Here is a 55,967-nt window from a genome sequence, read left to right on the forward strand (position 1 = left end):
CCGGCGTCGCCTTCTCCGCCGCGAAAATCAGATCGCCCTCGTTCTCACGATCCTCATCATCGACCACCACCACCGCACGACCCGCCGCGATGTCCGCGACCGCCGCCTCGATGGCGTCCGCGTCGAACACCGTGCCGGCACCGCAGGGCGTCCAGCCCGTCCGCGGCTCGGCCGCCTTCGTCTCGCTCACGGCTGCTCCTTCGTACCGTCGGACCGAACGTCAGACATTGTGCGCGCTCGCGGCCAGATGTGGGATCGCGAGCTTCTCGACGTACTTCGCGACGACGTCCACTTCGAGGTTCACGAGGTCGCCCGCCTCGCGACGGCCCAGCGTCGTGGCCTCGAGCGTGGTGGGGATCAGCGCCACGGAGAACTGCTCGTCGGTGATCGAAGCCACAGTCAGCGACACACCGTCGACGGCGATCGAGCCCTTCTCGACGACGTACTTCGCCAGGCCCGTGGGCAGGGCGAACGTGGTCACGCCCGTGTCGTCGCGGGACAGGAAGACGCCCGTGCCGTCGACGTGGCCCTGCATGATGTGCCCGCCGAGCCGGCCGCCCGCGGGGGTGGCGCGCTCGAGGTTCACGGCGTCGCCCACGGCCACCTTGGCGAGGCTGGAGCGGGCGAGTGTCTCGTTCACCACATCGACGGTGAACCCACCCTCCGAGACGTCCACGACCGTCAGGCACACACCGCTGACGGCGATGGAGTCGCCGTGGTTCGCGTCGGACGTGACCAGGGGGCCACGCACCGTGAGCCGCGCCATGTTCGTGCCCTGCTCGACCGCGGTGACTTCGCCGATTTCCTCGACAATCCCGGTGAACACTGCTGCTGCCTCCTCGCCGCCGTCACCGTCCGAACCCGGTGATCCCTCCATCCAACACCCGCCCGCACCCCGAAGCTTCCCCGGGCGCGGGGTCAGTTCGCGCGGTGGCGCGCGGCCTGTTCACGCAGCGCCGCGACCGCCAGGCCCGGGTTGTCCGCTCCGTAGACAGCGGACCCGGCGACGAAGCAGTCGACGCCGGCTTCGGCGGCCTGCTCGATGGTCTCGGCGTTGATCCCGCCGTCGATCTCGACCACGAGCTTGAGGTGGCCGGTGTCGACGAGGCGGCGCGCGGTGCGCACCTTCTCCAGCACATCGGGGATGAACGACTGGCCGCCGAACCCGGGCTCGACGGACATCACGAGCAGCGTGTCGTAGTGCTTGAGGGTCTCGAGGTAGGGCTCGATCGGGGTGCCGGGCTTCACCGACAGGCCGGCCTTCGCCCCCGCCGCACGCAGGTCCTTCGCGAGCTTCACCGGGTCGTTCGCGGCTTCCACGTGGACCGTGACGTTGTAGGCGCCGGCCTCGGCGTAACCGATCGCCCAGCGATCCGGGTCGTCGATCATCAGGTGGCAGTCGATCGGCACGTCGGTGGACTTCAGCAGCGCCTCGACCACGGGCAGCCCGAGCGTCAGGTTGGGCACGAAGTGCGCGTCCATCACGTCCACATGGACCCAGTCGGCGCGGGTCTCCCCCGGGTGCGCGATCGCCGCGATCTCCTCGCCGAGCCGGGCGAAGTCCGCGGACAGGATGCTGGGTGCGATGAGGGGTCGATCGGCCACGCCCCGAGTCTAGGTCGGGCCTGTTAACCGTCGTGAACCGGCTGCGGCGGCCCGGTGTTCTCTTTTCGGACATCCATTGATCATCCGGATGATGCACGCGGAACACATGCACACGGACTAATAGCCCGTGCCGGAGTTTCCGGATTAATCACCATCCGAGGAGAAACTGCATGAGAACGCTCTTCGCCGGCCGCCGCAAGTGGCTGACCGCGGGCGCGCTCGGCGCCGCGCTGATCGCCGCGGCCCCGGTCGCCCTGGCGACTTCGGACACCGCGACGTCGCGCACGGCCTCCGCGGGTGACCGCACGCAAGACGTCCGCAACGCGATCCAGGGCGGCACCGCGCGCAACGTGATCCTGTTCATCGGCGACGGCATGGGCCAGTCGGAGATCACAGCGGCGCGCAACTACGAGCGCGGCGCGGCCGGGCGGCTCGCGATGGACGAGCTGCCGCTGACCGGCGACTACACCACGTACGCCGTGGAGCAGAACAACCCCGCCAAGCCGAACTACGTGACCGACTCGGCCGCGTCCGGCACCGGCTGGGCCACCGGCACCAAGACCTACAACGGCGCGATCTCGGTCGACGCGTACGGCAACCCCGTGCCGACGATTCTGGAGCTGGCCAAGCGCGGTGGCCTGCGCACCGGTGACGTCACCACCGCTGAGGTCCAGGACGCGACCCCGGCCGTGCTCGGCTCCCACGTGGTCAGCCGCGACTGCAAGGGCCCGGTCGAGACGACCGCCAAGTGCGCGCAGAACGCCAAGGAGAACGGTGGCGCCGGCTCGATCTCCGAGCAGCTGGTGCAGACCCGCCCCGACGTCCTGCTGGGTGGCGGCGCGGCCTTCTTCGACCAGAAGGTGACGGCCGGCAAGTTCAAGGGCAAGACCGTGCTGGACCAGGCGAAGGCGGCCGGCTACAACGTCGTCAACACCGCGGCTGATCTGGCGAAGGTGAAGAAGGGCAAGCCGGTTCTCGGCCTGTTCGCGCAGAACAACATGTCGGTGAACTGGACCGGCCCGGCCGCGGTCCACGGCGGCACGAAGCCGTCCCGTTGCACGCCGAACGCGGCGCTGCCGAAGACCCAGCCGAAGCTCGCCGACCAGACCCGCAAGGCGATCGAGTTGCTCGACGACCGCCACAGCGACAAGGGCTTCTTCCTGCAGGTCGAAGGCGCCAGCATCGACAAGCAGGACCACGCGGCCGACCCGTGTGGCCAGATCGGCGAGACGGTCGACTTCGACTCCGCGATCGCCGCGGGCCTGGCGTACGCCCGCAGCCACCGCGACACGCTCGTGCTCGTGACGGCCGACCACGGCCACAGCAGCCAGATCGTGGAGCCCACCGCCACCCCGGGCCTGACCGCGACGCTGGTCACCAACGAGGGCGCGAACATGACGATCGCCTACGGCACCGCCGAGACGGGCGGCTCGCAGTCGCACACCGGCACCCAGGTCCGCATCGCGGGCTACGGGCCGCAGGCCGCGAACATCGTCGGGCTCACCAACCAGACGGACGTGTTCTCGACGCTGAAGCGCGCGCTGCACCTGGGCTGACGTTCTGCTGACGGGTGTGTCCCCGGTTTCCGGGGGCACACCCGTTTCTCATGCGCCGGGCAGCAGGTCGAGGACTTCCGACCAGGGCCGCCGGGGGTCGAGGCGGTGGAGGCGGACACCCGCCGACTTCAGCGTGTCCAGGTGACGCTGCCAGGCCGGGTGGTGCACCCGCGTGTCCTGGATCTGGTACGCCACCACGATCGTGATCCCGGGCGCCCCGAGGACGTCGCCGAGCAGGGTCAGCGCCTGGTTGTCGGCGATACCCAGGGCGAGTTTGGCCAGGGAGTTGGCCGACGCGGGGGCGAAGAGGAACACCGACGGGTCCGGGTGGGGGCGCGGCTCGCCGGGCAGGCGCGAGACGCTGCGGACCGGCAGGTCGGTGGTGGCGGCCAGCTCGGTCAGCCCGCCCGTCGCCTCCAGCCAGCGGTGGGCGACGGGCGTCAGCGTGACCGCGAGCCGCCAGCCGCGCGTGGCGGCGGGGCGGGCCAGCTCGGCGGTGAACCGGGTGTCCAGCCCACCGCACGAGCTCGCGACCAGGCCGAGGTCTCTCACGGTTTGCGCAGGGTGGCGCAGAACATCGCGTCGGTGCCGTGGCGGTGGGGCCACAGCTGCACGTACGGGCCGTCGCCGAGCTGCGGCACGCCCGGGAAGAACTCGCGTGCGTCGAGGACTTCCGACTTGGTGCGGCGGGCGATCTCGCCGACGACGCCCTCGGTCTCGGCGAGGTGCGGCGAACACACGACGTAGGTGACCACACCGCCCGGCCGGACCAGGTCCAGCGCGGCCGTGAGCAGCTCGCCCTGCAGCTTGGTGAGGTCGGAGACGTCGCTGGGCTTGCGGCGCCAGCGGGCTTCCGGCCGCCGCCGCAGGGCGCCGAGGCCGCTGCACGGCGCGTCGACGAGCACGCGGTCGTAGCCCGGTTCGAGGCCGGACTCGCGGCCGTCGGCGACGTGCACCTTGACCGGCAGGCCGCGCGTCGCGTTCTCCACGAGCTTCGCGCGGTGCGGGGCCTTCTCGACGGCGTCCACGGTCGCGCCGGTGATCGCCGCGAGCGCGCTGAGCAGCGCGGCCTTGCCGCCGGGGCCGGCGCACAGGTCGAGCCAGCGTTCGTCGGAGCCTTCGAGCGGCACCTTCGTGGCGGCGATCGCGCACAGCTGGCTGCCCTCGTCCTGCACTGCGGCGAGGCGTTCGCGCACCGGCTCGACGTCGGCCGGGTCACCGGCGCCGGCGGGTAGGCGCACGCCGTAGGGCGAGTACGGGGCGACGTCGCCGCCCGTGATCGCGGCCAGCTCGTCGGCGCTGATCTCGCCGGGGCGCGCGACCAGGTGCACCTCGGGGCGGGCGTCGTCGGCTTCGAGCGCCGCCTTCAGCTCCGCGCCCTTGTCGCCCAGCGCTTCCGCGAACGAGCGCGCGACCCAGCGCGGGTGCGCCGTGCGCAGCGCGTACGAGCCGATCGGGTCGGCCGACTCGTCGGGCGCCAGCTCGTCGAGCCAGGCCTGTTCGTCCTTTGCGGACACCGAGCGCAGGATCGCGTTGGCGAAGCCAGTTGCCCACGAACCGGCTTCGGCGCGCACGAGGTCCACAGTGGACCCGACGGCCGCGTGCTCCGGGATGCGCGTGCGCAGCAGCTGGTAGACGCCGAGGCGCAGCGCGTCGAGCACCACCGGGTCCGTCTTCTCGATCGGCCGCTCGGCGCAGGCGCCGATCACGGCGTCGAGCAGGCCCTGGGCGCGCGAAGCGCCGTATGTGAGCTCCGTGGCCAGCGCCGCGTCGCGGCCGGAGATGCGACGTTCACGAAGCAGCTGCGGCAGCACGAGGTTCGCGTACGCGTCCTTCTCGCGCACCGCGCGCAGCACGTCGAACGCGACCTGGCGAGCCGGATCGACCTCCGGCGGACGGCGCGGTCCCTCTTTGCGCGGAGCCGGCCGGCCCCGCTGCGGCCTCGACGGCCGCCGTTCCCCACGCTCGTTCACCGCAGGCGCTCTCCCTCTTCGATCCGTGTACCGCGCGCCCAGTCGGTGGCCGCCATCCGTTTCTTGCCCGATGCCTGGACCTCGCCCAGCCGCACCGGTTTCGTCGCCGTGCCCACGAGCACGCGCTTGCGCTCGACCACGAGCTCGCCCGGCGGCGGGCCCGGTTCGTCGACCACCGTGACGGGCCCCAGCTTGAAGCGCTCGCCGCGGAACTCCGCCCACGCGCCCGGCTCCGGCGTCACCGCGCGGATCTGCCGGTCGACGGCCGCGGCCGGGTCCGCGAACGATACGCGAGCGTCTTCGACCGTCACCTTCGGCGCGTAGGTCATGGCGTCGGCGGACTGCTCGACGGCCCGCAGCGTGCCGTCCTCGATGCCGTCCATGGTGGACAGCAGCAGGTGCGCGCCCGACTCGGCGAGCCGGCCCAGCAGCGTGCCCGAGGTGTCCGCCGGGCCGATCTTCTCGGTGACGACGCCGAAGACGGGACCGGCGTCGAGCTCCTTGACGATGCGGAACGTGCTGGCGCCGGTGATCTCGTCACCCGCGCGGATCGCCGACTGCACCGGCGCGGCGCCGCGCCACGCGGGCAGCAGCGAGAAGTGCAGGTTCACCCAGCCGTGGACCGGGATGTCGAGCGCGGACTGCGGCAGCAGCGCCCCGTATGCGACGACGGGGCACGCGTCGGGCGCCAGCTCCGTGAGGCGCGCGAGGAACGCGGGGTCCCCGGCGCGCGCGGGCGTGAGCACCTCGATGCCGTGCTCGTCGGCGAGCGCCCCGACGGGCGAGCGCACGACGTGGCGGCCGCGCCCGGCCTGGGCGTCGGGGCGCGTCACCACCGCGACGACCTCGTGGCGGCCGGATTCGAGCAGAGCGCGCAGCGAGGGCACCGCGGGTTCGGGGGTACCGGCGAAAACGAGCCTCATCACCGCACCTCCGGAAGCGATTCGTACTGGTTGGACATCACGGTCGAGTCTAGAAGACCCGCGCGTCGCCGCGGCGGTGGTGCCAGGATCGGGGGATGACCACGCTCAAGCAGACCCTCCACGACGACCTCACCACCGCCATCAAGGCGCGCGACCAGCTCCGCTCCGCAACCCTGCGGCTCACTCTCTCGGCCATCGGCTACGAGGAAACCGCGGGCGACACCCACCGCGAGCTCTCCGACGACGAGGTGCAGAAGATCATCACCCGCGAGGTGAAAAAGCGCCGCGACGCCGCCGAGGCCTTCGCAGGCGCCGGCCGGGCCGAATCGGCCGACAAGGAGCGCGCCGAGGCGGAGATCCTCACGGGCTACCTGCCTGCGCAGCTGTCGGACGAGGAACTGACGGCACTGGTCACGGACGCGGTGGCGTCGACCGGCGCGTCCGGGATGGCGGGGATGGGCGCCGTGATGAAGGCCGTGCAGCCGAAGGTCGCGGGGCGCGCGGAGGGTGGCCGGGTGGCGGCGGAGGTGAAGAAGCAGCTGGCCGGTTGAGCGATTGTCACCGGCCAACGCATTGCGCGAAGGCGAGGTCGTCAGGTGGATTCCTTTGCCGAAAAGAGAAAACCCGGTCCCCGCCGTGTGCGGGACCGGGTTCCCGGCCGCCCGGGAATCGTGGTGTGGCAAGGGAACGAGGGCGGCCTACCGGAGGGCGATGACGGCCAGGGTCGTCAGTCCGCCGAGGCCGCCGACCGCCATGACGACGCCCGCGAGCGCGGCGGCCGCCGCGGCGGTCTTCACGACGAAGCCGACGATCCGCCGCACGATCCGCACCGCGACGACGAACAGCACGAGGGCGATCACCAGCACGACCGTCGACGTGTCGGGGCCGCTCTCGCCGGCGGCGGCCGCCAGCGCGCTCATCGACGGCCTCGCCCGGCGCCGATCCGTTCGGCCGGCGGGATTTCGTGCGCGGCATCACGCCAGGCCTCGAACTCGCGGCGGGTTTCGAGGGCGCGCCGGCGTTCGGAACCCAGGCGCCAGGCCCACCGCCAGCCGACGGCGAGCGAGACCGCCGAGCCGAGCACGAGCACCAGAACCGCTTGTACGACAAGGCCGCTGAAGTCGGCGAGACTCAGGAGCACCAGCAGCGCCCACAGCTGCATCACGGTGAACGGGATCACCAGCGCCGCCGCGTAGACCCCGCGGCGCCAGCGAATCGGTTGCGGGGCGGGAAGAAACGGGTCCATGGCTGCCTCCGTCGTGAGTGTGTGCTACCAGGATTCCCCTGTGGCGCAGGGAAATCTGTGTCTGCAGACACGTTCGGGCAAAGTTCAGCGAGCGAGCCGGCCCAGTTCCGCGAACCGGTGGATCACGACCTGCCCGCGCGCGGTGCTGAGCACGCCGAGCCGGCGCAGTTCCCGCGTCACCCGGGCCCACGATTCGCGCGAAACCGCCGCGGTGGTCGCGAGTTCGGCCTGGGTGCCGGGGATCGCGATGACGATGTCGTCGCCCCGGCGCACCCCGTGCTGCACGGCCAGCTGCATCAGCTGCGCCGCGACGCGCCGGGTGATCGTGCCGCCGCCGACATCGAGCCGCTGCCGGCCGATGTCGCGCATGCGGTCGGCCAGGACCAGCAGCAACGCCCAGGAGATCGCCGCTTCGCGCCGGCACAGCGCGGCGAAGCGGGCGGCGGGCAGGACGAGCGCGTCGAGGTCGTCCAGCGCCGCCACGGTCGCCGAGCGCGGGCCGCCGTCGATCGCGCCGAGCTCCCCGACCACGTCGCCCGCGCCGCGCACGGCGATCACGACCTCGCGGCCGTCGGAAGTCGCGTTGGTGATCCGGACATGGCCGGAGAGCAGGAGCACCACCACCGCGGCCCGGTCGCCTTCGCGGCACACCACGTCGCCCCGGCGGTAAGTGCGGCGGACCGCCAGCTCCGCCACCTTGCCGCGGTCAGCCTCGCCCAGCGCCGGCCAGAATCCGGTCGTCTCCACGGGGTCACCTCCCGGCTCGTCAGGCGGTGAGCCCCGTCCTGGGGCTGCCGGCCCCGGCCCAGTCGGCGGTGCGGAGCCAACCCCGCATCCGTCTGCCGCCCACCCGCACGTGGAACGCGTCGGTGAACGCGGTGCGGTCGATGCCGTCGTAGTCGTGGCGGACCACCGACCAGTGGATGGCCTCGGAGACGGCCAGCGCGAGCGGCCCGTCGGCAGTGCGCAGCCGGCGCCGCAGGTCGACGGCGTCGAGCAGCCGGCAGGCGAGGTCGACGTCCTCGCCGTAAGGGCCGTGGAGGTCGTAGTGCACCTCGCCGGCGTGGATCGCGACCCGGAGCCGGAAGGCCTCGTCGGGTCTGTCGTCGTTGTGCCGCGCGAGCAGCTCCGCCAGGGCGGGCACCACCTCGGCGAGCAGGACCGTCTTCGGCGCCTCGTCGACCGGCCGGACCAGGCACAACGCGCCATCGCCGCGGTCCACGAAGGGGTCCCGGAACCCCTCCGCGATCCCCCCGGCGCGGAACGCCTCGTCGAGCAGGTCGAACAGAATCGCGCGCAGCCGGGCCCGAGCGGGGTTGGTGCGGGTGGTCGACCCCTCGATGTCGACCACCACGATCGCTCGATGCAGTGGCACGTGCAAAACACTGGTGTCCATGGCCGACCCCCTGTTCAGGTGGTTCCTGAAATCCAGTAGACTTCCATAGATCGAACTATAGAGGCTGTGATTGAACCTGAACAGGGCCTTAGACTTAAGTTCTCCCTAAGAGTTCGCCGATCCGCGGACTGAACAACCCTTACTCACTCGCCGGAACCGTCCCGGCGAGCCCCTCAAGCCGAGTCAGTACTCTCCGTGTACAATCTCCGTCACTCGCATTCCAGTGGACTTCACTGAAAGGTCTGAAGTCGTGTCCCAGCCGAGCCCCGCCCTCGCCGGACGCCTCCGCGCGCTGCGGAAGGAGACCTGGTCCGGGGTGCAGATCACCCAACGCCAGCTCGCCGACGTGTTCGGGGTGAGCAACACGCTGCTCTCGTCATGGGAGAACACCAGCAACCCGGTGTCGCCGCCCATGCTCCGGCTCGACGCGTACGCCACGTTCTTCGCCACCCGCCGGTCGATCGAGGGGCAGTCGTTCCGCCTGCTGGCGGCCGAGCAGCTCACCGAGCAGGAGCAGCGCGGACGCGAGGACCTGCTCGCCGAGCTGACCGCGCTGCGCGGCGGCTCCCACGAGGCCACGGGCTCGGCCGATTTCGCGCCGGGCAACGTCTGGCGGTTCCCGCCGAACGAAGACGTCGTGATCGTCGACGCGCAGTTGCCCGAAGAAATGCGGATCGGCTACGCGGATCCTGCCAGTCCCGACTACTCCCGGCTCTTCAGCTACGCCGATCCGGACGCGCTGATCGAGCTGTACGGCCACATCCGGGCCTGCAATCCCACCAGCAACGTCTCCTTCCGCACCGCGAACCCCCGGGTCCCCCTGCGCCCTAAGGACTACACGGCGCACCTCGTGCTGCTCGGCGGCGTCGACTTCAACCCGCAGACCCGCGAGCTGCTCAACTTGATCGACGCGCCGGTGCGGCAGATCGGCCGGGGCGGCCCCGGCCAGGACGTGCCGGGCAGCTTCGAGGTGACCCGCACGGACGGCACGACCGAAACCTTCAAAGCCCAGACGTCAGACGACGACACCCTCGTCGCCGACGTCGCGCTCTTCTACCACGGAGTCAACCCGCTCAACCGCAAACGCACCGTCACCGTGTGCAACGGGATGTACGGCCGGGGAACCCTCGGAGCCGTGCGAGCGCTGACCGACCCGCGTTTCCGCGATCGCAACCAGGCCCACCTGGAAGCGCGATTCGCCCACGCGGACTCCTTCAGCATCATCAGCCGCGTGCCCATCTTCAACAACCAGGGGCTCACCCCCGACTGGACGCTGGCGGAGCACCGGCTGCACGAATGGCCAGAAACGAGCTGAGATGATCACTGCCGTCGGAGCGCCGGCGCAGCACTCCACCCACCGGCGCCTGCTGGCCGAGGTCTGTACCGGGAGGACTCCCCGGGCCGAGCTGGACGCGATCGTCGTGCCCAACGGCCGCGACGAGCACGCGCTGGATCACACCTGGACCATCGCCCGGGAGCTCGACGCGCCGGTGCTGCTGCTCTGCAGCCAGAAGGCGAGCGCCGACCGGGTCGTGCTGGCGGCGAAGCAAGCCAGGGTGCAGGCCTTCGCGATCGACACCGACGGGCTCCCCCCGGGTGTCCTGCCCGACTTCGCCGCGTCTCAGCTGTTGCGGGAGCACAGGCTGCTCCGCGGCGCCGACACCAGCCTCAAACGCAACCTGGGCCTGCTCGTCGCCGGCCTCGCAGGCTGGCAGCGCGTGCTGTTCCTCGACGACGACATCACACTGCCCCGGCCCGCCGACCTGCGCGAGGCCTCGGGTCTGCTGGGCGACCACGCGGCCGTCGGCCTGACGAACACCGGCATGCCGGACAACTCCGTGGTGTGCCACGCCTACCGCGAGTCGGGCGGGCGGCAGGACACGTTCGTCGGCGGCGGTGCGCTGGTCGTGGGCGAGCGGTGTTTCGACTCGTTCTTCCCGGACCTCTACAACGAGGACTGGTTCTTCCTGCTGGGCGACAGAAGGCTGCGGCCGACCGCGCTCACGGGGAGCGCGCACCAGGCGGAGTACGACCCGTACAACCAGGTCCGGGCCGAGTCCGAGGAACTGGGCGACACGCTCGCCGAGGGCGTCTACGGCCTACTCGACCAGGGTCTCGGCCTCGAAGCCGCGACGGAGGGCTACTGGAAGAGGTTCCTCGAGGTCCGCCGGAACTTCATCCGCACGGCGCTGCTCCAGGTTTCCGAAGCGGCCGGGCTGGATTTCGTCAGGCGCGACAACATGACCGAAGCGCTGCGCACCGCGTTGCGCCGCAACGAGGAAATGATCACGCCGGAGCTGTGCGCGGATTTCTTGCGAGCGTGGCAGGAAGACCGGGTGACGTGGTGCGCCCACGTGGCCGGCCTGCACGACCAGCACGTGACCGGCGACGTGGATGCCGCGTTCCAGACCCTCGGCATCGCCGACCTCGTGCTGCGGAGCTGACTCAGAGGGTCTTCACCAGCACGTGGCACAGCTCGGCTTCGGACACGGTGCGGCCGTCCGGGAGGAAGTGCTCGGCGTAGCAGACGACCGTGCCGTGCCCCCAGTCCTGGTAGTCCAGGCGGTCGTACAGCCGGGCCGCGTCCGCGTTGTCCGTGCGCACGGCCAACGCGGCGCGCCGGTGCCCGAGGCTCGCCAGCAGGCCCTCGGCCGCGCGGACCAGCGCCCGGCCGACGCCGCGGTTGCGCGCGGCCGGCAGAACTTCCACGTGCGTCAGCAGCGGGACGCCCGGCAGCCGGCTGCGGATAGGCGGCTCCTCGGCGTCCTCGAGCCACAGGTACAGGGCCCCGACCGGCCGATCCGCCCACCACGCGGTGAACAGGACGCCCAGCCCCTCGGCCTGCCGCCCGAGCCGGTCGGCGAAGTACTCTTCCGCGCCGAGCGCGACGCTCAGCGCCTTGACGTCGGTCGGTTCGGCGGCCCGGATCATCGCCTCGGCCGCGGGTTCCCCTTCGCCGGACGGGCAGCCGTCGGCGTCGCGCGGATCGGTCCTGAACATCGCGCCTCCAGCGTAGGGGGACCCGGCGAAAGCGCGCAGCCAGCGAAAGGAGCAGTCCCGGCGCGCCCACGGAGCAGCGCCGCGGGCGTGCTTCATCCCGCCGGGCCCTCCCCCGACCGCCTTCCACATGCCCGATCAAGGCCGAAACGAAACGGGCCGGCCGGGCAGTGGTCCGGACAACGTTCACGAACCCGACCTTTCGACCGTCGTCCGGTGCCCCTCGCCCGGGGGTGGGGTGTGGGAGAGGACTGCACCACCCAAGCCGGCCCGGACGGTGCCGGCGGATCCAGCCGAATCCGCGCCGGCTCAGCGCTCCTTCGAGCACTTCGCCGGGCCGCTGTTTCGTGGAGCAAGGCAGCCCGAGCTGCCTGGGGAAGCCACGCCCGCCAGACCGCGCAGGCCACAGAGCAAGGCAAGGCCGCCCGCCCAGCAACTCAAGCACAGCCGAATCCCCACCCGGCTCCGCTGCCTTGCGGGCACCCCGGCGCGCCGCCGTTTGACAGCACAACGCGGCCCGAGCTGCCCCTGGGGAAGCCACGCTCGCCGGACCGCGCAGCCACAGAGCGGGGCAAGTCCCCGCTCAAGCCGTCGGCTAGATCAGCTCCAGCGGATCCAGCTGAATCCGCACCGGCTCGGCCGCCTTGCGGGCGTCGCGGCGGGCCGCGGCGTCGTGGAGCAGAGCGGCCAGCGTTTTGCCCTCCGGCCGCGCCACACGGACCAGAGCGCGTTCGCGGGAGGCGTTGCCGTCGGCGTCGAAGTCGCCCAGGGGGACGGGGCCGAGGACTTCGCCGGTGTCGGGCAGGGGCAGGTCGTCGAGGACGGAGGCGACGGCGTCGGGCGTGCCTTCGACGCTGGCCATGCGCATGGCGGGCGGGAAGCCCAGTTCGCGGCGCTGGCCGAGCTCCAAGCCGGCGTGCCAGGCCGGGTCCCAGCGGACCAGGGCCTGGACCACGGACAGGCCGGCCTCGGCGCCCACCACGATCCGGCCACCCGAAGCGGCCGGGCGCACCAAGGCGCCCGCGGCCATCCAGCGACGCAAGGTTTCCTCGGCTGCGCGCAGGTCCTGGCGGCCGAGCAGGGCCCAGCCGTCGAGGAGCAGGGCGGCGCCGTAGCCGCCCTCGGCGACGGGTTCGGCGCCGGGGGTGCAGACCACCAGCGCAGGGCGTCCCGGCACCGTCGCCAGCACCTCGGCCGCGCCGGATGTACGCACAGGGACGCCCGGGAAGGCCCGGCCCAGTTCCTCCGCCGTGCGCTTCGCGCCCACGATCACCGCGCGCAGCCGCACGGAACCGCAAGCCTGGCAACGGAACGCGGTCTCCGGCACGCCGCACCAGCGGCACGCGGGCGGCTTCGGCGCGCCGTCCACCGAGCCGCCGGGCAGCGCCAGCGGACCGGCGCAACGGCGGCAGTGCGCGGGTGTGCGGCAGTTGCCACAGGCCAGGCCCGGGACGTAGCCGCGCCGGGGCACCTGGACCAGCGCCGGGAGCCCGGCTGCGAACGCCTGGCGCGCCGCCTCGAAGGCCACCGCGGGCAGGCGGGCAACGCGCGCGGCTTCGTCGCGGGCGACGTCGAAGTCTTCCCCCACCGGCGTCACACGCGGGGCGGCCGCGCGCAGGTCAGCGCGGTCGGCCAGCACGGCCTGCGCCCAGCCCGACTCCACGAGCAGCTGCGCCTCCGCCGTGCGCGCGAAACCGCCGACCAGCAGCGACGACTTCGTGGCGTGCGCGCGGTCCATGAGCACGTCGCGCACGTGCGGGTAAGGCGCGTGCGGGTCGAGGTGCAGGTCGTCGCCGTCGTCCCACACGACGAACAGGCCCGGGTCGGCCACCGGCGCGAACATCGCCGCGCGCGTGCCCACCACGACCCGGACACCGCCACGCAGCACGGCGAGCCAGCGCCGGTACCGCTCCGCGGGCCCGAGCCCGGCGATCAGCGCCACCACGGCGTCCTCGCCCATCAGCGCCGCGCACGCCTCGTGCACCCGCGTGAGGTCCCGGTGGTCCGGCACGACGAGCACCGCGCCCCGGCCGCACGACGCCGCCACCGCCGCGGCCTCCGCGAGCCGGCGCGGCCAGTCCTCGCCCGGCAGGGCCTGCCACACCGCGTTGGCCGGCTTGCCGTCGGCCACGGCGTCCAGGAACGCCGGACCCCACTGGTACCGCGACCACGCCGACACGTCCGGCACGTCCGGCGACGGCGCCGGTTCGGAAGCGGGCTCGGCCTCGGCTTTGGCGTGCCGCGGCGGCAAAGCCAGCCGCAGCACGTCGGACAGGGTGCCGCCGTAGCGGTCGGCCACCGACCGGCACACGGCGTGCAGCGAAGGCGGCAGCACCGGCTCACTCGACGTGACGCGCTCCAGGTACGCCAGCTTCCGCTCGTACTCCGTGGTGTCCGTGCGCTCCACGAGGTAGCCGTCGACGAGCTGTCCCGCGAACCGCACGCGCACGCGGCAACCCGGCACCGCGGCCTCGTGCAGCTTGTCGGGCACCTGGTAGTCGAACGTCCGGTCCAGGTGCGCCAGCGGGATGTCCACCACGATCTTGGCCACGGGCAGCTCGGGCGCCGGCTGCTGCGCCCCTTTGCGCGACGGAGCCTTCTTCGCGGCCGCCTTGCCTGCCTTCCTGGCCACGGCCGCCGGCTTTCCGGCGCGCGGTGAGGAGGCCTTCGGCTCCGAGGCGGAGCGCGAAGGCTCCGGGAGGTCCCACAGCGGGGCGGGTTCGGAGCTGCTCACCCCGAGATCTCTACCAGACCCCACCGACGGTCCCGCCGCCAGAACGCCCCAATGCCGCTTTCGGTGCGCCCACCGCACCCCATGCCGCGTCGGGGTGCGGTGGACAGGTGGTTCGAGCGTGCCGCCGTCGCAAAGCAGTGAAGGGCTCCTTGGGGGAATCCGATTCCCCCAGGAGCCCTTCGCCGGCAGCCAGAACTACCGGAAAACTCAGGCGCCCGCCAGCGAACGCAGCGCGTCGGCCCGCGCGGTGCTCTCCCACGGCAGGTCGAGATCCGTGCGGCCGAAGTGGCCGTACGCGGCGGTCGGCGCGTAGATCGGGCGCAGCAGGTCGAGGTCGCGGATGATCGCGGCCGGACGGAGGTCGAAGACCTCGCTGATCGCGTCCTGGATCTTCGTCGGGTCCACCGTCTCGGTGCCGAACGTCTCCACGAACAGGCCCACCGGCGCGGCCTTGCCGATCGCGTAGGCCACCTGCACCTCGACGCGCCCGGCCAGCCCGGCGGCGACCACGTTCTTCGCCACCCAGCGCATCGCGTACGCCGCGGAGCGGTCGACCTTGGACGGGTCCTTGCCCGAGAAGGCGCCACCGCCGTGGCGGGCCATGCCGCCGTAGGTGTCGACGATGATCTTGCGGCCGGTCAGGCCGGCGTCGCCCATCGGGCCGCCGATCACGAAGCGGCCGGTCGGGTTGACCAGCAGGCGGGTGCCGGCTGTGTCGAGACCCAGCTCGGCCAGCTCCGGCTCCACCACGTGCTGCTTCACGTCGACGCCCAGCATCTGCTCCAGGTCGATGCCGTCGGCGTGCTGCGTGGACACGACCACCGTGTCGAGACGCACGGGCTGCTCACCCGCGTACTCGATGGTGACCTGGGTCTTGCCGTCCGGGCGCAGGTACGGCAGCACGCCGTCCTTGCGGACCGCGGTCAGCCGGCGCGACAGTCGGTGGGCCAGCGCGATCGGCAGCGGCATCAGCTCGGGCGTGTCCGAGCACGCGTAACCGAACATCAGGCCCTGGTCGCCGGCGCCCTGGCGGTTGATCTCGTCCTCGTCGGACTCGACGCGCGACTCATACGCGGTGTCGACGCCCTGCGCGATGTCCGGCGACTGGGAGCCGATCGCCACGTTCACGCCGCACGAGTTGCCGTCGAAACCCTTGGCCGACGAGTCGTAGCCGATCCGCAGGATCACGTCCCGCACGATGGTCGGGATGTCGGCGTAGGCCTCGGTGGTCACCTCGCCGGCCACGTGCACCTGGCCCGTGGTGATCATGGTCTCGACGGCGACCCGGCTGCGCGGGTCCTTGGTGAGCAGGCCGTCGAGGATCGAGTCGCTGATGGCGTCACAGATCTTGTCGGGATGGCCCTCGGTCACCGATTCCGACGTGAACAGCCTTTTGGTGGACGCAGTCACGACCTCGTCACTTCCCTCGGTTTCGGCTCGGTACCCGCGAACTTAGGTACCCCTTACACGGCCCTACATTACCCAGAAGGCCTAGTGCTGGAGTCGACGTTCGCGCAAGCTTGTTACAGCGTCCCACACAGTGGCCGCGAGCCGCGCCTTCGCGCCGAGCGGGATCGCCTGCTCGGTGCCGTCCGCGGCCAGCAGCCAGCCGGAGTTGTCCTCCGTACCGAACGCCTTGCCGTCGCCCACCGCGTTGACCACCAGCAGGTCGGCGCCCTTGCGCCGCAGCTTCGTGCGCGCGTGGTCGAGCACGCTGCCGTGCTCGTCGCCCGTCTCGGCGGCGAACCCGACCACCGTCTGGCCCTCGCGACGGCCCTGGACCAGCTCGGCGAGGATGTCGGCATTGCGGTCGAGGGTGATCACGGGGTCGGGCGAGCCGTCGGACTTCTTGATCTTGTAGTCGGCCCGCGTGGCCGGCCGGAAGTCGGCGACGGCGGCGGCCATCACGACCACGTCGGCGTCCGCGGCGGCCGCGTGCACGGCCTTGCGCAGCTCCTCCGCGCTCGACACGCGCTCCACGCGCGCACCGGCGGGCTGGGGCAGCTCGACGGTGTGGGCGGCGATCAACGTCACGTCGGCACCACGCTGCGCGGCCACGCGCGCGAGTGCGAAACCCTGCTTGCCCGACGAACGGTTGCCCAGGTAGCGGACCGGGTCCAGCGGCTCGCGCGTGCCGCCCGCGGAGACGACCACGCGCAGGCCCTCGAGGTCGCGCGGCAACGCGCGGGGCTCGTCGAGCAACAGGCGGGCCAGGTCCACGATCTCGGCCGGGTCGGCCAGCCGGCCCTTGCCGGTGTCGACGCCCGTGAGGCGCCCGGCGGCGGGCTCGGTCACGACCATGCCGCGCGACCGCAGCAGCGCCACGTTGTCCTGCGTGGCCCGGTGCTCCCACATCTCCGTGTGCATCGCCGGGAAGAAGGCGACCGGGCACCGGGCGGTGAGCAGGGTCGTGGTGAGGAGGTCGTCGGCGATGCCGTGCGCGGCCTTGGCCAGCAGGTTGGCGGTCGCCGGGACGATCAGCACGAGGTCGGCTTCCTTGCCGACGCGAACGTGCTGCACCTCGGGCACCTCCGTGAACACCCCGGTGTGCACCGGGTGTCCCGAGAGGGCCTCGAAGGTGGCCGCGCCGATGAAGTTCAGCGCGGCCTCGGTGGGCACCACGCGAACGTCGTGCCCGGACTCGGTGAGGCCTCGCAGGACCTCACAGGCCTTGTAGGCGGCGATGCCGCCGCCCACGCCCAGGACGATCCTGGGCTTGGTGTCACTCACCCTCGGTGTGCTCGAGCAGGCCACCGTGGATCTCGCGCAGCGCGATCGACAGCGGCTTCTCGCGGGGGCCCGGCTCCACGAGGGGGCCGACGTACTCCAGCAGACCCTCGCCCAGCTGGGCGTAGTAGTCGTTGATCTGACGCGCGCGCTTGGCCGAGTAGATCACCAGCGCGTACTTCGAGGAGACCTTTTCGAGCAGGTCGTCGATCGGCGGGTTGGTGATGCCCTCGAGCTCTTCCAGCATCGCCTGTTGAACAGCCACTCGTGCTACTCCGTATCGTCCAGGATATCGGCGGCAGAGGAATCGCCACCGGTAATCAAGTCTAGCAACCGCGCCGCGGCGGCCCTTACGTCGGCGTTCACGAGCCGGACGTCGAACTCGCCCGCGGCCGCCAGTTCGCGTTCCGCCTCGGCGAGGCGGGCCTGCACCGCGGCCTCGGATTCCGTGCCACGCCCGGTGAGCCTGCCGACCAGCTCGTCCCACGACGGCGGCATCAGCATCACGAGCCGGGCCTCCGGCATGGCCGCCCGGACCTGCCGCGCGCCCTGCAATTCGATCTCCAGCACGGCGGGCCGGCCGGCCGCCAGTGCCCGCTCCACGGGCTCGCGCGGCGTGCCGTAGCAGTTGCCCGCGAACTCCGCCCACTCCAGCAGCAGCCCGTCGGCGACCATCCGGTCGAACTCGGCCCGCTCCACGAAGTGGTAGTGGCTCCCGTCGACCTCTCCGGGCCTCGGCTTCCGCGTCGTGACCGAGACGCTGAAGTAGATGTCCGGTTCGAGCCTGCGCAGCTCCCCCACCACGCTCGACTTCCCGACCCCGGAAGGCCCCGAGACGACGGTGAGCCGGTGCCGGGAGGTATCCCCCGCCACCGGCTCACCGTCGCGGTCGGTGCCCCGGATCACCGGGTAGTCCTGACCGACGCCGCTCACTCTCCGCTGAACTCGGCCAGCAGCGCCTTGCGCTGCCGGTCGCCGAGTCCGCGGAGCCTGCGGCTGGGCGCGATCTCCAGTCGTTCCATGGTCTGCTGGGCACGAACCTTGCCGACGCCGGGGAGAGCCTCGAGCAGGGCCGAAACCTTCATCTTGCCGAGGACTTCGTTCTCCTCGGCCTGCTTCAGCACGTCGACCAGAGTGGTACCGCCCCGCTTCAGCCGCTCCTTCAGCTCAGCACGGATGCGGCGGGCGGCGGCGGCCTTCTCCAGCGCCGCAGCACGCTGTTCCTCTGTCAGCTGGGGAAGTGCCACGTTTTCCTCCGGTAGTTCTCAAATCTGGGTGGGTGACGCGACGGTACCCACCCTTGAGCAGGCGCCACAATGCGGGGGTGGCTGGTGGAGGCCGATTCCGGGGCCTGCTATTGGTCTTTTTCGGCTGTGCGGCCCAGCAGCGCCGTGACCCGGACGACCTCGCGGCGCATGGCCTCGGGGTCCGGACCGTGGCGCAGCAGGTCGCGCGAAGACGCCGGCAGCACCCCCGGCAGATCGGGCCCGAAGACTGCCCTTAAGTCCGCCACAGTTGCCCCCTGGGCGCCGAACCCGGGCGCGAGCACGGGCCCGGCGAGCCGGGAAAGGTCCAGCTCACCGGGGCTGATCGTGGCTCCTACGACCACGCCGACGTCGCCGAGGGGCTCGGCACCGGCGTTGTGGTCCGCGGCCGCGTCGACGATGCTCTGGGCCACCGTGCGGCCGTCCGCCAGCCGCGCGCTCTGCAGCGCGTGGGCCTCCGGGTTCGACGTGCGCGCGAGCACGAACAGGCCGGTACCCGCCGCCGTGGCGGCCGCCACGGCGGGATCGAGCGCGCCGAACCCGAGATACGGCGAAACCGTGGCCGCGTCGGCCTTGAACGCTGCCCCCTCGGCCACGTAGGCGGCCGTGTAGGCCGCCATTGTGGAGCCGATGTCGCCGCGTTTGACGTCGAGCAGCACGAGCGCACCGGCGTCGTGGGCCGCGTCCACGACGCGTTCGAGCACCGCCACGCCGGGCGGGCCGAACGCCTCGAAAAACGCCGACTGCGGCTTCACGATCGCCGTCGCGGCCGCCAGGACCTCCGTGGCGCCCAGCGCGAACCGTTCCAGACCACTCACGTCCAGGGACAGGCCCCAGGACTCGATCAGGCCCGGATGCGGGTCGATGCCGGCGCACAGCGGCCCGCGTTCCGCGACCGCCTTCGCCAGCCGGGCCCCGAACCGCTGCCCGCTCACGTCGTGGCCTTCAGGGCCGCCTGGAGGCTCTGGAGGCTGCGCACCCCGATGTCACCCCGGATGAGCGCTTCGATGCCGTGCACGGCCGCCGCCGCGCCCTGCACGGTGGTGATGCACGGGATGTCGCGCGAAACCGCCGCGGTGCGGATCTCGTAGCCGTCGATGCGCGGGCCGCTGTTCCCGTACGGCGTGTTGATGACCATCTCGACGCCGCCGGCGAGGATCACGTCCACGATGTTGGGCTCGGCTTCGGTGCTGCCCTCGTAGTGCTTGCGCACCACCGTGCAGTCGACTCCGTTGCGCCGCAACACTTCGGCGGTGCCGGACGTCGCCAGGATCTCGAACCCGAGGTCCGCCAGCCGCTTCACCGGGAAGACCATCGAGCGCTTGTCGCGGTTGGCCACCGAGACGAACACGCGCCCGGACGTCGGCAGCGAGCCGTACGCCCCGCTCTGGGACTTCGCGAACGCCTTCCCGAAGGACACGTCCACACCCATCACCTCGCCCGTGGACTTCATCTCCGGGCCCAGCAAGGAATCCACGCCGTGGCCCTCCGGCGTGCGGAACCGGTGGAACGGCAGCACGGCCTCCTTGACCGCCACCGGCGAGTCGGCCGGCATCCGGCCGCCGTCGCCCTCCGCGGGCAGCACACCCGAGGCGCGCAGGTCCTTGATCGTCGAGCCGGTCATCACCAGCGCCGCCGCCTTCGCGAGCGGCACCGCGGTGGCCTTCGAGACGAACGGCACCGTGCGCGAGGCGCGCGGGTTCGCCTCCAGCACGTACAGCACATCGTCCTTGAGCGCGTACTGCACGTTCAGCAGGCCGCGCACACCCACGCCGCGGGCGATCGCCTCCGTGGAGCGGCGCACCTCTTCGAGGTCGGTGGCACCGAGCGTGATCGGCGGCAGCGCGCACGAGGAGTCACCGGAGTGGATGCCGGCCTCCTCGATGTGCTCCATCACGCCGCCGAGGTAGAGCTCCTCGCCGTCGAACAGGGCATCGACGTCGATCTCGATCGCGTCGTCGAGGAAGCGGTCCACGAGCACCGGGTGCTCGGGCGTGACCTCGGTGGCGCGGCGGATGTAGCCGGCGAGGGTCTCCTCGTCGTAGACGATCTCCATACCGCGCCCGCCGAGCACGTAGGACGGCCGCACGAGCACCGGGTAGCCGATCTCGTCGGCGATCCGCTTGGCGCCCTCGAACGAAGTCGCCGTGCCGTACTTCGGCGCCGGCAGCCCGGCGTCGCCGAGCACCTCGCCGAACGCGCCGCGGTCCTCGGCCAGGTTGATGGCCTCGGGCGGCGTGCCGACCACCGGCACGCCGGCGTCGGCCAGGCGCTTCGCGAGCCCCAGCGGGGTCTGGCCGCCGAGCTGCACGATCACGCCCGCGACGGTGCCCGACTGCTGCTCCGCGTGCACGACCTCGAGCACGTCCTCGAAGGACAGCGGCTCGAAGTACAGGCGGTCGGAGGTGTCGTAGTCGGTGGAGACGGTCTCGGGATTGCAGTTGACCATGACGGCCTCGAACCCGGCCTCGCGCAGCGCGATCGCGGCGTGCACGCAGGAGTAGTCGAACTCGATGCCCTGCCCGATCCGGTTCGGACCGGAGCCGAGGATGAGCACCTTCGGCTTGTCACCCTGCGCCACGACCTCCGACTGCGCCGCGGGGTCGGTCTCGTAGGCCGAGTAGTGGTACGGCGTGTCCGCCTTGAACTCGGCCGCGCACGTGTCCACGGTCTTGAACACCGGCCGCACGCCGAGGCGGTGGCGCAGCGAGCGCACGCCGTCCTCCCCCGCCAGTTCGGGGCGCAGCGCGGCGATCTGGCGGTCGGACAGGCCCGTGCGCTTGGCGCGGCGCAGCAGCTCGCCGTCGAGCACCGGCGCGTCGCGCACCTCGGACCCGACCTCGCCGATCAGCGCGATCTGGTCCACGAACCACGGGTCGATGCCGCTGGCCTCGTGCACCTGCTCGACGGTGGCGCCCAGGCGCAGCGCCCGCTCCACCTCGTACAGCCGGCCCTCGTGCGGCACGCGCAGCGAGTCCAAAGTGGACTCCATCGTCACGCCCTCGGGGTCCGGAAGCGTCCAGAAGCCGGTGGCCTTGGTCTCGATCGACCGCATGGCCTTGCCGAGCGCCTCGGGGAAGCTCCGGCCGAAGGACATCGCCTCGCCGACGCTCTTCATGGTGGTCGTGAGCGTCGGGTCCGCGCCGGGGAACTTCTCGAAGGCGAAGCGCGGGATCTTCACCACGACGTAGTCGAGCGTCGGCTCGAAGGCCGCCGGGGTCTCGCCGGTGATGTCGTTCTGAATCTCGTCGAGCGTGTAGCCGATGGCGAGCTTCGCGGCGATCTTGGCGATCGGGAAGCCGGTGGCCTTCGACGCGAGCGCCGACGAGCGGGACACCCGCGGGTTCATCTCGATCACGACCATGCGCCCGTCGTCCGGGTTGATCGCGAACTGGATGTTGCAGCCGCCGGTGTCCACGCCGACCTCGCGCAGCACGGCGATGCCGACGTCGCGCATCACCTGGTACTCGCGGTCGGTGAGCGTCATCGTGGGCGCGACGGTGACGGAGTCGCCCGTGTGGACGCCCATCGCGTCGACGTTCTCGATCGAGCAGACGACCACGACGTTGTCGCTCTTGTCGCGCATCAGTTCGAGCTCGTACTCCTTCCAGCCGAGCACGCTCTCCTCGATGAGCACCTCGGTGACCGGCGACTCGCTCAGGCCGGTGGACGCCAGGCGCTCCAGCTCCTCGGGCGTGTAGGCCAGGCCGGAACCGAGGCCGCCCATGGTGAACGACGGCCGGATCACGACCGGCAGGCCGAGCTCGGCGACGGTGGCGCGCACGTCCTCCATCGTGTTGCAGACGCGGCTGCGCGGGACCTCGGCGCCGATCGTGCGCACGATGTCCTTGAACTTCTGCCGGTCCTCACCGCGCTGGATGGCGTCGATGTCGGCGCCGATCAGCTCCACACCGTACTTCTCGAGCACGCCGCGCTCGTGCAGCGCGACCGCGCAGTTGAGCGCCGTCTGGCCGCCCAGCGTCGCGAGGATGGCGTCGGGCCGTTCCTGCGCGATGACCTTCTCCACGAAGTCCGGCGTGACCGGCTCGATGTAGGTGGCGTCGGCGAACTCGGGGTCGGTCATGATGGTGGCCGGGTTCGAGTTCACCAGGCTCACGCGCAGGCCCTCGGCCCGCAGCACCCGGCAGGCCTGCGTGCCCGAGTAGTCGAACTCGGCGGCCTGCCCGATCACGATCGGCCCGGAGCCGATCACCAGCACGTGCTGGATGTCCGTCCTCTTCGGCATCAGGCCTTCTTCTCCATCAACTCAACGAACTCGTCGAACAGGGGCGCCGCGTCGTGCGGTCCGGCCGCGGCTTCGGGGTGGTACTGCACCGAGAACGCCGGTACGTCGAAGGCGCGCACGCCCTCGACGGTGTCGTCGTTGGGGCAGTAGTGGCTGATCTGCGCGGCGCCGTAGGGCGACTCGAACCGCTGGCCGGGCTCGCCTTCGAGCGCGAAGCCGTGGTTCTGCGCCGTGATCGCGACACGGCCGGTGGCCACGTCGATCACCGGGATGTTGATGCCGCGGTGGCCGTAGCGCATCTTGTACGTGCCCAGCCCCAGCGCGCGGCCGAGAATCTGGTTGCCGAAGCAGATGCCGAACAGCGGGATCTCGTGCTCCAGCACGGCCTTCGTGAGCGCGGTGGCGTGCGTGGTGGTCGCGGGGTCGCCCGGGCCGTTGGAGAGGAAGACGCCGTCGGCCTCGACCGCGAGCAGCTCCTCGACCGTGGTCGCGGCGGGCAGCACGTGGACCTCGATGCCGCGCTGCGTCATCAGGCGCGGGGTGTTGGACTTGATGCCCAGGTCGAGCGCGGCGACGCGGAAGCGCCGTTCGCCTCGTGCCTCGACGACGTAGGGCTTGTCCGTGGAGACCTCGCCCGCGAGGTCGGCGCCCTTCATCTGCGGGCTCGCCAGGACCTCGGCCACCATCTGCTCGTCGCTGCCCAGCGCGTCGCCGGAGAACACGCCCGCGCGCATCGCGCCCTGCTCGCGCAGGTGGCGGGTGAGCGTGCGCGTGTCGACCTCGGAGATGCCGACGATGCCCTGGCGGGCCAGCTCCTCGTCGAGGCCGCGCTTGCTGCGCCAGTTGGACGGCGTGCGGGCCGGGTCGCGCACCACGTAGCCCGAGACCCAGATGCGGGCCGACTCGTCGTCCTCGTCGTTCCAGCCGGTGTTGCCGATCTGCGGCGCCGTCTGCACCACGATCTGCCGGTGGTAGGACGGGTCGGTCAGGGTCTCCTGGTAGCCGGTCATGCCGGTGCAGAACACCGCCTCGCCGAGCGTCCGCCCGCGCGCGCCGTAGGCCGCGCCGCGGAAGACCCGGCCGTCCTCCAGAACCAGGGCGGCGGGGACGCGAGTGCCGTTCGCGGTGCTCACTGGGCACCTCCCTTGATGTCGTGATCCGAGTTGTCGGGGGAAAGCTGTTCGATCCACTGTGGATAGTCGTCGAGGTCGTCGCCGCGGAAACCGGTGTCGAGATCGGCGTCTCCCAGGCGCCAGGTGATGACGAGCAGCGCGTCGGTGCCCATCACCTTCCCGGCGATCTTCGAGTCGCGGCGGATCCCGGTGACCGCCTCGCGCGGGATCCAGAAGTCAGGCGCGCCGCCGCGTTCCACCGCGATGCCGCCCGGGTGCAGGCGCCAGACCGCACCGGTGCGCAGTCCCGCGCCCCGCGTGACGACCCGGTCCTGCCAGTTGCCGGCGGTGGTGGTGCTGACGTAGAGCCCGGCCGACTCCAGCACGATCTCACCGGGATCCCCGGGAATTCCCGGGAACGGCGGCACCTGCGCGCTCTGCGAGCGCGACTTGCGCCGCCAGCCCACCCACATGCCCCACAGGCACAGGAGGAAGAAGACGACGATCCCCAGCACGAGGAGGAACCGTTCCATCAGCAGATCTTCCCTTCGCGCGCGGTGATCCGCCCGCGCAGCACGGTGGCCGTCACCACGGCGGGCAGCCGCATTCCCTCGTACGGGGTGTTCGCGGAGATGCTCGCGAGCTCAGCCCCGCGCACCGTCCACTCCGCACCGGGGTCGACGAGGGTCAGGTTCGCCGGCTCGCCGACCTCGAGCGGGCGGCCGTGGTCGGGCAGGTTGCCGATCGCGGCGGGCCGCTCGCTCATCACGCGGGCGACGCCGCGCCAGTCGAGCAGGCCCGGCTCCACCATCGCACGGACGACGACCGAGAGCGCGGTCTGCAGGCCCAGCATGCCCGGGCGCGCGGCGCTCCACTCGGTGTCCTTGTCCTGCACGGCGTGGGGCGCGTGGTCGGTGGCAACGCAGTCGATCACGCCCTCGGCCAGCGCGGCGCGCAGCTTCTCGACGTCGCCGCCGGTGCGCAGGGGCGGGTTCACCTTGTTCACCGGGTCGTAGGTGGCCAGGCGTTCGTCGGTGAGCAGCAGGTGGTGCGGCGTGACCTCGGCCGACACCTTGGTGCCCCGGTCCTTCGCCCAGCGCAGGACGTCGACCGTGCCCGAGGTGGACACGTGGCAGACGTGCAGGCGCGCTTTGGCGTGCAACGCGAGCAGGCAGTCGCGCGCGACGATCGACTCCTCGGCCGAAGCCGGCCAGCCCGGGTAACCCAGGCGGGCGGAGTTCTCGCCCTCGTTGGCCTGCGCGCCGACCGTGAGCCGCGGCTCCTCGGCGTGCTGCGCGATCACGGCGTCGAGCGCGGTCGAGTACTCCAGCGCGCGGCGCATCAGCAGCGGGTCGGCCACGCACACGCCGTCGTCGGAGAACACGCGCACGGCGGCGGTGCCCTTGGCCATCGTGCCGAGCTCGGCGAGCTTCTCGCCCTTGAGCCCCACCGTGACGGCGCCGACCGGGTGCACGTCGACCAGGCCGGCCTCCTGCCCGCGGCGCCACACGTGGTCGGTCACGAGCGCGTTGTCGGCCACCGGGTCGGTGTTGGCCATGGCGAACACGGCCGTGTAGCCGCCCAGCGCCGCCGCGGCCGAGCCGGTTTCGATGGTCTCGGTGTCCTCGCGACCGGGCTCGCGCAGGTGGGTGTGCAGGTCGACGAACCCGGGCAGCAGCACCTGGCCCCCGGCTTCGACCACCTCGGCGTCTTCGGGGACCTCGACGGCACCGATGGCCGTGATCACGCCGTCCTGGATCAGGACGTCGACCGGTTCGCCCTCCCCGTACGGGCGGGCGCCCTTGATCACCAAGCTCACGCTGCGGCTCCTGTGTCTTGCGGGACATCCGCACCCGGTCGGCAACCGCGACCGGTAAGGCATCGATTGTCAGTCACGGTTGCCTCCTTCACTGGCCAAGAGGTGGTAGAGGACCGCCATGCGCACGTGGACGCCGTTGCGGACCTGTTCGGTGATGGCCGAGGCCGGGGAGTCGGCGACCGCCGAGGCGATCTCCATCCCGCGCAGCATCGGGCCGGGGTGCAGCACCACGGCGTGGTCCGGCAGCAGCCGCTGGCGCCGCTCGGACAACCCGTAGGAGATCGAGTACTCGCGCGAACTCGGGAAGAACCCGCCGTGCATCCGTTCGGCTTGCACCCTCAGCATCATCACGGCGTCGACGGCCGGCAGCTCGGCGTCGAGGTCGTGCGAGACCGTGACCGGCAGCGTCTCGACCCCGACGGGCAGCAGCGTCGGCGGCGCGACGAGCACCACCTCCGCGCCGAGGGTGCTCAGCAGGTGGATGTTCGACCGGGCGACGCGGCTGTGCAGCACGTCGCCGACGATCGCCACCCGGCGGTCTTTCAGCGAGCCGAGCCGCTCGCGCAGGGTCGCGGCGTCGAGCAGCGCCTGCGTGGGGTGCTCGTGGGTGCCGTCGCCGGCGTTGACCACCGCGGTGCCGGCCGGGGCGAGCCAGCCCGACAGGCGGTGGGCCGCACCCGACGCGGGGTGGCGGATGATCACGCAGTCGGCGCCCGCGGCGGCGAGCGTGAGCGCAGTGTCCCGCAGCGACTCGCCCTTGTTCACCGAGGAGCTCGACGCCGAGACGTTGATCACGTCGGCGCTCATCCACTTCCCGGCGATCTCGAACGACACGCGCGTGCGGGTGGAGTTCTCGTAGAACAGGGTGATCACCGTGCGGCCGCGCAGGGTCGGCAGCTTGCGGACCTCCCGGCCGAGCAGCGTGTGCTTGAGCTCGTCGGCGGTGTCGAGGACGGCCGTGGCGGTGTCGGCGTCCAGACCGTCGGTGGCGAGCAGGTGCTTCACCGGGATTCTCCTTCCGGCGCGCGGAGCAGAACCGCGTCGCGCCCATCCGTTTCGGACAGCAGCACGGACACGCCCTCGGCCCGCGCGGTGGGCACGTTCTTGCCGACGTAGTCGGCGCGGATCGGCAGCTCGCGGTGGCCGCGGTCGACGAGCACGGCCAGCTGCACGGCGCGCGGGCGGCCGTGGTCGCGCAGGGCGTCGAGGGCGGCGCGGATGGTGCGGCCGGAGAACAGCACGTCGTCGACCAGGATCACCACCCGGTCGTCGATGCCGCCGGGCGGCAGCTGCGTCTGCTCGAGCGCGCGCGGCGGACGGCGGCGCAGGTCGTCGCGGTACAGGGTGACGTCGAGGGCCCCCGTCGGGGGAACGACCCCGGAGAACTCGCCGATCTTCCCGGCGAGCCGGTTGGCCAGCGGAGTACCGCGCGTGGGGATGCCCAGCAACACGGGTGGGGCGAGTGGTGCGGATGAGGCATCGCCCGAAGTACCCGCACCGAGTGCGGTCTTCTCGATGACCTGATGGGCCATCCGGGCGATGGTGCGCGCGACATCGCCGGCCGAAAGAAGCTCGCGCTCCCCGACCGGTTCCGCCGCGCCACGCGGACGTGACGACAAGGCGGACCTCCTTCCCCGCCTCTCTGGACGGGTCCTTAAAGGACGTCGACTCCCAGCTCGTGCCGGGAAATCGCACCGACAGTAGCAGGAGCGGTCAATCAGCCTTCCGGGTGGTGTGCCCACGGCCGCGACCAGGTACGGAGACCTTCTGCTTGACCTGGTGACAACTATGCGTAACCATTACTCTGAGTATTCGACTCGAGGAGTCCCCTGACCGGTCACCACGACCGGCGTGGGGGTGAGGAAACGGAGAACCACCAGATGGGCGATTACGCCAAGGCGCTCGGGGCCAAGCTCCGCGGGATCCGCCAGCAACAGGGTCTGTCCCTGCACGGCGTCGAGCAGAAGTCGGGCGGCCGCTGGAAGGCCGTCGTCGTCGGCTCGTACGAGCGTGGCGACCGCGCCGTCACCGTCCAGAAGCTGGCCGAACTGGCCGACTTCTACGGTGTACCGGTGGTCGAACTGCTGCCGGAGGGTCGTGTGCCCTCGGGTGCCGAGCCCGCCACGAAGATCGTGATCAACCTCGAGCGGCTCCAGCAGCTGCCCGCGGAGAAGGTCGGCCCGCTCGCGCGGTACGCGGCCACGATCCAGAGCCAGCGCGGCGACTACAACGGCAAGGTGCTCTCCATCCGCACCGAGGACCTGCGCTCGCTCGCGATCATCTACGACATGACCCCCGGTGAGCTCACCGAACAGCTCATCGATTGGGGCGTCCTGCCGCCCGAGGCCCGTCCGTCCAAAGAAGACTGATGGGCGGCGGTTGCCCGACGCGGTGGGTGTTTTCGGCGGGGCACCGGAAACACCCACCGAGCTTCGGACACCGCCGGACCGGCTGCGGACGGTGATCAACACCACCCCGGCCGTCCCCTCGCACCCGCGTCTGCCGTTCCGGCGCGTGACCCGTTCGGGCTAGCGCTTCCGGGTTGCCGTGACGGTGAACCCGGGTCACCGGGTGACGCCCGAGCGGGCTCGAGCACGGCCCGGCGCCGGCTCTGCCACGCTCGGTGTGACGAAGACCTCTTCCGGACCCCACTCGTGAGGCTTCCTGGGGACACCAGCACAACGCCGAAGGCCGCGGCTCCAGTACGGAGCTCGCGGCCTTCGGCGGTTTTCGGCTGTTTTCGACTCCGAAGTCAGCGGGTCAGAGCACGGCCCGCAGGCGGTCGGCGATCGTCCCGATGCGCCCGAGCACGCCGTTGACGAAGCGCGGCGAGTCGTCGGTCGAGAGCTCCTTCGCCAGGCCCACGGCCTCGTCGATCGCGACGGGGTCGGGCACGTCGGAGGACCAGAGCATCTCGTAGACGCCCACCCGCAGCACCGCCAGGTCGACCGGCGGCATGCGGTCCAGGGTCCAGCCCTGCGAGTGCTCGGCCAGCAGCTCGTCGACCTGCTCGCGGTGGGTCGTGACGCCCTCCACGACGGTGATCGTGTAGTCGGCGACCGGGTCGACCTCGGTGGACCCGACCCGGTCGGCCAGCAGCGTGACCGGGTCGGTGCCGCGTTGCGCAGCTTCGTACAGCATCTCGACGGCACGCCGGCGGGCCTGCCGCCTGCTGATCGCACCGCCGCGGTTCGGGTGCGGCTTCTGTTTGTCCGCCATCAGTTCGAGACGCGGCCGAGGTACCGGCCGTCACGCGTGTCGACCTTGATCTTCTCGCCGGTCGAGACGAACAGCGGGACCTGGATCTCGGCGCCGGTCTCGAGCGTCGCCGGCTTGGTGCCGCCGGTGGAGCGGTCGCCCTGCAGGCCTGGGTCGGTGTGCTGGATGACGATCTCGACCGAGGTCGGGAGCTCGATGTAGAGCGCCTCGTTCTCGTGCACCGCGACCTGGACCTCGGTGTTCTCGAGCATGTAGTTGGCGTTGTCCGACACGACCTCGGCCGGAACCGTGATCTGGTCGTAGGTGTCGCCGTCCATGAACACGAAGTCCTGACCGTCCTTGTACAGGTAGGTCATGTTCCGGCGGTCCACGGTGGCCGTTTCGACCTTCGTGCCGGCGTTGAAGGTCTTGTCGACGACCTTCCCCGTCAGCACGTGCTTGAGCGTGGTGCGCACGAACGCACCGCCCTTGCCCGGCTTGACGTGCTGGAACGCGGTGACGGTCCAGAGCTGGCCCTCGAGGTTGAGGACGAGCCCGTTCTTCAGGTCGTTGGTGGTGGCCACGAGCTTTCGGTCTCCTGTGTCGATCTCTTCGTCCGCGGCCCGTCTCAGACGGCCACGAGGTCCTTGGTGCTCAGGGTGAGGAGTTCGGGCCCGGAGTCCCGCACGACGAGCGTGTCCTCGATGCGCACGCCACCGCGCCCCGCGAGGTAGACGCCGGGCTCGACGGTGACCGCCATACCGGCGGACAGTGTACCGACGCCCGTGGTAGCGAGGCTGGGCGCCTCGTGCACCTCGAGCCCGACGCCGTGGCCGAGGCCGTGCGCGAACTCCTCCGCGCGGCCCGCGGCGGCGATCACCGAGCGGGCCGCGGCGTCCACGTCGGACACGTCGGCGCCCGGGAACACGGCCGCGGTGCCGGCCGCCTGGGCGCGGTGGACCAGGTCGTAGAGGTCGCGCTGCCAGTCGGCGGCCTTGCCGAGCACGAACGTGCGGGTCATATCGGAGTGGTAGCCGTCGACCGTCGCGCCGAAGTCCATCTTCACGAAGTCGCCTTCGCGCAGCTCGGCGCCGGTGGGCTGGTGGTGCGGGATCGCCGAGTTGGGCCCGGCGGCCACGATCGTGGCGAACGACGGCTCCGACGAACCGTGCTCCAGCATGCGGTTCTCCAGGTCGCGTGCCACTTCCAGCTCGGTGCGCCCGGCGCGCAGGCCACCGGACGCCAGCAGGTCGGCGAGCGCGCGGTCGGCCGCCGCGCAGGCCGAGCGCAGGGCCGCGACCTCGATCTCGTCCTTCACCGCGCGCAGCTGCTCGATCAGCCCGGGCGTCCGGACCAGCGTCACCTTGTCGAAGCGCACCTTGAGCGCCTCGTGGTCTTCCACGCTCACGTGCTGGCTCTCGAACCCGGTGCGCCCGTAGGTCGAGTGGGCACGGGCCGCGAAGTCGGCGAGCACGCGGTCGCTGGCGCGGCCCATCACGCGTTCGAGGTCCGGCACCTCGGACGCCGACTGGGTCGTGTAGCGGCCGTCGGTGCAGAACACGGTCTGCGCCTCGCCGCCTGCGTGCACGAGCAGCGCGGCGTTCGACCCGGTGAACCCGGTGAGGTAGCGGATGTTGAGCAGGTCGGTGACCAGCAGCGCGTCGACCCCGGAATCGGTGATCAGGGACCGCAGCGCGCCGCGACGGTGAGCGTGGGTTTCAGGCACCCGGCCAGCTTAGCCACGCGGATCGCGTGGTCCGGGGACGCTCGCGGCGGTCACTGCGCGCAAGCGGCCGGGCACCCGGAGCCGCTGCTCCGGGTGGACCACACGGCGTTCACCCGGTGGCACCTACACTCCGTCCATGCTGGGTGCCTGGTTGACTCGCGGGCTGGTCATGGCCGTCGTCCACGCCGCCGCCATGACGCTGCTCGCCAAGTGGTCCGTGTTCCACCCGACCGACCAGACGGTGATCACGTCCGTCGCCCTCGCCGTGCTGGTGGGCGTCGCGGCGCTGTGGAGCGCGATCGACGGCTGGCGCGGCAAGCCGGACCGCGGCCGGGCCTGGTTCATCGCGTCGCTGGTGGCCGGCGTCGTCTCCGGCATCCTGTACGTGATCGGGCGCGCGGTGTTCGTCGACCAGACCGGCACGTCGGAGCTGGGCGCGGCGCTCACCGGGGGTGCCGCGTTCTCGGCGCTGCTGGTGCTGGTGCCGGCCGGGCTGGGGCTGTTCGTCGGCTCACGCGTGCGGCGGCCGGCGCCGGAGGACGAGGAGCCGGAACCCGAGGACGACGAGGACGACGGTTCGGGCAGCCAGTCGGGTCAGCTGGAGCTGCCGGAGGCCGAGCCGGCCGGCGCGCCGCGGCCGAAGCCGTCGCCCGTCAGCCGCCCAGCGGGAGCCCGGGCGCGTAGGCGTCCCACTGTCGCGGGTCAATCTCCGTCACCGCGGCCCCGTTGAGGTCCACGATCGTGGTGTCGGGCAGGCCGTAGAGCTCGTTGCCGAGCACCACGCCGTACCCGTGGCCGTACGAGTGCACCACGTTCGTGCCGGACTTCAGCGTCGTCTTCACGGGCAACCCGGCGACGGGCGCGAGCGGCCGGTCCACCACTTCGCCGGCCAAAGCGGCGGCGACCGAGCGGCGGTCGACGCGGATGCGCACCCCGCGGCGGAACAGGTCCATGCGGCGGTCCGGTGACGGCATCGCGACACCGTCGAACGTCGTGGTCAGGCGGTCGGGGCTCGAGCAGCCGCCGGCGCCCTGCACGTCGAGCCCGAAGTGCTTCAGGCTCGTCGGCGCGCCCGCGGAACCGATCGTGGTCGCGCGCACGACGTCGAACGAGACGGTGTCGCACGGATCGGTGACCGACGTCGGGGCGTGGCCGTCCGGGCGGCGAATGAGGCCGGGCCCTTCCTTCCACGCGCCGGGGATCACCAGCGGTGTGTAGGGCTGGAGGGTGAAGTCCTTGTCCCAGAAGGTGAGCGTGGTGCCGTCCGCGGTCTCGTGGGCGATCACGAACGCGTCGAGCGCGCCGACCCATTCGAGGTCGGCGCTGAACCCGTCGACCACCGAGCGTTCGCGCGGCGTGGCGGTGCCAGCGACGGGCGCGAAACCCTTGTCCCCCAGCGCTTCCACGCCGCTGCCGAACGCCGGGTCGTGGGAGCGGATCACGAACTGGCCGGCGCCGTTCCAGCCGGCGGCGCGGCCGGTGGTGTCGGTGAACATGAGGTAGTACCAGCCGTCGAGGAACACGACCGAGGGCTGGCCGGCGCCGTAGACGTTGTCGCGGTGCACGTCGTGCGAAGGCCCGAGAATCGGCCGGCCGCCCGCCGCGCGGGTCCAGTGGACGCCGTCGGGGCTCGTCGCGAGGCCGATGGCGTTGCCGAGCGCGTGGTCGCCCGCCGCGCCGGTGTAGTACAGGTAGTAGGTGCCGCCGACGCGCAGCACGGACGGGTCGCACGTGTGCACGCCGTCGAACCCGCCGGGCGAACCGGACAGGACCGCGATCGGCGCGCCGCCACCGGGTCCGGTGAAGGGACCGTCGGCCGAGGGCGCCTCGGCGTACAGGATGTCGTCGCCGGGCGGGGCCGCGCTGCCGTACTGGCTGCACCACCACAGGCGGGTTTTGCCGTTTTCGACCATCGCCGTGGGGCCGTAGTTGTAGACCGCGTCGGCGGCTCCGGCGGCGACCACTCCGTTGCTCTGGCGGGCTTTCGCGGTCTCCAGGGGGACGTTCGCCACGCGCGGGGGTTTCGCCGGAGCCGGCTTGCCGCCCGCGATGCCGCCGTGGTCGGGTCCGTCGGCCTGGGTCTGCGCGTAGCTGTCGCTGCAGCCCGCCACCACGACCCCCGACAACGCCAGGGCGAACAGGGCTCGCGCGGGTCGCCGAACCCCGCCACGAAACGGGTGCATGATGGTCGAGTCTAACCAGTCCTAACCCGGTTGGGTGAACACGTCCCCGTCTCGCGGGTGTTCGAGGGCAACAAGCTCGACCTCGAAGCCGTCGTCGTTCTCGAGGTAGGCCGCGTAGTGCGGTTTCCCGCCCGCGTAGGGAAAACGGTCCGCGAACAAGGGCCGCCAGCCGGGCCCGCCGGCCGCGGGCTCGTCGACCTCGGCGCGGGTGGCGACGTGCAGGGCGAGGTGGTTGAGGCCGGGGCGAAGGCGTTCGTGCGGTCCGGCGGCCATCGCGGGTGAGGCCTCCACCACGAGGTACGTGGGGCCGAGGCGCCAGCTGACGCCGTCGGGCCAGCGCTGGAACTCGCGCCACCCCAGCCGGCCCAGCAGCCAACCCCAGCTGCGTTCGGCGCGCGCGAGGTCGGGGACCCAGAGCTCGAGGTGGTGCGGCCGGCCGTGCGCGGTGGGCAGCGAGACGAGCACGCGGTGCACGTCGCCGTAGTGCACGCCGGAGCCGACGTCGAGGAAGCCGAGCCGGCGGGTGATCGCGAGACTGGCCGCGTTGTCCTCGTGGACGAGCGCCCACACGGCGGGCAGGCCCAGCGTGGCGAGGCCATGCTCCACGAGCGCGCGGGCGGCTTCGGTGGCGAAGCCCTTCCCCGCGTGCTTCGCGGCGACGAAGTACCCCAGCTCGGCAACGTCGCCGGGCAGCTCGGACGACGGGCGCAGATGGGCAACGCCGATGACTTCGCCCTCGTGCTCGACCACCCAATGGCCCTGGCCTTCGGGCCCGTCGTAGGCGAGGCGGCGGGCCACCATGGCGCGGGCCTGGTCGGGGTCGGAGAAGTCGGCGGCGAAGAACCGGCTTATCTCCGGGTCGGTGAACACCGCGACCACGGCGTCGGTGTCGGCCTCGGTCAGAGCCCTCAGCCGGAGCCGGCCGGTGGTGAGCTCCTGAGTCACTTCGCGTTCGCTGCCACCCAGCGCAGCGCGAGGCCGTAGCCGTCGACGCCGAGCCCCACGATCACGCCGGTGGCGACGTCGGAGAGCACGCTGTGGTGGCGGAACTGCTCGCGCTTGTGGACGTTGCTGATGTGCAGCTCGATCAGCGGCGCGGACAGCTGTGCGGCGGCGTCGCGCACGGCGATCGAGTAGTGCGTCCAAGCGCCGGCGTTGAGCACGACCGGGTGACCGCCGTCGGCGGCCTCGTGGAGCCAGCCGACGAGCTCGCCCTCGTGGTCGGTCTGGCGCACCTCGACGTCGAGGCCGAGCTCGGTGCCCGTCTTCACGCAGAGGGCGGCGAGGTCGTCGTGGGTCGTCGAGCCGTAGACGGCGGGCTCGCGCTTGCCGAGGCGGCCGAGGTTGGGGCCGTTGAAGACGAAGACCTTCACAGCAGAACGCTCCCGCCGCTCTTGGGGGCGTCGGCCGCGACCGCGGAGTACGCGGCGGCCAGCAGCGCCGGGTCCGGGCCTTCGAGGCGGCCGGGCTTGGCGAGCGCGTCGAGGACCACGAACCGGAGCACGCCGGAACGGGTCTTCTTGTCGCCCTTCATGCCTTCCATGAGCTGGCCCAGCGCGTCGGCGTCGTAGGTGGTCGGCAGCCCGATCAGCTTCAGCACCGACGCGTGGCGCGCCGCGGTCTCGTCGTCGAGGCGCCCGGCGAGGCGGGCGAGCTCGGCGGCGAACACCAGGCCCACGCTCACGGCCGCGCCGTGGCGCCAGCGGTAGCGCTCGCGGCGCTCGATGGCGTGGCCGAGGGTGTGGCCGTAGTTGAGGATCTCGCGCAGGTCGGACTCGCGCAGGTCGGCGGCGACGACGTCGGCCTTGACCTGGATCGAGCGGCGGACCAGTTCGGCCAGCACGTCTCCGGTCGGGTCGAGGGCGGCTTCGGGATCCTGTTCGATCGACTCCAGGATGCGCGGGTCGGCGATGAAGCCGGTCTTCACGACCTCGGCCATGCCGGCCACGAGTTCGTTGCGGGGCAAGGTTTCCAGCGTCGCGAGGTCGACCAGCACGGCACTCGGCTCGTGGAACACGCCCACGAGGTTCTTGCCGGCCTCGGTGTTGATGCCCGTCTTGCCGCCGACGGCCGCGTCGACCATGCCGAGCAGCGTCGTCGGCACGTTGACCAGGCGCACGCCGCGCATCCAGGTGGCGGCGACGAAGCCGGCCAGGTCCGTCACGGCGCCGCCGCCGAGACCCACGACCACGCCGCGGCGGTCGAGCCCGATCCGGCCGAGGACCTCCCAGCAGAAGCTCGCGACGGAGAAGGCCTTGCCGTCCTCGGCGTCCGGGATCTCCACGCGATGCGCGTCGAGGCCCGCTTCGGCGAGCTCCTCGCGCACGGCCTCGGCCGTGGCGGTGAGCGTGGGCGGGTGGATCAGCGCGATCTTCGACGCGTCGGCGAGCTGCGCGGTGAGCTCGGCGAGCAGGCCGCGGCCCACGAGCACGTCGTACGGGTGCGCGGTCGCGACGCGGATCCGGACGGGTTGGGACACGGGTTTTCCTCACTACTCCTGGAGTTGTGGCACTCCGGGTCTGTGTTGCTCAGCGTCCTACTGCTTGGGGACTTCGGCCGGTTCGATCGCGGCGACCGCGGCGGCCACCACCTCGGCGGGCGTCCGCTGGTCGGTCTCGATCTCGACGGTCGCCACCTCCCGGTACACCGGCAGGCGCGCGTCGAGCAGGGACTTGAACGTGGCGCGCGGGTTCACGCCCGCGAGCAGCGGACGCGCGCTCGACAGGCCGGTGCGCTGCACACCGGCGGCGAGGCCGACGTTCAGGAACACCACCGTGTGCTTCGCCAGCAGCGCCCGCGTCTCCGGGCTCAGCGGAGCACCGCCGCCGAGGGAGAGGACGCCGTCGTGCTCGTCGAGGGCGGTGGCGACGGCCTGCGCTTCGAGCGCGCGGAACGCCGGCTCGCCGTCCTCGGCGAAGATGTCGGAGATCGCGCGGCCGGCACGCTCGACGATGTCGTCGTCGGTGTCGCGGAACGCCACGCCGAGCGTCTCGGCGAGCAGCGGGCCCACCGTGCTCTTGCCGGAGCCCGGCGGTCCCACGACCACGGCGCGGGGGCTCACCAGCGCTCCTCGAGCGCCTTCAGGTAGCCCTCGGCGTTGCGCTTGCTCTCGGCCAGCGAGTCGCCGCCGAACTTCTCCAGCGCGGCGTCGGCCAGCACCAGCGCCACCACGGACTCGAGCACGACGCCCGCCCGCGGGACGGCGCACACGTCCGAGCGCTGGTGGATCGCGACGGCCGGCTCCCCCGTGCGCACGTCCACCGTGGACAGCGCCTTCGGGACGGTCGAGATCGGCTTCATCGCCACGCGCACGCGCAGGGGCTCGCCGTTGGTGATGCCGCCTTCGAGGCCGCCCGCGCGGTTGGAGCGGCGCGTGACGCCGACCGGGCCGGTGCCGCGGTCGATCTCGTCGTGGGCCTGGCTGCCCCAGCGCCGCGCGGTGGTGAAGCCGTCGCCGACCTCCACGCCCTTCATGGCCTGCACGCCCATGAGCGCGCCCGCGAGGCGCGCGTCGAGGCGGCGGTCCCAGTGCACGTGGGAGCCGAGGCCCGGCGGCAGCCCGTAGGCGAGCACCTCGATCACGCCGCCGACGGTGTCGCCCGCCTTCCGCACGGCGTCGACCTCGGCGACCATCGCCTCGGTGCCCTCGGCCGAGAACGCCCGCACGGGGCTCTCGTCGATCGCGGCCAGGTCACCCGGCTGCGGCAGCGGCCCCTCGGGCGCGTCGGCACCGCCGATCGACACGACGTGGCTCAGCACCTCCACGCCCAGCAGCTGGCGCAGGAAGTTGCGCGCCACCGTGCCCAGCGCCGTGCGCGACGCCGTCTCGCGGGCGCTCGCGCGCTCCAGCACGGGACGGGCCTCGTCGAAGCCGTACTTCTGCATGCCGGGCAGATCGGCGTGGCCGGGGCGCGGCCGCGTGAGCGGCTCGTTGCGCGCCAGGCCGGCGAGCACCTCGGGGTCCACGGGGTCGGCCGCCATGACCTGCTCCCACTTGGGCCACTCGGCGTTCTCGATCTGCACCGCGATGGGGCCGCCCTGCGAGATCCCGTGGCGGACGCCGCCCAGGAACTGCACGTGGTCGGTCTCGAACCCCATGCGCGGGCTGCGACCGAACCCGAGGCGGCGCCGCGCGAGCTGCGCGGTGAGGTCTCCGGTGGTCACCTCCACACCAGCGGGCAGGCCCTCGAGCACAGCGGCGAGGGCGGGTCCGTGCGATTCTCCTGCGGTGATCCAGCGCAACACCCGGCAATCCTGTCACGGCTCGCGGGGCGCCTGACCAGCAGCCCCTCAGCTCGGCACCACCCCCGAACCCACCCCGGGGAACACAGCGCACGTCCAGGCCGCGACCACCAACGCCGGCCCGTGGGGCACACCACACCGAATCGCCCGTCGGGCGTAAGGCCCGTCCCTGGCTTGTGGTGGGTATGTCTCGTTGGTGGCCGATGCCGGATGCCCGCCCGGCGCGTCGTTCGGTGAGGTAGCCGATGCGGGACGCCTACCTGCGCGGGATATGCCCTTCGGCGAGGCGGCCGACGCCGGCAGCCGGCTCGGCGGTCCGATACGGCGCACCCGCTCGGCGATGGCCGGCACCTGCGCTCCCCCAGCCACGACGGCACTCAGGCCGGCCGCCGCCACCGCCGCGACCGCCACTGACGCCCAGCCCAGCGCACCCAGCACCGCGCCGAGCACGCCGGCGAGCTTCACGTCTCCCGCCCCGAGCTGCGCCGGCCCGACCCGGTGGACGGCGAGGTGGACACCACCGAACACGAGCACGCCCTCCGCCGCGCTCACGAGCAGCGTCGCCCCGCCCCCGCTCATGGCGGCGACGGTCAGTGCGGTCGCCATTACGGGATACGCCGCCAACGTCAACACATCCGGCAACCTCCGATGCCGGACATCCGCCAGGCACAACGGCACCCCGACCACCGTGAGCACCCACGGCACCGGCCACCACCACTGGGCCCAGCGCCCCTCCCGCCACCGCCACACGACGACGAGCAGCGCAGCCACCACCACGACGACAGCCACGACCGGCGACACCGGCGCACCCGCCCGTCTCAGCAACCACACCAGGAGGGGCACCACCGCCCCACCCACAACGACCATTCCCCAGGACATGCACCCACGTTCGCAGCGCCCGCCCGCCACGCCAAGCCGCGCCTGTCGCGAGTGGACCGCTCGCGCCGAAAACCCGCTCGATTCACTCGACCGGGGAACCCGAACCGGCCGGCAGACAGCGAACGAGCCCGCCAGGCCCTCGGCCGCGCGGTAACAACCCGAGCCGGTCAGCAGCTACGCGCCAACAACTCGAGCCGGCCACTCACGGCATCCGAAGGTCGCCCCAAGCGCCCCAACCGCCGCCGGCGCGGACCACCTGAGCCGCTTGACACCACGCCTGGCCGGCGCCCGCGCGGCCACAACCCGCACAGATCGCCGATGCCAGGAATCGCCACCGCGAGCCTCCGCCGCCACCGCGACCGGCGGGCGACCCTGCCGCCCGAGATCGCCGCGGGCCAGATCGGCGGTAACCCGAGCCGAGCGAAGCTGCACCACGAATCGAGCCGCCCCGGCCCTCGGCCGCGGTAGCAACCCGAGCCGGCCAGCAACTATGCGCCAACAACTCGAGCCAGCCACTCACCGCATCCGGAGGTCGCGCCAAGCGCCCCGATGCGGCGTTCGGTGCGCTGGGCGCACCCCATGCGGCGTTCGGTGCGTGGAACGCAGCCAACGCCACATTCGGGGTGGGTCGAAGCGAGTCCGCGAGTCAGCGAGTCATGGATAAACCAGGCGCATCAACGGTTTCCCCGTCCGTACGCTCCGGATCTCCAGAGACGCGATGTCCTGGGACTTCATCGGCGTGCCCACCACAACCTTGGCCGTGTTCTCCGGCAGGGCCTTCCAGGTGGCGAGTTCGGCCTCGGTGCCGTCGCGGCCGAGGGCGACGAGCGAGTAGTCCCCGCCCTTGCCGCCGCGGTAACTGCAGGACATTTCGACCTCGGTGCCCCACGACTGGGGGTCGATGCGGGCCGCGGCCTGGATCGGGTATTCGCCGAGGGCCGACATGGCGAGCGAGGGCGGTGGTGCGGCGACAGCGGGCGCGGCGGGCCGCGGGGACACGTCCGGCAGCGAAACAGACACCGCCAGAGCCACCCCGGCCGCGACGGCCAGCGCGGCCACTCCCCCGGTCACCCCGTTCCGGATCCGCCGGCGGCGCCGAACCTTCCGCATCAGCACCGGCAGCAAGTCCGGCATCGCCTGAGAGCCCGGCGCGAGCGAGCGCGGCACCGAAGGCACAGCGGGCAGGTCCGGCATCGACGGCACAGCCGGCAGATCGGGTTCCGAAACCGAATCCGAACCCGGCGTCGAGGACGTCGCCGGCAGGTCGGGCACCGACCGCGAGCCCGATCCCGGCACACCCGGCACAACCGAGCCCGGCACATCGGGCGCATCCGAGCCCAGCACCGGCACATCCAGCGCGTCCGATCCCGGCACATCGGGCACAACCGAGCCCAGCACCGGCACATCGGGCGCATCCGAGTCCGGCCCTCGCGAACCCGCCAGATCCGGTCCTGGCGCGGACCGCGAATCCGAACCCGGCGTCGAAGACGTCGCCCGCAGGTCGGGCACCGACCGCGAGCCCGATCCCGGCACACCCGGCACATCCGAGCCCGGCCCGCCCGCCACAACCGAGCCCAGCACCGGCACATCGGGCGCAACCGAGCCCGGCCCTCGCGAACCCGCCACATCCGGTCCCGGCGCCGACCGCGAATCCGGCTCCGGCAGAACCGGCTCCGACACCGACCGCGAAACCGGCTTCGAAACCGGCTTCGAACCCGGCACGATCACCAGATCGGGCACCGGCCCCGGATCCCACGGCGTCCCCGTGCCGCCGCCGTCACGTTCGCCGGGCCCGAAGGCTCCCCCCGGCGAACCACTCCTGGTCTGCGCGAGCAAACCCGGGAGCCCGGCCAGCTCGCGGACCGCGGCGGCGCACCGGTCGCACTCCTGGAGGTGCTCCTCGAACGCCTGCCGGTCCTCCGGTGACAGCGCACCGAGCACGTACGCGGCGTCGTAGGTCGCGAACTCGTCGGCGGTCACTGCGTCACCCCCCGCTCTTCCAAAGCCAGGCGAAGCGCCCGTAGCGCGTAGTGCGTGCGGGACTTCACCGTCCCCTCGGCAATTCCCAGGCGGTGGGCAGCGTCGGCCACCGAGTACCCCTGGAAGTAGCACAGTTCGAGCACCTCGCGGTGGCGCACCGAGAGCTCGCCGAGCGCGTCGGCCACCAGCCACCCCTGCACGGCCCGCTCGGTGCCGTCGGCCACCGCGCGCTCGGGCGGAGCGTCGGTGACGACCTCCGAGCGCGAGGTCGCCGACCGCCACCCGTCGATGGCGATCCGGCGCGCGACCGTGAACAGCCACGCGCGGGCCGAACCCTGTGATTGGTCCAGCACGTCGGTGTGCCGCCACGCCCTCAGCAGCGTCTCCTGCACCACGTCCTCCGCGTGGTTGCGGTTGCCGCCCGTCAGGTGCAGGGCGTAGGACCAGAGCGCGGCCGCGTGTTCCTCGTGCAGCGTGCGCATCAGCTGGTCCTCGACGTCGCTCCTCCCCACGGCAAGCCCCGGTCAGCGTCCGGCCGGCACCGCGTGCCCGCCGGAAGACTGCCTGGCGCGCACCTCCTGCACCAGCAGCACCAGGCCGCAGATCACGCACAACGCCTCGGTGACCACGCCCCAGTACTCGAACTGGCTGTTGAACTGGTCGTGCATGCCGTAGAAGCCGACGGTCACCGACAGCAGGTACGCGAGCAGCGTCACGCCGCCGAAGCCGAGCGTGAAGAACGGCGGCACCCAGTGGTGCCAGAACAGCAGCGCGACGGCGATCACGATCCCGGCGATCCCGTTCACCAGGAACAGCGGACCGACCACGGCGATGTCCGAGTAGCCGCTGCCGAAGTACAGGTAGAAGTGGACCGCGGCGGACCCGACCAGCCCGATCGCGCCCAACCCTCGCATCCAGTTGGCCAGCATGATGTTCTCCTTCACCCCGTCTGAATCCCTCTCCCCCATTACACGGAGACACGGGCGATCCGGTTCACCGGACAACGCTTTGCGGTGAACGGGTGAACCAGCCGGGCGATCATCTCGTTAGTAGGGGCATGACTGCCGAACTGCACACCCGCCGCTCCGTTCTCACCACCGGGGCCGCCGTCGCCGGCGTCGCCGTGGGCACCGTCGCCCTCGCGGCCTGTGGCGCCGGCTCGGATTCGGGCTCCTCGGGCGGCGACGCCCCCAAGCCCGGCGGGAAGGTGATCGCGCTGTCCGACGTGCCCGTCGGCCAGGCGAAGTCCGCCAAGACCCCCGACGGCCAGGACGTGATCGTGGCCCAGCCGACCGCCGGAACCGTGAACTGCTTCAGCGCCATCTGCACCCACCAGGGCTGCACCGTGAACCCGCCGCAGGGCGCCGAGATCCACTGCCCGTGCCACGGGTCGGTGTACGACTCGCTCACGGGCGCGGTGAAGAACGGCCCGGCCGAGAAGCCGCTGCCGAAGATCAACGTGAAGGTCGACAACGGAGAGGTCGTCACCGCCTGACGACGTAAACCACCCAACGCACGCGAAGGGCCCCCTGTGGACGATCACCGTCCACAAGGGGCCCTTCGACGTGGAAAGCCTCAGCCGCTCCAGCTGAACAGCGGGTCGCCCGCCGCGACCGTGCGCCCGGGCTCGAGGCCCGCGAGCACGTCGGCCTGGGCGTCGAGCCCGACCACAGGCACGATCGGCGAGTACCCGGCGGCCGCCACGGCCTCGGGGTCCCAGCCGATCACCGGCTGGCCGGCGCGCACCGACTCGCCCTTGACCACGTGGAGGGTGAAGCCCTCGCCCTTCTCCTTCACCGTGTCGATACCGAGGTGCACCAGCACGGCGCGCCCGTCCTCGGTCGCCACCACGAAGGCGTGCGGGTGCAGGGTCACGACGGTGCCGTCCACCGGCGCGACGGCGTCGGCACGCCCGCCGCTCGGCTTCACGGCGATGCCGGGGCCGACCATCGCCTCGGCGAACACCGGGTCGGGCACCTCGGTGATCGCGACGACCTCGCCCGCGACGGGGCTCAGGATCTCGAGGCTCACATCAGGTCCTCGATGTCGCTGGCGATCGTGTCCGCCTCGGGGCCGACGATCACCTGCACCGCGGAGCCCATCTTCACCACGCCCATCGCGCCGGCCGCCTTGAGCGCCGCCTCGTCGACGAGGCTGGTGTCCTCCAGTTCGCAGCGAAGGCGCGTGATGCAGCCTTCGATCTCGACGACGTTGTCCACGCCGCCGAGCGCCGCGAGAATCTTCTCAGGCCTGTCATCCGCCATCGCGGCCTCCTCGTTTCCCGTTGGTTCCCCACGTGAGCCAGTGCGCTCCACCACTACTACGCCGTTCGTCGGCATGCACGTCGCCGCAGGCCACGAACGCATAACGGTGGTTGACACCCGCTCGCGAGGCGGAGCATCCTGCCCCATCGGAATCATTGGTCTAGACCGGAACGTACCAATCTTCCGGCGAAGACGCGAGCACCGGTCGCCCGGTGCGACGACACGAGGAGGGTGACACCGATGAGCGCTGCCGCGCACGTCCCGCCGCCCGACGGCGTCGACCGGGTGGAGCGGGTGATCAACGGGCCCACGCCCAAGCACGCCCAGCTGCGCGAGATCCTGCGCCGGTCCGTGGAGCGCGAGCTCCCGCCCGGTTCGCCGATCCCGTCGGAGCGGGAGCTCGCCCAGCGCTACGGTGTCTCGCGCCTCACGGTCCGCTCGGCGATCGGCAAGCTCGTCGAAGAGGGCCTGCTGGCCCGGGTGCGCGGCAAGGGCACGTTCACCGCCGCGCGCCGCATGGAGTTGCAGCTCTACCTGATGTCCTTCACCGACGACATGCGCCGGCGCGGGCTCACCCCCACCACGGAGGTGGTGTCCACGTCGCTCGAGGTCCCGCCGGTGACCTCGGCGCACGCACTCGGCCTCACCGAGGGTGTGGCGGCCCACCGGCTGGTGCGGCTGCGGCGCGCGGACGGCGTGCCGCTGGCCGTGGAACGCGGCTGGTACCACGCGGGCCGCACGCCCGGACTGCTCGACCTCGACCTCACCCGTTCCCTGTACGCCCAGCTGGCCGAGGCCTACGACCTGCGGCCGGACCAGGCGTACCAGACGGTGTGGGCCGAGTCCGCGGATCGCGAGACGGCGCGCCTGCTCGGCATGCGCACCGGCACTCCGCTCCTCGTCTTCCGCCGGGTCTCCAGCGCAGGCGGAGAGCCGGTGGAGGACATGACGTCCTGGTACCGGGGAGACCACTACCAGGTGACCATGCAGTTGGACCGGAACACCCCGGATTCCGGCCACCAACCCCACTACGGAGGTACCCGACGATGAGCGCCACCACCACAGAGGGGGCGAAGGGCAAGAAGAGCGGCGGCGGGCTCGCCGGGCTGCAGCGCTTCGGCCGCAGCCTGATGCTGCCCATCGCCGTCTTGCCCGCTGCCGGTCTTCTCAACCGGCTGGGCCAGGACGACGTGTTCGGCAAGACCGGCCTCGGCTGGGACAAGGTCGCGGCTGTGATCGGTGCCGCGGGCGGTGGCCTGTTCGACTGGCTGCCCCTGCTGTTCGCCATCGGTATCGCGGTCGGCTTCGCGCGCAAGGGCGACGGTTCGACCGCCGTCGCCGCGGTGGTCGGCTGGGTCGTGTTCAACAAGGTCATCCAGGCCATCGCCCCGATCAGCAGCCAGGAGGGCTACAAGCCCGGCTGGGAGGGCGCGCCGATCCACTGGCCCTACAGCGTGCTGACCGGTGTGATCAGCGGTATCGTCGCCGCCCTGCTGTGGCAGCGCTACTACCGGATCAAGCTGCCGAGCTGGCTCGCCTTCTTCGGCGGCCGCCGGTTCGTGCCGATCATCACCGCGTTCTCGATGATCATCCTCGGCGTGATCTTCGGCCTGCTCTTCAAGTACGTCGACCACGGCATCAACTCCATCGGCCAGGCCGTCGTCGGCTCGCCGGTGATCGGTGGCGGCATCTACGGCGTGCTCAACCGCCTGCTCATCCCGATCGGTCTGCACCAGCTGCTCAACGTGCCGGTGTGGTTCATCTTCGGCGGCGGCGACCTCAACAACTTCTTCGGCCACGTGCAGGGTTCCGGCACGTTCATGACCGGCTTCTTCCCGATCTTCATGTTCGCCCTGCCCGCCGCGGCGCTGGCGATCTGGCAGACCGCGAAGCCGGGCCAGAAGAAGATCGTGGGCTCGATCATGATCTCGGCGGCGCTGACCTCGTTCATCACGGGTGTCACGGAGCCGATCGAGTTCGCGTTCATGTTCGTCGCGTGGCCGCTCTACATCTTCCACGCGATCATGACCGGTGTCTCGCTGGCCGTGTGCAACGCGCTGGGCATCCACCTCGGCTTCTCGTTCTCGGGCGGTGCGATCGACTTCGCCCTGAACTCGTCGCTGGACACCGCGCACAAGGCGTGGCTGCTGATCCCGATCGGCCTGGTCTTCGCCGTCATCTACTACGTGGTGTTCCGGTTCGTGATCACGAAGTGGAACATGCGCACCCCGGGCCGTGAGGACGACACGATCGAGGCCGACCTCGACCGCACGGCCGCGAAGTAAGCTCACCAGCAGAAACCGAGAGAGGATGACCATGCCGGAGAAACGAGTCACCGTGGCCAGCAAGGTGGGCCTGCACGCCAGGCCGGCCGCGCTGGTCGCCAAGGCGGCCGCGGCGCAATCCGTCGCGGTGACCATCGCCAAGGCCGGCGGCGACCCGGTGGCCGCCGGCAGCGTGCTCAACCTGATGACGCTCGCCGCCGGGTTCGGCGACGAGGTGGTCATCAGCGCCGAGGGCGAGGGCGCCGTCGCCGCGATCGACGCGGTGGCGGAGCTCGTCGCCACGGATCTCGACGCTCAGTAGGTACCGCTCCAGGGGCAGCCGCGAGGGGCCGTCCGTCGCCGGGAAACCGGCGCCGGGTGGCCCCTTCGCGCGTTTCCATGGTGCTTGCCGATCCGACCAAAAGGAGGCGGACACCCAACCGGAAGTCACCGCGCCTGCCAACGGTTTCCGCCGTGACTGTGGTCGGATCGGCAACAAGCAGCACAGTAAGCTGGCGGCATGGACAGCTTGCGCCTCATCGACAAGTGGCCGGTGGACAACGCCGCGGCCGGGGTGGTTTCCGCCGACGGCGCGGTGCGCGACCGCCGCGGCGATTCCGCCCGCGTGTTCCGGCTGGCGTCGGTGACCAAGCTGCTCACCGCGTACACGGCGCACATCGCGCTCGAGGAGGGCGTCGTCGAGCTGGACACGCCCGCCGGCCCCGAGGGCTCGACCGTGCGGCACCTGCTCGCCCACACCTCCGGCCTCGCCTTCGACGCGCACAAGGAGATGGCCCCGCCTGGCACCCGGCGCCTGTACTCCAACGCCGGCTTCGAGGTCCTGGCCGAAACCCTCACCGAACACTCCGGCATCGCCTTCGCCGACTACCAGCGCGAAGCCCTGCTCGACCCGCTCGGCATGACCGCCACGGCACTGGACGGCTCCCCCGCCTCCGGCGCCGCGTCCACTGTGGACGACCTACTGCGCTTCGCCGCCGAGCTGCAGTCCCCGAAGCTGCTCGCGCCCTCCACCCTCGCCGCCGCCACGGACGTCGCGTTTCCGGGGTTGAACGGCGTCCTCCCCGGCTTCGGCTACCAGAAACCCAACGACTGGGGTCTCGGCTTCGAGCTGCGCGACCACAAGTCCCCGCACTGGACCGGCTCGGCGAGCTCCCCGCGCACCTTCGGCCACTTCGGCCAGTCCGGCACCTTCCTCTGGGTGGACCCTGAAGCGGGCCACGCCTGCGTCGCCCTGGCGGACCGCTCGTTCGGCCCGTGGGCGGCCGAGGTGTGGCCCCCGTTTACGGATGCGGTACTGGCGGAGCTGCGCGGCTGAGCCGGTTTTCCGGGGTGCTCCGCGTCACTCCATGACGCGAATCGGCTCCCCAGCCTGAAAAGCCGCAATATCCTCCACCGCATCCCGGTAGAAGATCTCGTAGGTTTCGCGGCTGACGTAGCCGACGTGGGGCGTGAGGATCACGTTGTCGAGGCCGCGGATCGGATGGTCGGCGGGCAGGGGTTCCACGTCGTACACGTCGAGCGCCGCGGCCGCGATCTTCTTGTCCCGCAAGGCGGCCAGCAGCGCGGCCTCGTCGACGATCGGGCCGCGTGAGGTGTTCACCAGCAGCGCGGACGGCTTCATGCGGGCGAGTTCGGGGGCGCCGACCAGGCCGCGGCTGCGGTCGGACAGCACCACGTGCACCGACAACACATCACTACGCTCGAACAGCTCTTCCTTGCCGACAGCCGTCACCCCGTGTTCCGCGGCCTTCTCGGGCGTCAGATTCGGGCTCCACGCGATCGTCTCCATCCCGAACGCCTGCCCGATCTTCGCCGAAGCACTCCCCAGGCGCCCCAGCCCGAGCAGGCCCAGCGTCTTCCCGCTCAACACGGTCCCGACCCCGACCTGCCACCCGCCTTCCCGCATCGACCGCACATCCGCCGGCAGGTTCCGCGCCGCGGCCAGGATCAACGCCCACGTGTGCTCCAGCGTCGGCGGGCCGAGGTACCCCGTCGCCGACACGACGACCCCGTTGCGCTTCGCCGCGGCGACATCGATCGCCGCGTTGCGACGGCCGGTGCTCACCAAAAGGCGCAAATCCGGCAGTCGATCGAGCACCTCCACCGGAAACCGCGTGCGCTCACGCATCGCCACGGCGACGTCGAAACCGGCCAGCTTCCGGACGACGTCGTCGGGGCCGGTGAAGGCGTCGGTGAAGACCTCGATGTGGGCGCCGAGGGAGTCCCAGTCGGCGTAGCTGAGCGCGACGTTCTGGTAGTCGTCGAGGATCGCGATCTTCATGCGCCCCACCGTAGTCCGCTCACGCGCGCAGAACAGCGTCCACCCGCAAGCCGGCGCCGGACCAGCGGATCCCGGCCAGGTCCTGGACCACGGGCGCGGCGGGCGAGTCCAGCGCGCCGCGGCCCACGCCCACGACGGCGGCGGGGCCGGCCGCCACCGCCGCGGCGAGGCCGTTGCCGCTGTCCTCGAAGACCGCGCACTCCCCGATCGGCACGCCGACCCGCCGCGCGCCGAGCAGATCGCCCTCGGGGTCCGGTTTGCCCCGCGACACGTCGGCGGCGGTCACGACCACGGGCGCGAGCGGCAGGCCCGCGGCGGCGAGCCGGGCTTCGAGCAACGGCCGCGACGCCGACGTGACCACGGCCCAGTTCCCCGCCAGGCTCGCGAGCAGCTCGGCCGCGCCGGGGATCGCGACGGTGGTGCCGGCATCGCCGATCTCCAGCTCGTCGATCCAGCGTAGGCCTTCGCCGGCTTGGGCTTCGGGCAGGTACATCCGCACCGTCTCCGTGGACCGGCGGCCGTGCACCCCCTCGAGCACGGCCGCCGGGTCCAGCCCGTGCTCTCGCGCCCACCGCGTCCACGACCGCTCGCCCGAAGCTGTGGAGTCCACCAGCACCCCGTCGACGTCGAACAGTACCGCACGGCTTTCCAGGATCATGCTTCTCCTGCCACACAACGGAAGTACAGGAACCGGGGCTTCGTCCGCAGCCCCTTCGCGATCCGCGGGTCGGCCTCGTCGGCCTCGGCCACGGGCATCGGTTCCACCAGCCCGTCGACGGTGAACCCCGCGGCGCGCACCGCGGCGAACGTCCAGCTGAGCGGCCGGCGGTAGAACTGCACCGCTTGATGGTTGGATCCGAGCACGAACTCGTCGTCAAGCAGCTCGGTTTCGAAGTAGTTCTCGCGCTCGAACCAGTGCCAGTCCTCGCCGGGGTGGTGCACGGAGAACACGAGCTGTCCGCCCGGGCGCAACACGCGGTGGAATTCGCACAACGTCGGTCCGAAATCCTCCAGGTAGTGGAGGACAAGGGACCCGGTGACGACGTCGATCGAACCGTCCTCAAGGGACAGTGTCTTCGCGATGTCCGCGACCTCGAACTTCGCCAGGTCACCGAACTCCTTGCGCGCCAAGGAGCTCAGGCCTTCGCTCACGTCGACACCCAGCACGTCGGCACCGCGGCCGGCGAGCAACGCGCTCAGGTGACCCGCCGCGCACCCGACGTCGAGCACCCGTTTGCCGGCCACGTCACCGGCCAGCTCCACGATCGCCGGGCGGTCGTACAGCGCATTCGTGACGCTGTTCGCCGCGTGCTCGGCGTAGGCCAGGCTGAACCCGTCGTACTGCGCCGTTTCGAGTCGCGCGGCGCGAGCGCGGCCGACGATCTCGTCGATGACCTCGCTCTTGGCGTCCGCGTAGTGCTGGATGTAGGTCCAGGTTTTCGCAGCCAGTGTGCGTTTCTTCGCAAGGTATGTCGCCAGCTCTTCAGGATGTGTGCGCATCCGATCACGGAAGAGCAGGTATCGCTCGGTCTGGCCGTTGCCCGGGGAATGGACGTGGAGGTTGACCTTCGGGTCGGTCCCGGTGAAGTAGCGGTGCTTCTCCCAGTCCGGCTCGCGGATCACGAGCCGGTAGCCGGCGGCTTCGAGCGCCGGCACGTAGGCGTCCTCGTCGCCGGAGTCCGGGACTTCCAGCAGGATGTCGATGATCGGCTTGGCGGCGAGGCCGGGAACCGAAGTGGACCCGACGTGTTCGAGCAGCACCACCTTCTCCCCCAGCGCTGTGCGGATTCGCTCAGCTTCGCGTTCGAACAACACCGGCCACTGTGAGTCGTACTCGGCGAGGGTCACCGTGGTGTCGAGGCACGGCGGCTCGTCGACCCAGGACGCGCGGATTTCGTCGTCGGTGTGCGGCTGCTGGCTCGTGGACGGCATGGACCCCCCCTGATCAACGGCGAATGGGCAGTCGGCCAGAATAGCGACTCGGCCGCCGGCGCGCCTCAGGAAATCGGCAGCGGCAGGATGTCCCCGGTCGCCGCCCGCAGGGCAGCCCGCATCTCCTCACGCGGCGCGGGCCGGCCCGTGAAGTGTTCCGCCTGGCCGAACGCCTGGTGCAGCAACATGTCCAGCCCCGTCGCGAGCCGGCCACCGCGAGCGGCGACGGCTTCGGCCAGCGGCGTCGGCCACGGGTGGTAGATCACGTCCAGCACGCTGGGCACGCCCGCGAGCGCGGAGACCTGAGCCAGCACCGCCTCCGGTGGCACGGTGTTCACCAGCACAGCCGTGCGCGCCGACAGCGCCGGGAAGTCCACTTCGGACCACCGGAGCACCTCGACGTCGAGGCCCGCGCTCTTGGCCGCGTCGAGCGTCTCCCCTGCCCGCGCCGGTTCCCGCACCACGAGACTCGCGGACGCCACGCCCAGTGCGGCGAGCCCGACCACCGCGGCCGCCGCCGTCCCACCGGCACCGAGCACCACCGCCCGGTCACCTGGCGAAGGCGTGTACCCACCCGCGGCCCGCAGTGCGCCCGTGACGCCGTCGACGTCGGTGCAGTCGGCGAGCCAGCCGCCCTCGACGCGCACCAGCGTGTTCGCCGCACCGACCGCCGCCGCGCGCGGCGTGACCTCGGCCGCGTGGTCGAGCGCGCGGCGCTTGCCCGGCATCGTCACCGACAGGCCGACCCACTCGGGGCCGAGCCCGTCGACGAACCCGGGCAGCTCGTCGGCGCCGGTCTCCACGCGCTCGTACGTCCAGCCCGTGAGCCCGAGCGCGTCGAACGCCGCGCGGTGCAGCACCGGCGAAAGGGAGTGCTCGACCGGCTTGCCCAGCACCGCGGCCTTGCGGGGCCCGTCAGAAGACGCCACGGGAATGCGCCAGATCAATGTTCTTGTTGTGGTCGGTCAGCGTCGAGGCGAAGCAGGAGTGCCCGTCCTTCTCGCACTTCACGAAGTACAGCTCGTCGCCGTCCGGCGGGTCGAGCGCCGCCTTGATGGCGTCGGTGCTGGGCACCCCGATCGGGGTCGGCGGGAGACCGTAGTTCAGGTACGTGTTGTACGGCCCCGGAGCTTCTCGATCCGCCTTGCTCGTGAGCAAGGTCGGTTTGTCGACCACGTAGTTCACGGTCGAGTCGAAGCCGAGTCTGATCTTCTGGTCGAGCCGGTTGTAGATGACCCGCGCGATCTTGGGGAAGTCGGGGGTGATCGCCTCGCGCTCGATGAGCGACGCGACGATCAGCGTCTGGTACGGCGTCTGCTTGGGCCCGGTGCTCTGGGCACTCAAGCCCGCGGCCTGGATGGCCGAGGCCGACTGCTTCACGATGTTCGTGATCAGCTCCGACGCGGTCCAGCCCGGTTTGACGTCGTAGAGGCCCGGCGCGATCAGGCCTTCGATGCGCTTGTCCTTGCTCAGGGCCTTCTGCGCGGGGTCCACCGCCCAGTCGGGCACGCCGAGCGTCTTGAGGTCGGCGTCCGCGACGGTCTTGCGCAACGCGTCCGTGGAGACGCAGGTGCTCTTGCCGTCGAGCTCGGCGCACGAGGCCTTGGAGATCAGCGAGTAGACACCCGGCGCGACCTTGTCGCCGGGCTGCTTCACGTCGTCGAGCTGCATGTACGGACGGATCTCCAGCCGGCCGACGTGCGCGGCCGGCGAGGTGATCAGCGACACCGCGCTCTCGCCGGACATGTGCTGCTTGAGCAGGTAGTAGCCCTGCTGGATCCGGCTCAGCGCGGTGTTCTCCGCGCCGGCCTTCACGAACGCCGAGGTGCTCGCGACGACGCCCGCGTCCACCAGCTTGCCGCCGATCGCCGAGGTGGTGTCGCCGTCTTCGACCTGGATGAGCGCGCTGCCTTCGCCGGTGCCGTCAAAGTCGTTGTAGCCGAAGATCTTCTGATAGCCGTAGTACGCGCCGCCGGCGAAGACCACGAGGACCAGCAGCGCCGCGACCCAGCCCAGCGCGCGCTTGCTGCGCTTGCGCTTCTTCTTTTTCTTGGCGGGCGCGGGTTCTTCGGCGTACTCCTCGTCTTCGTACTCGGCGTCCTCGTATTCGCCGTACTCCTCGTCGTCGTACGCCTGGTCGTACTCGCCGTCTTCGCGGTACTCGTCTTCGTAGTCGTCGTCGCCGAACAGATCGTCGAGCTGCTCACGCTCCTGCGGCGCCGAGTCCGGCACGGCCGGGATCACGTCGGTCGGGTGCTCGACCGGCTGCGGCCTGCGCCTCGGCGACGGACCCGGCCGGCCGAGCCGCGGGTCGGGCGGCAAGGAGCCGTCGGGCGGGCCGGCGAAGCGCGGGTCGGGCGGCATCGAACCGTCGACGGGACCGGCGAAACGGGGGTCGCGAGGCATGGAGCCGTCAGGCGGGCCGGCAAACCGGGGGTCCGGCGGCATGGAGCCATCGACCGGGCCGTTGAACCGCGGGTCGGGCGGCATCGAACCGTCGACCGGGCCGGCGAACCGCTGATCCGGCGGCATCGAACCGTCCGCAGGACCGGCAAAACGCGGATCCGGCGGCATGGAGCCATCGACCGGGCCGGCGAACCGCGGGTCCGGGGGCATGGAGCCGTCCGGAGGGCCGGCGGGGCGGCGGAGCGGACGCGAAGGGCCGGGGTCGCCAGGCAGCGGCAGGTCGCCGGTGTCCGAGCGCGGACGGCGGCGCGGGGGTGCCGGAGGGACCTCGCCCGGCTCGGGCCGGCGACGGCGGCGCGGCGCGGCGGGCGGCGGGCCCGGTGGCGGAGGCGGAGGCGGAGGCGGAGGCGGAGGCGGAGGCGGCATGTCACCAGCACCCCGCGGGTCACCGGACGGCTGCGGCAGATCGCCACGGCGGGGGTCACCCGAAGGCTGCGGCTCGGGCGGAGGCACGTCGGCGGGATCGCGCCGGCGGCGACGGCCGGTGGCGGGCGGTGGGCCCGGCGGAGGGGCTTGCGGAGGAGGCGGCACCTCGTCCGAGGCCTCGCGACGGCGCCGTCGGCCGCCGCTCGGCGGGGGCGGCGGGGCCTCGTCGTACGGCTCGGGCGCGGCGTGGTGGGAACGCGGCGGCAGCTCGTGGGCGCCGGACGGGGGCGGCGTCCGGCGGGCGCGCCGGGGCCCGCCCGGCGGTGGGGTGCCGGGATCGCGCAACCGTCGGCGGCCGCCTTGGTCCTCGGGACCGCGGGGCTCGGTCATGACTCGCCTTTCCGGGCGCGCTGCGCGGCGGCGGCGTCGAGCCAGGCCTGCAGGATCTCGACGGCGGCGGCCTGGTCGACCACCGCCCGCTGCTTGCGTCCCTTGACCCCCCGCTGGGACAGCATTCGGGACGCCGTGACCGTCGTCAACCGTTCGTCGGCGAGGCGCACCGGCACGTCGCCGACCCGCGTGACCAGCTTGTCGGCGTACTCCACCGCGATCTGCGCGGCGGGTCCGGCTCGGTTCGCCAGTGTCTTCGGCAAGCCCACGATCACCTCGACCACCTCGTGTTCGGTGACGAGTTCGGCAAGCTTGTCCAGATCGCTGTCGTCCTTCGCATCACGGGAGAGGGTAACGAGCGGGCTCGCGAGGATGGGGGCGGGATCGCTCAGCGCCACCCCCACCCGGACAGACCCGACATCGACCCCGAGCCGCCTGCCGCGGCCCGGATCGGATTCACCGGGCCGATCCGGACCCCGCCGGGAACTAGCGGCCAACGCCGGCGACCGCCGCACGCAGCGCCTCGACGGCCTGCTGCGCGCCGGCCGGGTTGCTGCCGCCACCCTGCGCCATGTCGGGCTTGCCGCCGCCGCGGCCGCCGATGGCCTCGGCGAACGACGGCACGAGCTTGCCCGCCGCGATGCCCTGGTCGCGCGCCGCGGCGGTGGTCGCGACGACGAACGCCACCTTGTCGCCCGACGGCGCGAACAGCGCCACCACGCCGGGCCGGTCGCCCAGCCGGCCCCGGACGTCGGACGCGAGCGCCCGCAGCCCGTTGCCGTCGACGTCCGGCACGACCTCCGCGACCACCGACACGCCGCCGGCGTCGTGCGCCTTGTCGGCGAGCGCGCCCGCCGAGCCCAGCACCTGCTGCGTGCGCAGCTGCTCGATCTCCTTCTCCGCGTTCTTCAGCCGCGAAAGCACGTCCTCGATGCGACCCGGCAGCTGGTCGGTGGGCACCTTGAAGGTGTTCGCCAGCTGCGACACGAGCAGCTGCTCCTTGCGCACGTGCTTGAGCGCGTCCGGGCCGACCAGCGCCTCGACGCGGTGCACTCCCGACCCGATCGAAGAGTCGCCCACGAGCTTCACCAGGCCCAGCTGGCCGATGCGGTCCACGTGCGTGCCACCGCACAGCTCGCGCGAGTAGTCGCCCATGTCGACCACGCGCACGTCGTTGCCGTACTTCTCGCCGAAGAGCGCGAGCGCGCCCAGCTCGAGCGCCTTGTCCTTGGTGGTGATGTAGCTCTGCACCTCGACGTCGGTCTGCAGGTAGTCGTTCACCTCTTCCTCGACCTCGGTGAGGATGTCGGTCGACACCGAGGCGGGCGTGGTGAAGTCGAACCGCATCCGGCCCGGCGAGTTCAGCGAACCGGCCTGCGCCGCGCGCTTGCCGTAGGCCCCGCGCACGGCCGCGTGCACGAGGTGCGTCGCCGAGTGCGAACGCTCGATCGACAGGCGCCGCGCGCCGTCCACCGAGCCGGTGAGCTCGGTGCCGATGCCGACCTCGCCCTCGGCGACCTCGACGCGGTGCACGAACAGACCCGGCACGACCTTCTGCACGTCGAGCACGTTGATCTTGACGCCGTCGCCGAGCAGCACGCCGATGTCTGCGACCTGGCCACCGCTCTCGGCGTAGAACGGCGTGCGGTCGAGCACCAGCTCGGCCTTGTGGCCCGCGGCGACGCTGCGCACCGGCTGCCCGTCTTCGAGCAGGCCGACGACCTTCGCGGACGCTTGCAGGTCCGTGTAGCCGAGGAATTCGGTCTCGCCGTTGCGCTCCAGCAGCTTGCGGTACTCCGACAGGTCGCCGTGGCCGTGCTTGCGCTGCGCCGCGTCGGCCTTCGCCCGGGTGCGCTGCTCTTCCATGAGCGTGCGGAACCCGTCCTCGTCGACGGTCAGGCCCTGCTCGGCCGCCATCTCGAGGGTGAGGTCGATCGGGAAGCCGTAGGTGTCGTGCAGCTGGAACGCCTTGTCGCCCGCGAGGAGGTCGCCCCCGGACTTCTTCGTCTCGGCCGCCGCGAGGTCGAAGATGCGCGAACCGCTGGTGAGGGTGGCGAGAAACGCCTCCTCCTCCACGCGCACGACCTCGGAGATGCGGTCGAAATCCGTGACGAGGTTCGCGTACGTCGGGCCCATCGTGTCGCGCACGACCTCGGCGAACGCCTGCAGCACCGGCTCCTGCACGCCCAGCAGGCGCGTGGAGCGGACGATGCGGCGCAGCAGCCGGCGCAGCACGTAGCCGCGGCCGTCGTTGCCCGGTGTCACGCCGTCGCCGATCAGCAGCACACCGGTGCGCGCGTGGTCGGCGATCACGCGGAAGCGGACATCGTCGGTGTGGTTGGCGCCGTAGCGCCGGCCCGAGAACTCCTCGGCGCGGCCGATCACCGGGCGGACGAGGTCGGTCTCGTACACGTTCTCGACGCCCTGCAGGATCGTCGCGACGCGCTCGACACCCATGCCGGTGTCGATGTTCTTGGCCGGCAGGTCACCGAGGATCGGGAAGCTCTTCTTGCCCGCGCCCTCGCCCCGGATGTTCTGCATGAACACCAGGTTCCAGATCTCGATGTAGCGGTCCTCGTCCGCGACGGGCCCGCCCTCGCGGCCGTACTCGGGGCCGCGGTCGTAGTAGATCTCGGAGCTCGGTCCGCACGGGCCGGGGATGCCCATGGACCAGAAGTTGTCCTCCATGCCGCGCCGCTGGATGCGCTCGGACGGCAGGCCGGTCAGCTTGCGCCACAGCCCCGCCGCTTCGGCGTCGTCCTCGAACACGGTCGCCCAGATCCGGTCGGGGTCGAGCCCGTAGCCGCCCTCGGACTGCGGCCCGGTGATCAGCTCCCAGGCCAGCTCGATGGCGCCTTCCTTGAAGTAGTCGCCGAACGAGAAGTTGCCCGCCATCTGGAAGAACGTGTTGTGCCGCGTCGTCTTGCCGACCTCGTCGATGTCGGGCGTGCGCACGCACTTCTGCACGCTGGTCGCGCGCGAGTACGGCGGCGGCGCCTCACCGAGGAAGTACGGCTTGAACTGCACCATGCCGGCGTTCACGAACAGCAGGTTCGGATCGTCGAGGATCAGCGAGGCGCTGGGCACGCGGGTGTGCCCCTTCTCCTCGTAATGGCGCAGGAATCGTTCGGTGATCTCGTGTGTGTCCACGGGTGTGTCCTCGGGCTGGGGTCCGCGCACCGCTCGGCGCGAAGATCGGACCGGGAAAAGGGGGAGCGGCGACGGCGGAAAGCACTGCTCGCGGACGCGAGAAGGTCAGCCTTCCGCCCGGCGAGCTCGCCGGACCGGGCGCGCGGCGGCGTGCCGGCCCGCGCCACCCGGCGGCGCGGTGTAGCCGGTCCGTTCCTCGACCATGTCGTGCAGCTCCTGCTCCCGTTCGCTCATCCCGGCGCGCACCTCGGCGCCGAACGAACCGACGGCGCCGGCCAGCTCGCGCACGGCCTCGCCCAGGTTCGATGCTAACCCCGAGGGCGTGGCCTGACGAACCGTTTCGCCGGCCTTGCGGGTGAGCGCGACGCCGGCGAGCACGCCGACTCCGAGCCAGAACAGACGCTTCACTTCTTCCTCCGGCGAGCGGGTCGCTGGGCCTTCGCTTCCTGCTTCTTGCGGCGCGCTCGGATCGCCTTGCTGATCCCGTAGGACAGCGCGGCGGTCTTCACGAGCGGGCCGCCGAGGGTCGCGGTGAACACCGAGGACAGGGCCGAGACGTTGCCCGTGACCGCCTGCGCGTTGGCGGTGATCCCGTCGACGCGCTCCAACTGGGTGTTCACGTGCGTGATCGTCTCGTTGGCGCCCAACAGGATCGGGTCGCTGTTCTCGTGGGCCTTGCGGATCGCGATCGTCGCCTCGTCCAGCGTGCGGCCGAGCTTGAGCAGCGGGATCGCCAGCAGCAAGACCAGCACCACGAATGCTCCTGCGGCGATCAGCGCGGCGATCTGCCCTGCCGACACGGGCCCTCCTCGGGGTTGCACGGGTCTTCGGTGTCAGTGAGGTTACCGCCTGGCCAGCCGTTCGGCGGTGTCGCCCCGCCGGTCGGTCACTCAGCGCAGCCGAACCGGTTCCGACCTGCGGTTGTGCGCCACACGGAACCCTCCACCGGGCGAGTCGGCGGAGGGTCCGGTGGTGGTGGTCAGTCGTCCTGCTTGGCGACCGCCCGGTACAGCACCGCCATGTCCT

The 55,967-nt window shown here is 71.6% G+C and carries 59 protein-coding genes and 1 pseudogene (1 of these 60 running past the window's edge); 11 read left to right on the forward strand and 49 right to left on the reverse strand.

From position 1 onward, the window contains the following. The 3 genes from AB0383_RS43980 to rpe all read right to left on the reverse strand — a co-directional run. The coding region (locus AB0383_RS43980; RefSeq protein WP_364189350.1) for a 3,4-dihydroxy-2-butanone-4-phosphate synthase at nt 1–190 on the reverse strand (190 nt) is incomplete at its 3' end. A gap of 30 nt (nt 191–220) precedes the next feature. Next, on the reverse strand, nt 221–826 hold the full coding sequence (locus AB0383_RS43985) for a riboflavin synthase (protein WP_364189353.1): 606 nt from the start codon (nt 824–826) through the stop codon (nt 221–223). Nucleotides 827–918: 92 nt separating this feature from the next. Then, entirely contained in the window at nt 919–1,605 is a 687-nt protein-coding gene (gene rpe, locus AB0383_RS43990; RefSeq protein ID WP_220238483.1) for a ribulose-phosphate 3-epimerase, read from the reverse strand. Between the two features lie 170 nt (nt 1,606–1,775). On the opposite strand from rpe, the gene phoA reads away from it, so the two are divergent. Continuing rightward, entirely contained in the window at nt 1,776–3,161 is a 1,386-nt protein-coding gene (gene phoA / locus AB0383_RS43995) for an alkaline phosphatase (protein WP_366190367.1), read from the forward strand. 48 nt (nt 3,162–3,209) lie between these two features. On the opposite strand, the gene AB0383_RS44000 is transcribed toward phoA, so the two are convergent. From AB0383_RS44000 to fmt, 3 genes are read right to left on the reverse strand one after another with little or no spacing between them, the layout of a single operon-like run. Further along, nucleotides 3,210–3,713, reverse strand: coding sequence for a flavoprotein (locus AB0383_RS44000; protein WP_220238481.1), 504 nt, complete (start codon nt 3,711–3,713; stop codon nt 3,210–3,212). After that, nucleotides 3,710–5,134, reverse strand: coding sequence for a transcription antitermination factor NusB (locus tag AB0383_RS44005; RefSeq protein ID WP_366190368.1), 1,425 nt, complete (start codon nt 5,132–5,134; stop codon nt 3,710–3,712). The genes AB0383_RS44000 and AB0383_RS44005 overlap by 4 nt, the downstream gene beginning before the upstream one ends. Next, nucleotides 5,131–6,057 (reverse strand): methionyl-tRNA formyltransferase, encoded by a 927-nt coding sequence (gene fmt / locus AB0383_RS44010; protein WP_364189341.1) that lies wholly within the window; start codon nt 6,055–6,057, stop codon nt 5,131–5,133. Before fmt ends, AB0383_RS44005 begins: the two co-directional genes overlap by 4 nt. A gap of 95 nt (nt 6,058–6,152) precedes the next feature. Here fmt and AB0383_RS44015 point away from each other — a divergent pair, with 95 nt between their 5' ends. Then, complete coding sequence (locus AB0383_RS44015) at nt 6,153–6,608, forward strand: GatB/YqeY domain-containing protein (RefSeq protein ID WP_366190369.1); 456 nt, start codon at nt 6,153–6,155, stop codon at nt 6,606–6,608. A 147-nt stretch (nt 6,609–6,755) separates the two neighbouring features. Here the strand turns inward: AB0383_RS44015 and AB0383_RS44020 are convergent, their stop codons facing one another. The 4 genes from AB0383_RS44020 to AB0383_RS44035 all read right to left on the reverse strand — a co-directional run bounded on the left by AB0383_RS44020 (nt 6,756) and on the right by AB0383_RS44035 (nt 8,699). Then, nucleotides 6,756–6,977 carry a hypothetical protein gene (locus AB0383_RS44020; RefSeq protein ID WP_364189335.1) on the reverse strand — a complete coding sequence of 74 codons (222 nt, stop codon included), beginning with the start codon at nt 6,975–6,977 and terminating at the stop codon, nt 6,756–6,758. Next, nucleotides 6,974–7,303: a hypothetical protein gene (locus AB0383_RS44025; RefSeq protein ID WP_364189332.1), complete on the reverse strand. Its 330-nt coding sequence runs from the start codon at nt 7,301–7,303 to the stop codon at nt 6,974–6,976. The genes AB0383_RS44020 and AB0383_RS44025 overlap by 4 nt, the downstream gene beginning before the upstream one ends. 84 nt (nt 7,304–7,387) lie before the next feature. Next, a complete protein-coding gene (locus AB0383_RS44030) occupies nt 7,388–8,050 on the reverse strand; it encodes a Crp/Fnr family transcriptional regulator (protein ID WP_366190370.1) in 663 nt (220 codons plus the stop codon). A gap of 19 nt (nt 8,051–8,069) precedes the next feature. Next, nucleotides 8,070–8,699 carry a hypothetical protein gene (locus AB0383_RS44035; protein ID WP_366190371.1) on the reverse strand — a complete coding sequence of 210 codons (630 nt, stop codon included), beginning with the start codon at nt 8,697–8,699 and terminating at the stop codon, nt 8,070–8,072. A 250-nt stretch (nt 8,700–8,949) separates the two neighbouring features. Here AB0383_RS44035 and AB0383_RS44040 point away from each other — a divergent pair, with 250 nt between their 5' ends. Next, nucleotides 8,950–10,014 carry a helix-turn-helix transcriptional regulator gene (locus AB0383_RS44040; RefSeq protein WP_366190372.1) on the forward strand — a complete coding sequence of 355 codons (1,065 nt, stop codon included), beginning with the start codon at nt 8,950–8,952 and terminating at the stop codon, nt 10,012–10,014. 1 nt (nt 10,015) lies between these two features. Beyond that, on the forward strand, nt 10,016–11,143 hold the full coding sequence (locus AB0383_RS44045; RefSeq protein ID WP_366190373.1) for a hypothetical protein: 1,128 nt from the start codon (nt 10,016–10,018) through the stop codon (nt 11,141–11,143). A 1-nt stretch (nt 11,144) separates the two neighbouring features. Here AB0383_RS44045 and AB0383_RS44050 read toward each other — a convergent pair whose 3' ends face one another. The 14 genes from AB0383_RS44050 to pyrR all read right to left on the reverse strand — a co-directional run bounded on the left by AB0383_RS44050 (nt 11,145) and on the right by pyrR (nt 27,218). Next, the gene (locus AB0383_RS44050) at nt 11,145–11,699 is read right to left on the reverse strand and encodes a GNAT family N-acetyltransferase (RefSeq protein ID WP_364189317.1); all 555 of its coding nucleotides are present in this window, start codon (nt 11,697–11,699) and stop codon (nt 11,145–11,147) included. 592 nt (nt 11,700–12,291) lie between these two features. After that, nucleotides 12,292–14,430 (reverse strand): primosomal protein N', encoded by a 2,139-nt coding sequence (locus AB0383_RS44055; RefSeq protein ID WP_366190374.1) that lies wholly within the window; start codon nt 14,428–14,430, stop codon nt 12,292–12,294. Nucleotides 14,431–14,637: 207 nt separating this feature from the next. Beyond that, entirely contained in the window at nt 14,638–15,840 is a 1,203-nt protein-coding gene (gene metK, locus AB0383_RS44060) for a methionine adenosyltransferase (RefSeq protein WP_364189311.1), read from the reverse strand. Between the two features lie 81 nt (nt 15,841–15,921). Continuing rightward, entirely contained in the window at nt 15,922–17,160 is a 1,239-nt protein-coding gene (gene coaBC / locus AB0383_RS44065) for a bifunctional phosphopantothenoylcysteine decarboxylase/phosphopantothenate--cysteine ligase CoaBC (RefSeq protein WP_366190375.1), read from the reverse strand. Beyond that, nucleotides 17,153–17,404 (reverse strand): DNA-directed RNA polymerase subunit omega, encoded by a 252-nt coding sequence (rpoZ, locus tag AB0383_RS44070; protein ID WP_220247522.1) that lies wholly within the window; start codon nt 17,402–17,404, stop codon nt 17,153–17,155. The genes coaBC and rpoZ overlap by 8 nt, the downstream gene beginning before the upstream one ends. A 23-nt stretch (nt 17,405–17,427) precedes the next feature. Then, nucleotides 17,428–18,090, reverse strand: coding sequence for a guanylate kinase (gene gmk / locus AB0383_RS44075; protein ID WP_366190376.1), 663 nt, complete (start codon nt 18,088–18,090; stop codon nt 17,428–17,430). Then, nucleotides 18,087–18,404, reverse strand: coding sequence for an integration host factor, actinobacterial type (gene mihF / locus AB0383_RS44080; protein WP_003096398.1), 318 nt, complete (start codon nt 18,402–18,404; stop codon nt 18,087–18,089). Before mihF ends, gmk begins: the two co-directional genes overlap by 4 nt. A 107-nt stretch (nt 18,405–18,511) precedes the next feature. Next, complete coding sequence (gene pyrF / locus AB0383_RS44085; RefSeq protein WP_364189303.1) at nt 18,512–19,357, reverse strand: orotidine-5'-phosphate decarboxylase; 846 nt, start codon at nt 19,355–19,357, stop codon at nt 18,512–18,514. Further along, nucleotides 19,354–22,668, reverse strand: a complete 3,315-nt coding sequence (gene carB / locus AB0383_RS44090) for a carbamoyl-phosphate synthase large subunit (protein ID WP_364189300.1) — start codon at nt 22,666–22,668, stop codon at nt 19,354–19,356. Before carB ends, pyrF begins: the two co-directional genes overlap by 4 nt. After that, nucleotides 22,668–23,801, reverse strand: coding sequence for a glutamine-hydrolyzing carbamoyl-phosphate synthase small subunit (gene carA, locus AB0383_RS44095; protein ID WP_364189297.1), 1,134 nt, complete (start codon nt 23,799–23,801; stop codon nt 22,668–22,670). Before carA ends, carB begins: the two co-directional genes overlap by 1 nt. Continuing rightward, the gene (locus AB0383_RS44100) at nt 23,798–24,313 is read right to left on the reverse strand and encodes a transporter (protein WP_364189294.1); all 516 of its coding nucleotides are present in this window, start codon (nt 24,311–24,313) and stop codon (nt 23,798–23,800) included. Before AB0383_RS44100 ends, carA begins: the two co-directional genes overlap by 4 nt. After that, nucleotides 24,313–25,599, reverse strand: a complete 1,287-nt coding sequence (locus AB0383_RS44105; RefSeq protein ID WP_364189292.1) for a dihydroorotase — start codon at nt 25,597–25,599, stop codon at nt 24,313–24,315. Before AB0383_RS44105 ends, AB0383_RS44100 begins: the two co-directional genes overlap by 1 nt. A gap of 69 nt (nt 25,600–25,668) precedes the next feature. Continuing rightward, nucleotides 25,669–26,604 carry an aspartate carbamoyltransferase catalytic subunit gene (locus AB0383_RS44110; RefSeq protein WP_364189289.1) on the reverse strand — a complete coding sequence of 312 codons (936 nt, stop codon included), beginning with the start codon at nt 26,602–26,604 and terminating at the stop codon, nt 25,669–25,671. Next, a complete protein-coding gene (gene pyrR / locus AB0383_RS44115; RefSeq protein WP_364189286.1) occupies nt 26,601–27,218 on the reverse strand; it encodes a bifunctional pyr operon transcriptional regulator/uracil phosphoribosyltransferase PyrR in 618 nt (205 codons plus the stop codon). The genes AB0383_RS44110 and pyrR overlap by 4 nt, the downstream gene beginning before the upstream one ends. A gap of 261 nt (nt 27,219–27,479) precedes the next feature. On the opposite strand from pyrR, the gene AB0383_RS44120 reads away from it, so the two are divergent. Then, nucleotides 27,480–27,968 carry a helix-turn-helix domain-containing protein gene (locus AB0383_RS44120; protein ID WP_003096372.1) on the forward strand — a complete coding sequence of 163 codons (489 nt, stop codon included), beginning with the start codon at nt 27,480–27,482 and terminating at the stop codon, nt 27,966–27,968. A gap of 391 nt (nt 27,969–28,359) precedes the next feature. On the opposite strand, the gene nusB is transcribed toward AB0383_RS44120, so the two are convergent. Genes nusB through AB0383_RS44135 form a run of 3 tightly spaced genes read right to left on the reverse strand, consistent with a single transcriptional unit; the run spans nt 28,360 to nt 30,523 of the window. Next, the gene (gene nusB / locus AB0383_RS44125) at nt 28,360–28,818 is read right to left on the reverse strand and encodes a transcription antitermination factor NusB (protein ID WP_366190377.1); all 459 of its coding nucleotides are present in this window, start codon (nt 28,816–28,818) and stop codon (nt 28,360–28,362) included. Continuing rightward, nucleotides 28,818–29,381, reverse strand: coding sequence for an elongation factor P (efp, locus tag AB0383_RS44130; protein WP_364189280.1), 564 nt, complete (start codon nt 29,379–29,381; stop codon nt 28,818–28,820). Before efp ends, nusB begins: the two co-directional genes overlap by 1 nt. A 44-nt stretch (nt 29,382–29,425) precedes the next feature. Beyond that, entirely contained in the window at nt 29,426–30,523 is a 1,098-nt protein-coding gene (locus tag AB0383_RS44135; RefSeq protein ID WP_364189277.1) for a Xaa-Pro peptidase family protein, read from the reverse strand. A gap of 136 nt (nt 30,524–30,659) precedes the next feature. Between AB0383_RS44135 and AB0383_RS44140 the strand changes: the two genes are divergently transcribed. Then, complete coding sequence (locus tag AB0383_RS44140; protein ID WP_366190378.1) at nt 30,660–31,253, forward strand: B-4DMT family transporter; 594 nt, start codon at nt 30,660–30,662, stop codon at nt 31,251–31,253. Here AB0383_RS44140 and AB0383_RS44145 read toward each other — a convergent pair. From AB0383_RS44145 to AB0383_RS44190, 10 genes and pseudogenes are all read right to left on the reverse strand, one after another. Continuing rightward, nucleotides 31,177–32,706, reverse strand: a complete 1,530-nt coding sequence (locus tag AB0383_RS44145; protein WP_366190379.1) for a beta-xylosidase — start codon at nt 32,704–32,706, stop codon at nt 31,177–31,179. The two genes, AB0383_RS44140 and AB0383_RS44145, sit on opposite strands and share 77 nt — an antisense overlap. A 21-nt stretch (nt 32,707–32,727) precedes the next feature. After that, a complete protein-coding gene (locus AB0383_RS44150; RefSeq protein WP_366190380.1) occupies nt 32,728–33,651 on the reverse strand; it encodes a GNAT family N-acetyltransferase in 924 nt (307 codons plus the stop codon). Then, nucleotides 33,648–34,079: a type II 3-dehydroquinate dehydratase gene (gene aroQ, locus AB0383_RS44155; RefSeq protein ID WP_366190381.1), complete on the reverse strand. Its 432-nt coding sequence runs from the start codon at nt 34,077–34,079 to the stop codon at nt 33,648–33,650. The genes AB0383_RS44150 and aroQ overlap by 4 nt, the downstream gene beginning before the upstream one ends. Next, a complete protein-coding gene (aroB, locus tag AB0383_RS44160) occupies nt 34,076–35,185 on the reverse strand; it encodes a 3-dehydroquinate synthase (protein WP_366190382.1) in 1,110 nt (369 codons plus the stop codon). The genes aroQ and aroB overlap by 4 nt, the downstream gene beginning before the upstream one ends. 57 nt (nt 35,186–35,242) lie before the next feature. After that, entirely contained in the window at nt 35,243–35,767 is a 525-nt protein-coding gene (locus tag AB0383_RS44165) for a shikimate kinase (protein ID WP_364189261.1), read from the reverse strand. Then, the gene (gene aroC / locus AB0383_RS44170) at nt 35,764–36,951 is read right to left on the reverse strand and encodes a chorismate synthase (protein WP_220238453.1); all 1,188 of its coding nucleotides are present in this window, start codon (nt 36,949–36,951) and stop codon (nt 35,764–35,766) included. Before aroC ends, AB0383_RS44165 begins: the two co-directional genes overlap by 4 nt. Before the next feature lie 45 nt (nt 36,952–36,996). Next, nucleotides 36,997–37,749 carry a prepilin peptidase gene (locus AB0383_RS44175; RefSeq protein WP_366190383.1) on the reverse strand — a complete coding sequence of 251 codons (753 nt, stop codon included), beginning with the start codon at nt 37,747–37,749 and terminating at the stop codon, nt 36,997–36,999. A 1,902-nt stretch (nt 37,750–39,651) separates the two neighbouring features. Next, a pseudogene (locus AB0383_RS44180) lies at nt 39,652–39,807 on the reverse strand (zf-HC2 domain-containing protein); the annotation flags it as partial. After that, nucleotides 39,804–40,289 (reverse strand): sigma-70 family RNA polymerase sigma factor, encoded by a 486-nt coding sequence (locus tag AB0383_RS44185; protein ID WP_364189255.1) that lies wholly within the window; start codon nt 40,287–40,289, stop codon nt 39,804–39,806. The gene AB0383_RS44185 and the pseudogene AB0383_RS44180, both read right to left, overlap by 4 nt. 42 nt (nt 40,290–40,331) lie before the next feature. Continuing rightward, the gene (locus AB0383_RS44190; RefSeq protein ID WP_364189252.1) at nt 40,332–40,736 is read right to left on the reverse strand and encodes a hypothetical protein; all 405 of its coding nucleotides are present in this window, start codon (nt 40,734–40,736) and stop codon (nt 40,332–40,334) included. Nucleotides 40,737–40,864: 128 nt separating this feature from the next. Here AB0383_RS44190 and AB0383_RS44195 point away from each other — a divergent pair, with 128 nt between their 5' ends. After that, nucleotides 40,865–41,302: a Rieske (2Fe-2S) protein gene (locus AB0383_RS44195; protein WP_220238452.1), complete on the forward strand. Its 438-nt coding sequence runs from the start codon at nt 40,865–40,867 to the stop codon at nt 41,300–41,302. An 80-nt stretch (nt 41,303–41,382) separates the two neighbouring features. Here the strand turns inward: AB0383_RS44195 and AB0383_RS44200 are convergent, their stop codons facing one another. Then, nucleotides 41,383–41,838, reverse strand: a complete 456-nt coding sequence (locus AB0383_RS44200) for a PTS glucose transporter subunit IIA (protein WP_364189249.1) — start codon at nt 41,836–41,838, stop codon at nt 41,383–41,385. Further along, a complete protein-coding gene (locus AB0383_RS44205) occupies nt 41,835–42,227 on the reverse strand; it encodes a PTS glucose/sucrose transporter subunit IIB (RefSeq protein WP_366190384.1) in 393 nt (130 codons plus the stop codon). Before AB0383_RS44205 ends, AB0383_RS44200 begins: the two co-directional genes overlap by 4 nt. Before the next feature lie 84 nt (nt 42,228–42,311). On the opposite strand from AB0383_RS44205, the gene AB0383_RS44210 reads away from it, so the two are divergent. The 4 genes from AB0383_RS44210 to AB0383_RS44225 all read left to right on the forward strand — a co-directional run bounded on the left by AB0383_RS44210 (nt 42,312) and on the right by AB0383_RS44225 (nt 45,671). Then, nucleotides 42,312–43,121: a GntR family transcriptional regulator gene (locus AB0383_RS44210; protein WP_364189246.1), complete on the forward strand. Its 810-nt coding sequence runs from the start codon at nt 42,312–42,314 to the stop codon at nt 43,119–43,121. Then, on the forward strand, nt 43,118–44,356 hold the full coding sequence (locus tag AB0383_RS44215) for a PTS transporter subunit EIIC (RefSeq protein WP_364189244.1): 1,239 nt from the start codon (nt 43,118–43,120) through the stop codon (nt 44,354–44,356). The genes AB0383_RS44210 and AB0383_RS44215 overlap by 4 nt, the downstream gene beginning before the upstream one ends. Nucleotides 44,357–44,387: 31 nt before the next feature. Further along, a complete protein-coding gene (locus tag AB0383_RS44220) occupies nt 44,388–44,657 on the forward strand; it encodes an HPr family phosphocarrier protein (protein WP_366190385.1) in 270 nt (89 codons plus the stop codon). A 198-nt stretch (nt 44,658–44,855) separates the two neighbouring features. Next, nucleotides 44,856–45,671 (forward strand): serine hydrolase domain-containing protein, encoded by an 816-nt coding sequence (locus AB0383_RS44225; RefSeq protein WP_366190386.1) that lies wholly within the window; start codon nt 44,856–44,858, stop codon nt 45,669–45,671. 24 nt (nt 45,672–45,695) lie between these two features. Here the strand turns inward: AB0383_RS44225 and AB0383_RS44230 are convergent, their stop codons facing one another. The 10 genes from AB0383_RS44230 to AB0383_RS44275 all read right to left on the reverse strand — a co-directional run. Beyond that, nucleotides 45,696–46,637: a D-2-hydroxyacid dehydrogenase family protein gene (locus AB0383_RS44230; RefSeq protein WP_366190387.1), complete on the reverse strand. Its 942-nt coding sequence runs from the start codon at nt 46,635–46,637 to the stop codon at nt 45,696–45,698. Between the two features lie 19 nt (nt 46,638–46,656). Continuing rightward, entirely contained in the window at nt 46,657–47,295 is a 639-nt protein-coding gene (locus AB0383_RS44235) for an HAD-IA family hydrolase (protein ID WP_366190388.1), read from the reverse strand. Beyond that, on the reverse strand, nt 47,292–48,569 hold the full coding sequence (locus AB0383_RS44240; protein ID WP_366190389.1) for a GrpB family protein: 1,278 nt from the start codon (nt 48,567–48,569) through the stop codon (nt 47,292–47,294). The genes AB0383_RS44235 and AB0383_RS44240 overlap by 4 nt, the downstream gene beginning before the upstream one ends. Nucleotides 48,570–48,634: 65 nt before the next feature. Then, the gene (locus AB0383_RS44245) at nt 48,635–49,498 is read right to left on the reverse strand and encodes a shikimate dehydrogenase (protein WP_364188376.1); all 864 of its coding nucleotides are present in this window, start codon (nt 49,496–49,498) and stop codon (nt 48,635–48,637) included. Beyond that, a complete protein-coding gene (gene mltG / locus AB0383_RS44250) occupies nt 49,485–51,101 on the reverse strand; it encodes an endolytic transglycosylase MltG (protein ID WP_366190390.1) in 1,617 nt (538 codons plus the stop codon). Before mltG ends, AB0383_RS44245 begins: the two co-directional genes overlap by 14 nt. Before the next feature lie 686 nt (nt 51,102–51,787). Then, a complete protein-coding gene (gene ruvX, locus AB0383_RS44255; RefSeq protein ID WP_364188370.1) occupies nt 51,788–52,288 on the reverse strand; it encodes a Holliday junction resolvase RuvX in 501 nt (166 codons plus the stop codon). After that, a complete protein-coding gene (gene alaS, locus AB0383_RS44260) occupies nt 52,278–54,941 on the reverse strand; it encodes an alanine--tRNA ligase (RefSeq protein WP_366190391.1) in 2,664 nt (887 codons plus the stop codon). Before alaS ends, ruvX begins: the two co-directional genes overlap by 11 nt. Nucleotides 54,942–55,046: 105 nt before the next feature. Next, nucleotides 55,047–55,349, reverse strand: coding sequence for a hypothetical protein (locus tag AB0383_RS44265; RefSeq protein ID WP_364188365.1), 303 nt, complete (start codon nt 55,347–55,349; stop codon nt 55,047–55,049). Then, nucleotides 55,346–55,741 (reverse strand): DUF948 domain-containing protein, encoded by a 396-nt coding sequence (locus tag AB0383_RS44270; RefSeq protein ID WP_364047556.1) that lies wholly within the window; start codon nt 55,739–55,741, stop codon nt 55,346–55,348. The genes AB0383_RS44265 and AB0383_RS44270 overlap by 4 nt, the downstream gene beginning before the upstream one ends. A 179-nt stretch (nt 55,742–55,920) precedes the next feature. Then, a protein-coding gene (locus AB0383_RS44275; RefSeq protein ID WP_366190392.1) for an NAD(P)-dependent oxidoreductase crosses the window boundary here: on the reverse strand, nt 55,921–55,967 show its end. 811 nt of this gene lie beyond the right edge of the window; 47 of the gene's 858 nt are visible here — the last part of the coding sequence; the start codon falls outside the window, past its right edge — the gene reads right to left on this strand; its stop codon occupies nt 55,921–55,923.

Origin of the sequence: Amycolatopsis sp. NPDC051373 (assembly GCF_040689465.1) — a bacterium.
Lineage (GTDB): Bacteria > Actinomycetota > Actinomycetes > Mycobacteriales > Pseudonocardiaceae > Amycolatopsis.

What these genes read in the sequence shown, in the direction of transcription:
- phoA (WP_366190367.1), top strand. Translation starts at nt 1,776, where the DNA reads ATGAGAACGCTCTTCGCCGGCCGCCGCAAGTGGCTGACCGCGGGCGCG.
- fmt (WP_364189341.1), bottom strand. Translation starts at nt 6,057, where the DNA reads ATGAGGCTCGTTTTCGCCGGTACCCCCGAACCCGCGGTGCCCTCGCTG.
- AB0383_RS44015 (WP_366190369.1), top strand. Translation starts at nt 6,153, where the DNA reads ATGACCACGCTCAAGCAGACCCTCCACGACGACCTCACCACCGCCATC.
- AB0383_RS44020 (WP_364189335.1), bottom strand. Translation starts at nt 6,977, where the DNA reads ATGAGCGCGCTGGCGGCCGCCGCCGGCGAGAGCGGCCCCGACACGTCG.
- AB0383_RS44025 (WP_364189332.1), bottom strand. Translation starts at nt 7,303, where the DNA reads ATGGACCCGTTTCTTCCCGCCCCGCAACCGATTCGCTGGCGCCGCGGG.
- AB0383_RS44035 (WP_366190371.1), bottom strand. Translation starts at nt 8,699, where the DNA reads ATGGACACCAGTGTTTTGCACGTGCCACTGCATCGAGCGATCGTGGTG.
- AB0383_RS44045 (WP_366190373.1), top strand. Translation starts at nt 10,016, where the DNA reads ATGATCACTGCCGTCGGAGCGCCGGCGCAGCACTCCACCCACCGGCGC.
- AB0383_RS44050 (WP_364189317.1), bottom strand. Translation starts at nt 11,699, where the DNA reads ATGTTCAGGACCGATCCGCGCGACGCCGACGGCTGCCCGTCCGGCGAA.
- rpoZ (WP_220247522.1), bottom strand. Translation starts at nt 17,404, where the DNA reads ATGCTGGAAGAGCTCGAGGGCATCACCAACCCGCCGATCGACGACCTG.
- carB (WP_364189300.1), bottom strand. Translation starts at nt 22,668, where the DNA reads ATGCCGAAGAGGACGGACATCCAGCACGTGCTGGTGATCGGCTCCGGG.
- AB0383_RS44100 (WP_364189294.1), bottom strand. Translation starts at nt 24,313, where the DNA reads ATGGAACGGTTCCTCCTCGTGCTGGGGATCGTCGTCTTCTTCCTCCTG.
- AB0383_RS44120 (WP_003096372.1), top strand. Translation starts at nt 27,480, where the DNA reads ATGGGCGATTACGCCAAGGCGCTCGGGGCCAAGCTCCGCGGGATCCGC.
- nusB (WP_366190377.1), bottom strand. Translation starts at nt 28,818, where the DNA reads ATGGCGGACAAACAGAAGCCGCACCCGAACCGCGGCGGTGCGATCAGC.
- AB0383_RS44140 (WP_366190378.1), top strand. Translation starts at nt 30,660, where the DNA reads ATGCTGGGTGCCTGGTTGACTCGCGGGCTGGTCATGGCCGTCGTCCAC.
- AB0383_RS44145 (WP_366190379.1), bottom strand. Translation starts at nt 32,706, where the DNA reads ATGCACCCGTTTCGTGGCGGGGTTCGGCGACCCGCGCGAGCCCTGTTC.
- AB0383_RS44185 (WP_364189255.1), bottom strand. Translation starts at nt 40,289, where the DNA reads ATGCGCACGCTGCACGAGGAACACGCGGCCGCGCTCTGGTCCTACGCC.
- AB0383_RS44190 (WP_364189252.1), bottom strand. Translation starts at nt 40,736, where the DNA reads ATGCTGGCCAACTGGATGCGAGGGTTGGGCGCGATCGGGCTGGTCGGG.
- AB0383_RS44195 (WP_220238452.1), top strand. Translation starts at nt 40,865, where the DNA reads ATGACTGCCGAACTGCACACCCGCCGCTCCGTTCTCACCACCGGGGCC.
- AB0383_RS44205 (WP_366190384.1), bottom strand. Translation starts at nt 42,227, where the DNA reads ATGATTCCGATGGGGCAGGATGCTCCGCCTCGCGAGCGGGTGTCAACC.
- AB0383_RS44210 (WP_364189246.1), top strand. Translation starts at nt 42,312, where the DNA reads ATGAGCGCTGCCGCGCACGTCCCGCCGCCCGACGGCGTCGACCGGGTG.
- AB0383_RS44215 (WP_364189244.1), top strand. Translation starts at nt 43,118, where the DNA reads ATGAGCGCCACCACCACAGAGGGGGCGAAGGGCAAGAAGAGCGGCGGC.
- AB0383_RS44220 (WP_366190385.1), top strand. Translation starts at nt 44,388, where the DNA reads ATGCCGGAGAAACGAGTCACCGTGGCCAGCAAGGTGGGCCTGCACGCC.
- AB0383_RS44225 (WP_366190386.1), top strand. Translation starts at nt 44,856, where the DNA reads ATGGACAGCTTGCGCCTCATCGACAAGTGGCCGGTGGACAACGCCGCG.
- AB0383_RS44230 (WP_366190387.1), bottom strand. Translation starts at nt 46,637, where the DNA reads ATGAAGATCGCGATCCTCGACGACTACCAGAACGTCGCGCTCAGCTAC.
- AB0383_RS44235 (WP_366190388.1), bottom strand. Translation starts at nt 47,295, where the DNA reads ATGATCCTGGAAAGCCGTGCGGTACTGTTCGACGTCGACGGGGTGCTG.
- AB0383_RS44240 (WP_366190389.1), bottom strand. Translation starts at nt 48,569, where the DNA reads ATGCCGTCCACGAGCCAGCAGCCGCACACCGACGACGAAATCCGCGCG.
- mltG (WP_366190390.1), bottom strand. Translation starts at nt 51,101, where the DNA reads ATGCCGCCGGATCAGCGGTTCGCCGGCCCGGTCGACGGTTCGATGCCG.